The 56,805-nt window shown below is 61.3% G+C and carries 54 protein-coding genes and 1 pseudogene (3 of these 55 running past the window's edge); 22 read left to right on the forward strand and 33 right to left on the reverse strand.

The features are described 5' to 3' along the window. Window position 1 (reverse strand): annotated as a pseudogene (sufC, locus tag O8W32_02685) (Fe-S cluster assembly ATPase SufC) (it extends 701 nt beyond the left edge of the window). After that, window positions 1–330, reverse strand: the 5' portion of a protein-coding gene (locus O8W32_02690) for a metal-sensing transcriptional repressor (GenBank protein WII09748.1). The gene continues 3 nt to the left of window position 1, outside the view; only the first 330 of its 333 coding nucleotides appear in the window; it begins with the start codon at window positions 328–330; its stop codon lies off the left edge, out of view. Before O8W32_02690 ends, sufC begins: the two are co-directional and overlap by 4 nt. Before the next feature lie 260 nt (window positions 331–590). On the opposite strand from O8W32_02690, the gene O8W32_02695 reads away from it, so the two are divergent. Next, the gene (locus tag O8W32_02695; protein ID WII09749.1) at window positions 591–2,402 is read left to right on the forward strand and encodes an ABC-F family ATP-binding cassette domain-containing protein; all 1,812 of its coding nucleotides are present in this window, start codon (window positions 591–593) and stop codon (window positions 2,400–2,402) included. Then, on the forward strand, window positions 2,399–2,953 hold the full coding sequence (locus O8W32_02700) for a chorismate mutase (protein ID WII09750.1): 555 nt from the start codon (window positions 2,399–2,401) through the stop codon (window positions 2,951–2,953). Before O8W32_02695 ends, O8W32_02700 begins: the two co-directional genes overlap by 4 nt. Here the strand turns inward: O8W32_02700 and aroA are convergent. From aroA to O8W32_02725, 5 genes are read right to left on the reverse strand one after another with little or no spacing between them, the layout of a single operon-like run. Then, entirely contained in the window at window positions 2,940–4,259 is a 1,320-nt protein-coding gene (aroA, locus tag O8W32_02705; GenBank protein ID WII09751.1) for a 3-phosphoshikimate 1-carboxyvinyltransferase, read from the reverse strand. The genes O8W32_02700 and aroA overlap by 14 nt on opposite strands. A gap of 1 nt (window position 4,260) precedes the next feature. Next, window positions 4,261–5,070, reverse strand: a complete 810-nt coding sequence (locus O8W32_02710; GenBank protein ID WII09752.1) for a shikimate kinase — start codon at window positions 5,068–5,070, stop codon at window positions 4,261–4,263. After that, on the reverse strand, window positions 5,070–6,365 hold the full coding sequence (locus O8W32_02715) for a type I 3-dehydroquinate dehydratase (protein ID WII09753.1): 1,296 nt from the start codon (window positions 6,363–6,365) through the stop codon (window positions 5,070–5,072). Before O8W32_02715 ends, O8W32_02710 begins: the two co-directional genes overlap by 1 nt. Before the next feature lie 3 nt (window positions 6,366–6,368). Continuing rightward, complete coding sequence (locus O8W32_02720; GenBank protein WII09754.1) at window positions 6,369–7,394, reverse strand: 3-dehydroquinate synthase II; 1,026 nt, start codon at window positions 7,392–7,394, stop codon at window positions 6,369–6,371. Window positions 7,395–7,406: 12 nt separating this feature from the next. Continuing rightward, a complete protein-coding gene (locus tag O8W32_02725) occupies window positions 7,407–8,237 on the reverse strand; it encodes a 2-amino-3,7-dideoxy-D-threo-hept-6-ulosonate synthase (protein WII09755.1) in 831 nt (276 codons plus the stop codon). Between the two features lie 270 nt (window positions 8,238–8,507). Here O8W32_02725 and O8W32_02730 point away from each other — a divergent pair, with 270 nt between their 5' ends. Both O8W32_02730 and O8W32_02735 read left to right on the forward strand, forming a co-directional pair. After that, window positions 8,508–9,098: a TetR/AcrR family transcriptional regulator C-terminal domain-containing protein gene (locus O8W32_02730; GenBank protein WII09756.1), complete on the forward strand. Its 591-nt coding sequence runs from the start codon at window positions 8,508–8,510 to the stop codon at window positions 9,096–9,098. Between the two features lie 143 nt (window positions 9,099–9,241). Further along, a complete protein-coding gene (locus O8W32_02735) occupies window positions 9,242–10,978 on the forward strand; it encodes a cation:proton antiporter (GenBank protein WII09757.1) in 1,737 nt (578 codons plus the stop codon). Window positions 10,979–11,016: 38 nt separating this feature from the next. Here O8W32_02735 and O8W32_02740 read toward each other — a convergent pair whose 3' ends face one another. The 3 genes from O8W32_02740 to O8W32_02750 all read right to left on the reverse strand — a co-directional run bounded on the left by O8W32_02740 (window position 11,017) and on the right by O8W32_02750 (window position 15,797). Continuing rightward, complete coding sequence (locus tag O8W32_02740) at window positions 11,017–14,148, reverse strand: AAA family ATPase (GenBank protein WII09758.1); 3,132 nt, start codon at window positions 14,146–14,148, stop codon at window positions 11,017–11,019. Beyond that, a complete protein-coding gene (locus O8W32_02745; GenBank protein ID WII09759.1) occupies window positions 14,145–15,293 on the reverse strand; it encodes an exonuclease SbcCD subunit D in 1,149 nt (382 codons plus the stop codon). The genes O8W32_02740 and O8W32_02745 overlap by 4 nt, the downstream gene beginning before the upstream one ends. A gap of 135 nt (window positions 15,294–15,428) precedes the next feature. After that, window positions 15,429–15,797, reverse strand: a complete 369-nt coding sequence (locus O8W32_02750; protein ID WII09760.1) for a helix-turn-helix domain-containing protein — start codon at window positions 15,795–15,797, stop codon at window positions 15,429–15,431. 88 nt (window positions 15,798–15,885) lie between these two features. On the opposite strand from O8W32_02750, the gene hcp reads away from it, so the two are divergent. Both hcp and O8W32_02760 read left to right on the forward strand, forming a co-directional pair. Next, the gene (gene hcp / locus O8W32_02755) at window positions 15,886–17,457 is read left to right on the forward strand and encodes a hydroxylamine reductase (GenBank protein WII09761.1); all 1,572 of its coding nucleotides are present in this window, start codon (window positions 15,886–15,888) and stop codon (window positions 17,455–17,457) included. A 134-nt stretch (window positions 17,458–17,591) separates the two neighbouring features. Then, entirely contained in the window at window positions 17,592–18,344 is a 753-nt protein-coding gene (locus O8W32_02760) for a class I SAM-dependent methyltransferase (GenBank protein WII09762.1), read from the forward strand. 139 nt (window positions 18,345–18,483) lie between these two features. Here the strand turns inward: O8W32_02760 and nifV are convergent, their stop codons facing one another. From nifV to O8W32_02775, 3 genes are all read right to left on the reverse strand, one after another. After that, a complete protein-coding gene (gene nifV, locus O8W32_02765; GenBank protein ID WII09763.1) occupies window positions 18,484–19,662 on the reverse strand; it encodes a homocitrate synthase in 1,179 nt (392 codons plus the stop codon). Between the two features lie 200 nt (window positions 19,663–19,862). Then, window positions 19,863–21,818: an APC family permease gene (locus O8W32_02770; GenBank protein ID WII09764.1), complete on the reverse strand. Its 1,956-nt coding sequence runs from the start codon at window positions 21,816–21,818 to the stop codon at window positions 19,863–19,865. Between the two features lie 233 nt (window positions 21,819–22,051). Next, window positions 22,052–23,122, reverse strand: coding sequence for an mRNA surveillance protein pelota (locus O8W32_02775; GenBank protein ID WII09765.1), 1,071 nt, complete (start codon window positions 23,120–23,122; stop codon window positions 22,052–22,054). 154 nt (window positions 23,123–23,276) lie between these two features. Here O8W32_02775 and O8W32_02780 point away from each other — a divergent pair, with 154 nt between their 5' ends. The 4 genes from O8W32_02780 (at window position 23,277) to carB (ending at window position 28,248) form a co-directional block, all read left to right on the forward strand. Then, window positions 23,277–23,441 (forward strand): 4Fe-4S binding protein, encoded by a 165-nt coding sequence (locus tag O8W32_02780; protein ID WII09766.1) that lies wholly within the window; start codon window positions 23,277–23,279, stop codon window positions 23,439–23,441. Window positions 23,442–23,446: 5 nt separating this feature from the next. Beyond that, a complete protein-coding gene (locus O8W32_02785) occupies window positions 23,447–23,614 on the forward strand; it encodes a 4Fe-4S binding protein (GenBank protein ID WII09767.1) in 168 nt (55 codons plus the stop codon). A gap of 342 nt (window positions 23,615–23,956) precedes the next feature. Continuing rightward, complete coding sequence (gene carA / locus O8W32_02790) at window positions 23,957–25,042, forward strand: glutamine-hydrolyzing carbamoyl-phosphate synthase small subunit (protein WII09768.1); 1,086 nt, start codon at window positions 23,957–23,959, stop codon at window positions 25,040–25,042. Beyond that, complete coding sequence (gene carB / locus O8W32_02795; GenBank protein WII09769.1) at window positions 25,039–28,248, forward strand: carbamoyl-phosphate synthase large subunit; 3,210 nt, start codon at window positions 25,039–25,041, stop codon at window positions 28,246–28,248. The genes carA and carB overlap by 4 nt, the downstream gene beginning before the upstream one ends. Window positions 28,249–28,378: 130 nt before the next feature. Here carB and O8W32_02800 read toward each other — a convergent pair whose 3' ends face one another. From O8W32_02800 to hisC, 3 genes are read right to left on the reverse strand one after another with little or no spacing between them, the layout of a single operon-like run. Next, on the reverse strand, window positions 28,379–29,092 hold the full coding sequence (locus O8W32_02800) for a 1-(5-phosphoribosyl)-5-[(5-phosphoribosylamino)methylideneamino] imidazole-4-carboxamide isomerase (protein ID WII09770.1): 714 nt from the start codon (window positions 29,090–29,092) through the stop codon (window positions 28,379–28,381). After that, window positions 29,089–29,688, reverse strand: coding sequence for an imidazole glycerol phosphate synthase subunit HisH (gene hisH, locus O8W32_02805; GenBank protein WII09771.1), 600 nt, complete (start codon window positions 29,686–29,688; stop codon window positions 29,089–29,091). The genes O8W32_02800 and hisH overlap by 4 nt, the downstream gene beginning before the upstream one ends. Next, the gene (hisC, locus tag O8W32_02810; protein WII09772.1) at window positions 29,685–30,749 is read right to left on the reverse strand and encodes a histidinol-phosphate transaminase; all 1,065 of its coding nucleotides are present in this window, start codon (window positions 30,747–30,749) and stop codon (window positions 29,685–29,687) included. Before hisC ends, hisH begins: the two co-directional genes overlap by 4 nt. A 241-nt stretch (window positions 30,750–30,990) precedes the next feature. On the opposite strand from hisC, the gene O8W32_02815 reads away from it, so the two are divergent. Then, complete coding sequence (locus O8W32_02815) at window positions 30,991–31,779, forward strand: hypothetical protein (protein ID WII09773.1); 789 nt, start codon at window positions 30,991–30,993, stop codon at window positions 31,777–31,779. A gap of 48 nt (window positions 31,780–31,827) precedes the next feature. Here the strand turns inward: O8W32_02815 and hisG are convergent, their stop codons facing one another. The 3 genes from hisG to O8W32_02830 all read right to left on the reverse strand — a co-directional run bounded on the left by hisG (window position 31,828) and on the right by O8W32_02830 (window position 34,204). After that, entirely contained in the window at window positions 31,828–32,697 is an 870-nt protein-coding gene (hisG, locus tag O8W32_02820; protein WII09774.1) for an ATP phosphoribosyltransferase, read from the reverse strand. A gap of 126 nt (window positions 32,698–32,823) precedes the next feature. Next, window positions 32,824–33,888 (reverse strand): aspartate-semialdehyde dehydrogenase, encoded by a 1,065-nt coding sequence (gene asd, locus O8W32_02825; protein WII09775.1) that lies wholly within the window; start codon window positions 33,886–33,888, stop codon window positions 32,824–32,826. 28 nt (window positions 33,889–33,916) lie between these two features. Then, on the reverse strand, window positions 33,917–34,204 hold the full coding sequence (locus O8W32_02830; protein WII09776.1) for a chorismate mutase: 288 nt from the start codon (window positions 34,202–34,204) through the stop codon (window positions 33,917–33,919). 208 nt (window positions 34,205–34,412) lie between these two features. Between O8W32_02830 and O8W32_02835 the strand changes: the two genes are divergently transcribed. The 5 genes from O8W32_02835 to O8W32_02855 are packed head-to-tail and all read left to right on the forward strand — an operon-like array spanning window position 34,413 to window position 37,545. Continuing rightward, complete coding sequence (locus tag O8W32_02835) at window positions 34,413–34,910, forward strand: regulator of amino acid metabolism, contains ACT domain protein (protein WII09777.1); 498 nt, start codon at window positions 34,413–34,415, stop codon at window positions 34,908–34,910. Between the two features lie 54 nt (window positions 34,911–34,964). Continuing rightward, on the forward strand, window positions 34,965–35,519 hold the full coding sequence (locus tag O8W32_02840) for an imidazoleglycerol-phosphate dehydratase (GenBank protein WII09778.1): 555 nt from the start codon (window positions 34,965–34,967) through the stop codon (window positions 35,517–35,519). 3 nt (window positions 35,520–35,522) lie between these two features. Next, entirely contained in the window at window positions 35,523–36,284 is a 762-nt protein-coding gene (gene hisF / locus O8W32_02845) for an imidazole glycerol phosphate synthase subunit HisF (GenBank protein ID WII09779.1), read from the forward strand. Then, the gene (hisIE, locus tag O8W32_02850) at window positions 36,281–36,892 is read left to right on the forward strand and encodes a bifunctional phosphoribosyl-AMP cyclohydrolase/phosphoribosyl-ATP diphosphatase HisIE (protein ID WII09780.1); all 612 of its coding nucleotides are present in this window, start codon (window positions 36,281–36,283) and stop codon (window positions 36,890–36,892) included. The genes hisF and hisIE overlap by 4 nt, the downstream gene beginning before the upstream one ends. Continuing rightward, window positions 36,889–37,545: a histidinol phosphate phosphatase domain-containing protein gene (locus tag O8W32_02855; GenBank protein WII09781.1), complete on the forward strand. Its 657-nt coding sequence runs from the start codon at window positions 36,889–36,891 to the stop codon at window positions 37,543–37,545. Before hisIE ends, O8W32_02855 begins: the two co-directional genes overlap by 4 nt. 57 nt (window positions 37,546–37,602) lie before the next feature. Here the strand turns inward: O8W32_02855 and O8W32_02860 are convergent, their stop codons facing one another. Continuing rightward, on the reverse strand, window positions 37,603–38,742 hold the full coding sequence (locus O8W32_02860; protein ID WII09782.1) for an iron-containing alcohol dehydrogenase: 1,140 nt from the start codon (window positions 38,740–38,742) through the stop codon (window positions 37,603–37,605). 57 nt (window positions 38,743–38,799) lie between these two features. Further along, complete coding sequence (locus O8W32_02865) at window positions 38,800–38,979, reverse strand: hypothetical protein (protein ID WII09783.1); 180 nt, start codon at window positions 38,977–38,979, stop codon at window positions 38,800–38,802. Window positions 38,980–39,065: 86 nt separating this feature from the next. On the opposite strand from O8W32_02865, the gene mtnP reads away from it, so the two are divergent. From mtnP to O8W32_02890, 5 genes are all read left to right on the forward strand, one after another. After that, window positions 39,066–39,860 carry an S-methyl-5'-thioadenosine phosphorylase gene (gene mtnP / locus O8W32_02870; GenBank protein ID WII09784.1) on the forward strand — a complete coding sequence of 265 codons (795 nt, stop codon included), beginning with the start codon at window positions 39,066–39,068 and terminating at the stop codon, window positions 39,858–39,860. A gap of 123 nt (window positions 39,861–39,983) precedes the next feature. Continuing rightward, window positions 39,984–41,216 carry an ATP-binding protein gene (locus O8W32_02875; protein ID WII09785.1) on the forward strand — a complete coding sequence of 411 codons (1,233 nt, stop codon included), beginning with the start codon at window positions 39,984–39,986 and terminating at the stop codon, window positions 41,214–41,216. Between the two features lie 42 nt (window positions 41,217–41,258). Beyond that, window positions 41,259–43,451: a carbamoyltransferase HypF gene (gene hypF, locus O8W32_02880; protein ID WII09786.1), complete on the forward strand. Its 2,193-nt coding sequence runs from the start codon at window positions 41,259–41,261 to the stop codon at window positions 43,449–43,451. Window positions 43,452–43,525: 74 nt separating this feature from the next. Continuing rightward, window positions 43,526–44,545: a phosphoglycerate mutase gene (locus O8W32_02885; protein WII09787.1), complete on the forward strand. Its 1,020-nt coding sequence runs from the start codon at window positions 43,526–43,528 to the stop codon at window positions 44,543–44,545. 64 nt (window positions 44,546–44,609) lie between these two features. Beyond that, window positions 44,610–45,662: a TIGR00303 family protein gene (locus tag O8W32_02890; protein WII09788.1), complete on the forward strand. Its 1,053-nt coding sequence runs from the start codon at window positions 44,610–44,612 to the stop codon at window positions 45,660–45,662. Between the two features lie 110 nt (window positions 45,663–45,772). On the opposite strand, the gene O8W32_02895 is transcribed toward O8W32_02890, so the two are convergent. The 12 genes from O8W32_02895 to O8W32_02950 all read right to left on the reverse strand — a co-directional run bounded on the left by O8W32_02895 (window position 45,773) and on the right by O8W32_02950 (window position 56,496). Further along, window positions 45,773–46,021 carry a hypothetical protein gene (locus tag O8W32_02895; protein WII09789.1) on the reverse strand — a complete coding sequence of 83 codons (249 nt, stop codon included), beginning with the start codon at window positions 46,019–46,021 and terminating at the stop codon, window positions 45,773–45,775. A 259-nt stretch (window positions 46,022–46,280) separates the two neighbouring features. Further along, window positions 46,281–47,549: a phosphopyruvate hydratase gene (eno, locus tag O8W32_02900; protein ID WII09790.1), complete on the reverse strand. Its 1,269-nt coding sequence runs from the start codon at window positions 47,547–47,549 to the stop codon at window positions 46,281–46,283. A 3-nt stretch (window positions 47,550–47,552) separates the two neighbouring features. After that, window positions 47,553–48,446, reverse strand: a complete 894-nt coding sequence (locus tag O8W32_02905; protein WII09791.1) for a hypothetical protein — start codon at window positions 48,444–48,446, stop codon at window positions 47,553–47,555. A gap of 185 nt (window positions 48,447–48,631) precedes the next feature. Continuing rightward, complete coding sequence (locus O8W32_02910; GenBank protein ID WII09792.1) at window positions 48,632–48,781, reverse strand: 50S ribosomal protein L40e; 150 nt, start codon at window positions 48,779–48,781, stop codon at window positions 48,632–48,634. A gap of 85 nt (window positions 48,782–48,866) precedes the next feature. Beyond that, window positions 48,867–49,571 (reverse strand): hypothetical protein, encoded by a 705-nt coding sequence (locus tag O8W32_02915; GenBank protein WII09793.1) that lies wholly within the window; start codon window positions 49,569–49,571, stop codon window positions 48,867–48,869. Beyond that, window positions 49,568–50,158, reverse strand: a complete 591-nt coding sequence (locus O8W32_02920) for a hypothetical protein (protein WII09794.1) — start codon at window positions 50,156–50,158, stop codon at window positions 49,568–49,570. Before O8W32_02920 ends, O8W32_02915 begins: the two co-directional genes overlap by 4 nt. 49 nt (window positions 50,159–50,207) lie before the next feature. After that, on the reverse strand, window positions 50,208–51,443 hold the full coding sequence (locus O8W32_02925; GenBank protein ID WII09795.1) for a glycosyltransferase family 87 protein: 1,236 nt from the start codon (window positions 51,441–51,443) through the stop codon (window positions 50,208–50,210). 347 nt (window positions 51,444–51,790) lie between these two features. Continuing rightward, window positions 51,791–52,336 carry a hypothetical protein gene (locus O8W32_02930; protein ID WII09796.1) on the reverse strand — a complete coding sequence of 182 codons (546 nt, stop codon included), beginning with the start codon at window positions 52,334–52,336 and terminating at the stop codon, window positions 51,791–51,793. 117 nt (window positions 52,337–52,453) lie between these two features. After that, entirely contained in the window at window positions 52,454–52,639 is a 186-nt protein-coding gene (locus O8W32_02935; GenBank protein WII09797.1) for a hypothetical protein, read from the reverse strand. 886 nt (window positions 52,640–53,525) lie between these two features. Beyond that, complete coding sequence (locus O8W32_02940; protein ID WII09798.1) at window positions 53,526–54,488, reverse strand: TIM barrel protein; 963 nt, start codon at window positions 54,486–54,488, stop codon at window positions 53,526–53,528. Window positions 54,489–54,493: 5 nt separating this feature from the next. Next, window positions 54,494–55,153 carry a hypothetical protein gene (locus tag O8W32_02945; GenBank protein WII09799.1) on the reverse strand — a complete coding sequence of 220 codons (660 nt, stop codon included), beginning with the start codon at window positions 55,151–55,153 and terminating at the stop codon, window positions 54,494–54,496. 104 nt (window positions 55,154–55,257) lie between these two features. Then, window positions 55,258–56,496, reverse strand: a complete 1,239-nt coding sequence (locus O8W32_02950; protein ID WII10038.1) for a methionine adenosyltransferase — start codon at window positions 56,494–56,496, stop codon at window positions 55,258–55,260. A 122-nt stretch (window positions 56,497–56,618) separates the two neighbouring features. Here O8W32_02950 and O8W32_02955 point away from each other — a divergent pair, with 122 nt between their 5' ends. Further along, window positions 56,619–56,805 carry the start of a CBS domain-containing protein gene (locus O8W32_02955; protein ID WII09800.1) on the forward strand. 344 nt of this gene lie beyond the right edge of the window, so only the first 187 of its 531 coding nucleotides appear in the window; it begins with the start codon at window positions 56,619–56,621; its stop codon lies beyond the right edge, outside the window.

The following is a 56,805-nucleotide window of genomic DNA, read 5'->3' on the forward strand; positions in this document are numbered from 1 at the left end:
TTGCCGATCCCTTCGCTTCATCGTCTTCTGCAGTGCCGTCATCAGCTTCTCGACGGCCTCCTCGTTGCCCCGGAGCATCCCGCAGGTGACGCAGGTGCGGATGTAGCCCGCCAGCAGCTCCCTGTTGAATGAGTTCAGGGCGGCGTTGACCGCCGAGGTCTGGACGATTATGTCCGGGCAGGAGGCACTCTTCTCCAGCATCCCGCGTATGCCGCGGATCTGTCCTTCTATACGATTCAAACGGTGAATCAATTTGTCGTATTCTTCTTTAGAATGCTCCATGGGCTTCATGCAGCCGCCGCATTCCAACGACTTAACAATTGTTTCCACGGGTGCCCCACATAATGATGTCCGATTTATACCCTTCGGGGGTATATCCGCGAACATTTTTCGGGCCGTTCGTTAACGTTTATGGAGAATATGTGTTAATATTTGATTTAACGTTCGTTAACAAATCTCGAATGCCCGTTGATAACTTAACATACATTCATCGGCATTTGTAAAATATATCTGTTAACTTTTCAGCCGTATAGACCTCTCCGCCCTTTCCCTCACTTTTTAATCCCGTGCGTGCATTGAGCCGGCCGATCATGCTGTTCAGAGCCGAATCGGTCACCAAGTCTTTCGGGCCCAACAAGGTGCTCACCGACGCCAATATCCAGATAAACGAGCACGATGCGATAGGGCTCATCGGCATCAACGGCGCGGGGAAGTCCACCTTCATCAAGATCCTCCTCGGCATAGAGCAGCCGGACACGGGCGAGGTCATCCGCAGGACCCACCGCATCGGATACCTGGAACAGTTCGCAGAGTCGTCGCACGTCACCGTCCGCGAGGTCCTCGGCAGGCCCTACGGTCACATCGAGAACATCAAGAGCAGGATGGGCGAGATCGACCGGAAGATGGCCGAGGGAGGGGACATCGACTGGAATGCCCTCGCCACCGAGTACGCGGACCTGGAGCAGAAGCTGGCGAGCTGCGACGTGGCCGACGAGCACAAGCTCGAGGAGGCGCTCTCTAAGGTGGGCCTCGACCCCGGTGAGATGATGGGCCGCTACATGGACACGCTGTCCGGGGGAGAGCGCACCAAGGTCATGCTCGCCAGGATCGTGGTCCAGGCATCGGACTGCGACATCCTGGTCATGGACGAGCCCACCTCCCACCTGGACATCGACACCATCGAGTGGCTGGAGGACTACATGATCGCCAGCCAGCTGGCGTTCCTGGTGGTCTCCCACGACCGTTACTTCCTGGACAAGATGACCTCCCGCATGGTGGAGATCGAGAACGGCAAGACCCGGGAGTACAAGGGGAACTACTCCGACTTCATCATGAAGAAGATGATCGACATCAACCGCCAGGAGAAGGAGTACCTCCGCTATACCCAGAACAAGAAGCAGCAGGAGAAGATCGCCGCCCAGATGCACCACGACATGTGGTACTCCGCGACCTACAAGACCCGCGAGAAGATGATCGACAAGATGGAGGTCAAGGAGAAGCCTGTGGAATCCCGGGAGATCACCGTCAGGATCGAGGCCGCCCACAAGTCCGGGAAGAACGTCTTCACCATGAAGGACTGCTCCATAAGCTACGGCGGGAAGGACGTTCTCAAGCATGTGAACCTGGAGGTCCACAAAGGGGACAGGATCGGAGTTTTCGGGGCCAACGGCCAGGGCAAATCGACGCTGGTTAAGGCGATGATCGGCGAGATCCCCTGCGAAGGAGACCTCTGGATCGCCCCAGGCGCCAAGATCGGGTACTATTCCCAGCACCATGATGACCTCGACCTCCGGCTGACCGCCGAGGAGCAGGTGCTGCAGATCATCGGGAAGGACCGCAGGGCGGACGCCCGCAACCTGCTGGCACGTTTCTTCCTGTACGGCGAGGAGGTCAGCCGCCCCATGTCCACCCTCTCCGGCGGGCAGAGGTGCAGGGTGGCGCTGACCATCCTGCTGCTCAAGGAGACCAACGTCCTGGTCCTCGACGAGCCCACTAACTACCTGGACATCCCGGCCAGGCACGCCATAGAGGAGGCCCTGAAGGAGTACGGCGGCACCATCATCGCAGTCACCCATGACCGTTACTTCCTGGACTCGGTGTGCACCAAGGTCATAGAGGTCAAGGACGGGCACGCGGAGATGCACACCGGCACCTACTCGCAGCTCAAGGGCAGGCCGAACATCACCGAGATCGTCATGGACGCCGACGAGTACAGGGTGCTGGCACCTTTCACCAACTGGTCCACCGGCATGAAGTACAAGAAAGGGGACAGGGTACTGGTGGCCCCCAACGAGATCGACAACTACCAGTGGGCGATCGACCAGGGCAAGATCAAAAAGACCGGCGGGCGCCAGAGGAAGAAGGTCGCCGTCAAGACCGACGCCGGGGATGGGAAGAAATGACCCGCATAGGCTACATGGGCATCCCGTTCTCGTTCACCGAGGGGATGACCCAGAGCATGGCGGCGGAACTGGGCATCGATGCCGAGAAGGTTCCGCTGGAGACCGCCCGCGGGGTCGTCGGGGCCCTGCGCGAAGGAAGCATCGACCTGGGGGTCCTGGCCGTCCGCAACTCCACGTTCGGGCCGGTCATCGAGACGGAGAAGGCCCTGGAGGGCTTCCCGCACAAAGTGCTCATGAGGAGGACCATGCCCGTCCGCCAATGCATCTTCGTCAGAAGCCCCGGTGCCAAGGTGAGCATAGTCGCGTCCCACGTGCAGGCGCTGGGTCAATGCAGGGGGACATTGGACAGGCTCTACCCCGGGGCCGCCCGGAAGGAGATCTCCGATACTGCAGTGGCTGCCGAGATGGTATCGGACGGAAGGCTCCCGGCCGACTGCGCCGTGGTCTGCCGCAAGGAGGCCGGCCTCCATTACGGCCTGCACCTAGTCATGGAGAACGCCGAGGACCGGGAGGACAACGCCACCGAGTTCATCCTCATCAGCGCTGAGTGAAAGCACCGTCCCGGAAAGAGGAATACCGGGATCGGCGGCGTTCGACCTTCATCCCTATCGACTGCATCATCTCCGGGAACCCAGGGTATGAGACGTTCCAGCAGGCATCGTCGTCCATGGAGACGGGCCCGTCGGCGACCAAGGACGCCACCGCGGCGGCCATGAGCATGCGGTGATCGCCGCAGTGCTCGATCCTCGCGCCGTGCAGCCTCTCCACTCCGTTGATGACGCATCCGTCTGATGTCCCGGTGATGTCGGCGCCCAGGGACCTCAGCATCTTCTCTGTGAGGGCGATCCTGTCGCTCTCCTTGAACCTCAGCTGGGGAGCGCCGTATAGCCTGCTCCTGCCTTTGGCGGTGCTCAGCAGCACCGCGACCACCGGGAAGAGGTCGGGCATGTCGCCCATGTCGATCTCCGCTCCTTCGAGATTCCCGGTGCTGGCACATGTTATGGAATCTCCCGATTCCTCCACCCTGCACCCGGCCTCCTTCAGCACGTCGACTATCCTCTTGTCCCCCTGGGGGTCCTTCGGGTCCATCCCGCGGACGGTGACCTTCCCGGCAAGCCCTCCTGCGACGAGCGGGAAGGCCGCCGAGGAGAAGTCGGCCGGCACGCGGTAATCCGCCGGCCTGTAATGCTGCGGCTCGGCATGGTAGACGCGGCACCCTTCCTCCGCAGACTCGCCGACCTCCACGCCGAACCTGCGCATCATCTCCGTCGTGATATCGATGTACGGCCTCGAGACGAGGTGCCCGGTGATGCGGACGTCGGTCGGGCGCCCCGTCAGGGGCGCTGACATGATCAGCGAGGTGACGAACTGGGAGGAGACCCCGCCGTCGATGGTCAATACGGGCGATGCGATCGGCCCCCTTACCCTGACGGGAGGCTTCCCGCCCTCCGAGGAGCATGACACCCCTGCGGCGGATAGGCAGTCCAGGAGGGGCCCCATCGGCCTCTTCCTGATGGAACTGTCGCCGTCCAGCACCGTCTCGGACCCGAAGACGGATGCGATCCCGGTCATGATCCTGAGGGTCGTACCGGAGTTCCCGACGTCGATGGGCCCGTCCGGCGCATGCAGCTCCTCGGTGAAGATGTCCAGGTATCCGTCCTCCTCCAGGACCTCGGCGCCCATGCGCCTGACCGCCCCGATGGTGGAGCGGGTGTCGAACGACAGGAGCGGGGAGGATACTCTGCACCTTCCCTCCGACAGCGCGGACATGATTATCGCTCTGTGGGTATGGCTCTTCGACGGCGGAGGCGATACTTCTCCCTCCGCGCGCCCTCCCGAGAACACTATGTCTCCCATGTTACCTCGTCTCCGCGAGCAGGGTACGGTAGGGGAGACGGGCGGAGATCTCCTTCCCCTCCCCTTTCCTGCACAATGCGGCCACGGCCGGCCCGGTCCCGGATATCCCAGCCGCCAAGGCCCCGGCCTCCAGAAGATCATCGATTATTTCCTGGCTCTCGCCGGTTATCTCGGCAATCAGCCTCCCGTTCATGGTCATGGCCGCCAGGGGATCGCGCAGGCAGACCTCCTTGATCATCTCCATGTCGGCCGCCCTCGCCTCGTACGATTCGCGGGGCACGCGGACCTTGACCCGCTCCGGGACGAACACGATTGCGTCCATGGGGTCGACCGGCTCCTTCCTGAGGATGGTATCAGTGCGGTTGTCGGTCACGATGAAGCCTCCGAGCTCACAGCCGACGGCGTCATCGAAGGAGCCGGTGACGGTCACGCGGGCCTCTTTGGCGCATTGGACTCCCAGTTCGATGATGTCCATTACGTCGGCTTCGGCCCCGTGGGCACTGTACACCGCCTTGATGACGGCATTGCAGACGGAACTGGAGCTCTTCAGACCGCGGGACGGCGGGATGTCCGATGATATCGACAGATGATAGCCAACGGAAGGGTCCGCCCCTATGGACTCGAGGGCCCTGCGGACGCATATCCGCGCAAGGCCGGTGTCGGTCTGCTCTCCGACGACCTCGACTTCCTGGGCCGTGCCCTCTTCGCGATAGACGGCATGCGTCGCCAGGTCGATGCCGATGACCGCTCCCGTCCCGCTGACGATCCCGTTCATCACCGAGATGCACCCGTACGAAGTGCCTTCTCCCATCATTGCGCAGCACGCTCCATCGCCCGGATGTCAGCGTCCTTCCCGAACCATCTGCGGAAGGATGCCGCTCCCTGCCCGACCAGCATGTCCGTGCCGGAGACGACGGTGCATCCCTTCTTCTCGGCGGCGGACACCAGGGCGGTCTTCCGGTTGTAGACCATGTCCATGACGGCCGTGCCGGGCCTGATGTCCGACAGGCCGAACATGTAGTCCCCGTCCTCCTTCATCCCTATCGGGGTGCATTGGATGAGGGCGTCGCAGCCCTTTACCGCGCCGGCAGTGGCGGGCTCCGCGCCCAGGTCCCGGCATATCGCCGAGACGTGCTCCGGGTTCCTCCCGAGAACGCTCACCGAGCATCCCTGGGACATGGCCGCGTATATCCCTGCCCGGGCGGCCCCGCCGGTCCCGAAGACCAGCACCTTGGAGCACGACCCCAGCTCCCTGCCGGCCTTCCGGAAGGCATGCACCACGCCTTCCCAGTCGGTGTTGGCCCCCAGGATCCTGCCGTCCATGTTGGCAAGGGTGTTCACCGCCCCGATCTCCCGGGCGGGACCCTCCAGGGAATCCGCCTGGGACATGGCCGCCACCTTGTGCGGGACGGTGACGTTCATCCCCCGGATGCGGTACTCGCGCATGACGTCCGCCAGGTGCTCCGTGTCCGGGGAGTCGAACCTCAGGTAGATCCCGCTGATGCCGGCGGACCGCATGGCCGCCTCCTGCATCGCCGGCGAACGCGAATGACCCAGAGGATGCCCGGCGATGCCGAGGACCTCGCATCCGTCGCCGAGCTCTCTCATCCTCTCCGCGGACAGCTGGCCCGGAGCGGTGGGGTTCCCGACGTAGCCGAAGGTGAAGAGGTTCCCGAGGACCGAGCTCCTGATGCGGGTCACCGTGCCGGTCTCGCCCATGCCCAGCAGGACGTGCGGGCGGGAGACCTTCTCGGATGCCAGGTAGATCGTGTGCAGGTCGGTGAAGGAATGCACGGCGCAGGCGTACTTCGAGACCTCCTGGGTCCCTTTGTTCAGCGAGCTCACCAGGGTCTCCTCGGACGGGGTCCCGCTGAAATCGTGGACCGAGCGGATCCTCCTGAAGGGGATCCCGGCATCGGAGTCCCCGGCGTCCACCAGCCCGCGGAATCCCTCCGGCACCTCGGAGACGCTGTGCCCCGCCAGGGTGATGATGCAGTCGTCACCCAGCCACGGAGGCATCCCGCGGAAGATGTCGAGGCGGACCTCGTGCAGGTCGGCCTCCGCCTTCCTGTCCGGAACGGAGCCGTAGGCCGCGCAGACGCGCATCGCTCACTTCTCCGTGATGGTCTCTTCGACCTTCATCCCGAAATGGCGGCCTCCCGTCTCGACGTGCGCGAGCACCCTGTCGCCCTTCTTGAGCTCGGTGACCGGCACCGCCCCCCCGGGAGTGACCAGCTTGATGGTCTCTGCGTTCTGGAGTATGACGTTGAACGTCCTGCTGCCGTCCGTGGCGCTGACTATGAGCAGGGGCCTGACCTCCACCTTGCAGCGCCCGACCGAGCCGACCCTGGCGTTCCCGCCACGGCCGACGATGAGAACCGGGTCCCCGGCGGAGATCTCCGACAGGTACCTCGTCCCCCCTCCGGGGACCATGCAGTACTCGTGCACCGCCCCGGCGTTCACGCGGAACGGGCGGGTAGCAACGTACCCGTTGTCCTCGCTCTCGCTCTGCACCAGGAAGAGGCAGTTGGAGTATGACCCGATGAGCATCCCCTCCCCGGGGTGCATGAGGCTGCAGGTGTCGACGCATACCCTGTCGCCCATCTCGATGGGCTTCACGTCCTCGACGGTGACCTCGCTGAGCTCCACGGGGGCGGGAGTCCCGACCAGGTCCCTGAACCTGCCGATCTCCGCCGGATCGGAGGTGTCGATGACAATGCCGTCCGTCCCGTTCTCCATGGTCTTGAGGTAGAGCTCGGCATCCTCCTTGGTCTTCGCGACGGCATAGATCTTCGTCCCGGAGCCGCGGAACCTGGCGATCATGTTCTCCAGGGGGATGACCGACCAATCGCCGGTCTCCACGATGACCCCTTTCTTCGACCCTGCGAGGGCGAGCACCTTCTCCTGGTCCTCGGGGGAATCGATGCGCGCGATCTCCCAGGCCGGGTCGACGGACCTGCCGTCCTCGGTCATGACGGCGTCCTCCATCTTCCCGAGCTTCCGGAACTCCGGGTCCTCGTCCCGGAGGATGTATGAGACGATCCCGGCCTCGAGGCCGTTCGTCACGAGAGCCTTCCTGTCGTCCTTCACGGCCGGGAGGTCGGCCCTGACGAAGATCTTCTTGGCCTCTTCCATGCCCCGGCCCCCTCAGGCCTTCCCGGCGCGGCGCTTTTCCTCAGAGCAGTCGTCGGTGAGGAACCTGGCCGCTTCCTCGGCGCTGTAGTTCTCCAGCACGATCTTCGAGATGGCGCGGGTGATGCCCTCGACGTTCTTGTTCTGGAAGACGTTCCTTCCCATGGACACGCCGCGGCCGCCGGCCTCGATGGAGTCCGCGACCATGTTGAGGACGTCCATGTCGGTGCTCATCTTGGGCCCGCCGGCGATGAGGACGGGCGCGAGGGCGCCGCGGACGACCTCATGGAAGGAATCGATGTCTCCGGTGTAGTTGACCTTGACGAGATCGGCGCCGAGCTCGGTGGAGGCGCGGGCTACATGGGCGATCTGGTGGGGGTCGAAGGAGTTGACGTCGTGGCCTCTGGCGTAGGACATGATCACGAGCGGCATGCCCCACTCGGTGCACTTCCTTGAGATCTCGCCGGCCTCGCGGACCATCTCGGACTCGTACTCGTCTCCGTAGTTGATCTGTATGGATACCGCGTCCGCCCCGTACTTTATGGCCTCCTCCACAGTGGTGACGGTCACCTTGTGGTTGGCCTGCGCTGGGTTGACATCGGTGGACGCCGAGAGGTGGATGATGAACCCGACATCCTTCCCCGATCCCCTGTAGGAGTAGCGGATGAGCCCCTTGTGCATGATGACGGCGGTCGCGCCGCCGTTGGTGACAGCATCGACCGTGGCCTTCATGTCGTAGAGGCCCTCCATAGGGCCGTTCGATATCCCGTGGTCCATCGGGATTATGACGGCGCGGCCGGTCTTCCTGTCCATGATCCTCTCCATGCGGATTCCTTTTCCATCCATGTCTGGTTCCTCCTTTCTTTATCGAGGGCGGCCCCGGCCCTCCGCCGGGAACTGCCGTGCTACTTAATGGCACGGCTGAATCCTATCATGAATTTAAAAGTTCTCCATTGGCGGATGAGATATGCACATTTAAGTACATCTTGCTGTAGCGGATTGTTAAGTATCTTATTATAACTTAAACACCGAACATGACAACCTGCTAGCCATACAATTAATAGATATGTTATTGCCGTTATTTTTTATATTAGAATGTATAATGGGCGGAAACATATGTCGGACAATACCAAAGAGAGGATAGTCCAGGCGTTCAAGGAACTTCTCGAGGAGAAGGAGTACAGCAAGATCACCATCTCTGATATCACCGAGAAGTGCAACATATCGCGTCAGACGTTCTACTACCACTTCAAGAACGTCTTCGATATGATCATCTGGATCTTCGAGCAGGACACGAAGAGCGACCCCCACAACACCGGCAGCTATGTGCCCTGGAGGTTCCTCGTGAGGGAATCCTTCGACTACTGCAGACGCAACAAGGATGTAATAACCCAGGTCCTCGAGTCTTCCGAGAAGGAGAAGCTCGAGAACTACTTCATCGACTTCAGCATCAGGAAGATCACCGAGGCCATCATGATCAAGACGGACGGCCGCATGGAATCCAAGGATGCCGTGTTCCTCGCCAGGGTGTACTCCTACGCCTACACCGGGATCATCATCCAGTGGATCAAGGACGGCATGCCCGATGACGGCTACGAGCTCGCCGAGAAGATCGATGCCATCGTCACCGCTTCCATGAACCCCTCCATCGATGTGCTCATGGAGAGGTCCTCGGCCGCTGCCAAGCAGACAGAGAAGAGCCAGTGATGTGCCAGATGTCACCGGGGCACGCCCGCGGCATCCTTCCGGGGATGCAGGCGCGGGCCCCGGCGGCCTCACGGCCATCAGCCTTCTTTAGAACAGTTTTATAATTTTAAATCCGATGGGGCACGCAGGGAAGGGGTGCCTGATTGGAAGAAGTCGTTCTGCTCGAGAACATGACCATCCTCCTGCTGCTGGGAGGGATCTGCTCTGTCATCTTCAAGAAACTGAAGATGCCGGCGATCATCGGTTACCTCGTGACAGGCATCATCCTCGCCAATTATTGGTCGGGGCGCTCCCAGGACACGGACGACATCGTAGGGTTCCTCTCCGATCTCGGACTCGTCTTCATGATGTTCGGCATAGGGATGGAGCTGAACCTCCAGAAGCTGAAGAAGACAGGTTCGTTCGCCATCATGGTGGTGATGATCCAGGTGCCGCTGATGCTTATGGGCGGCTATCTGGGAGGCTCCCTGCTGGGTCTCGATTCACTCCAGTCCATCGTGTTCGGAGCGATTATATCCGGATCGTCCACCGCGGTCGTCACCGTGGTCCTGAAGGACCAGATAAGGCTCACTAAAGAGGAAGTGGAGACGGTGGTCCTCGTCACCGTCGTGGAGGATGTGGCCCAGGTCATCATCCTCTCGGCCATCACCCCCATGATGAGCGGCAGCGATATGGAGATCAGCGCCATCATCTGGATGTTCCTGAAGATCATAGCCTTCATGGTAGCGGCCGTGTCCATAGGGCTGCTGGTGGTTCCCAAGTTCATCGACTGGGTCGATGCCAAGACCAGCGACAGGAACTCCTCCGAGGTCGTCCTCATCGTATCTCTGGGTCTCTGCTTCGCCATGGCATGGATGGCCACTCAGGTAGGGCTTTCCATGGCCATCGGGGCCTTCCTCATGGGAGTCATAGTGTCCCAGTCGAAGCCGGTCACGAAGGTCTCCACGATGGTGGAGCCGATGAAGGAGGTCTTCATGATGATGTTCTTCATCTCGATTGGGCTGGAGATCAAGCCCTCCTACCTGGTGGACAACATCGGCCTCATCCTCGCCATCTACCTCATCTACTTCTGCCTGAAGACGGCCTCCGTCCTGATAGCTTACTACCTGGGCAACAGGCCGATGAGGAAATCCTTCTACGCCTCGATCTCGCTGGTCGCCATGGGCGAGTTCGCCTTCATCATCGGCAAGGAGGCCCTGGACGCAGGCATCCTCTCGAGCGACTTCTACGCATCAGTCATCGGAGCGGCGCTGCTGTCCATGATCCTGCTGCCGCCCATCAACAGCAAGGCGGACGAGATCTACGATGCTGTCTCCAACCACACTCCCGCGCGCATCAAGATGGGCATGCAGGAGGTCGACAAGCTGAGGAACTCCTTCTTCAACAAGATCGAGAACGCCTCGAAGAACACCCAGAAGAACTTCCGCGTCAGGCTGACCTACGCTTACGTGGACATCGTCGTGATCATCCTGATCGAGATAATCTTCTTCCTGGCGACGCCTGCGCTGTCCGAGTTCATCGCGGACAACACCATGATGGAGATGTACAGCGCGACGGAAGCGGTCATGGTGATCAACTTCCTGATGCTCATCCCGTTCCTTTACAAGATGATCTTCAACTTCAAGTTCATCGAGCGTGTGCTGCTGGACGCCGAGAGGAGGGCGTCCGCCGGCAACCTGGCCAAGCGCCGCTCCCTGAACTACCGCCTCACCAAGTTCGTCGTCGAGCTGAACGGATGGATCACCGTCATCATGCTGGACTTCGTGATCATCCTGATCGTCCCGAACAGCGTCAGCTTCTTCGGCCACCTTGTGGTGGCGGCGATCTCTTCCCTGATCCTAGTCCTGGTGTACCTTTACTCGTACTTCAAGAGGAACTGAAAAAAAAAGATCGGGCCTGCAGGAGGCCCACCGCCGGGTCAGTCCCGGCGGATATCTATGCGGCTGCCGCGGCTCTTGTCGTAGCTCACGCGCACCTGCATCGGGATGCTGTCGCTGAGCTCTTCGACGTGGGAGATGACCCCCACCGATTTCCCGCCGTCCGAGGCGATCCCCTCGAGGACCTTGATGACCTGCCTCAGCGCGTCACCGTCGAGCGACCCGAAGCCCTCATCGATGAACAGGGTGCTTATCTCGGTCCCGCCGGACCTCTCGGCCACGGAATCGGAAAGACCCAGCGCGAGGGACAGGGCGGCCATGAAGGATTCCCCGCCCGACAGGGTGCTGACCGGGCGGACCGCGTTCGCATCGCTGTCGTAGACATAGATGTCGAGAGCATGGGATGACCTGTTATCCTCTCCGCCTTCGCTCCTGCGGAGCAGGTAGCGGCCGCCCGTCATGACCGCCAGCCTGCGGGACGCTTCCTCGAGGATGCCGTCCATGTAGACCTGCTGGGCGTAAATCTCGAATGATATCCTCTGAGTCCCTTTCATCCTCCCGTCCGCGACGTCGGCAAGCTCCTTTATCTCATCCTGCCGGCGCCCTTCCCTCTCGTACTCGCCGAACGCATCGGAGGCCTCCTTCAGGAGCTTGCTGTTCGATTCCATGCGGTTCCTGACGGACGCCTCTTTCTTCACCGCCTCATCATGGATCTCTTTTGCCCTGTCTGCAGCTTCGGTAAGCTGTGGGATGTTCTCCGGGCGGACCCTGCCGGCGATCGCCCCGTTATCGGATTCGATGGCGCCCCTGACGGTATCGAGTTCGGAGCGGTATGCCTCGATATCCTCCCTCAGGCTGTTCAGGACGGTATCGTCGAGCAGCGCCGAGTACTCCTCGATGCTGCTAAACCCTGCATGTGCCAGCGCATCCGCGAAATCCTTCTCCGCTTTATCAGCGGCCTTCTCGAGGTCCTCTACGCGCGTTTTCCTGTCATCTCTGATGCGTATATCCTCGGACAGATTGGACCTGGCCGTGTTCAGAGCGTCTGTCGCGTCAGCCAGCGCCTTCTTCAGGCCGTCGGCGCGGGCCCTCATCTCCTCGGCGCCCTTCTTAGCCGCCGCACCGGTGGCGAAGTCTTTGTCCAGTTTCGTTCCGTTGACGATCTCGCGGTTCCGGCTGAGCTCGGAACGTATGTCTCCGATCCTCTGGTCCGATGCCCTCTGGCTGGCATTGAGATCGGTCAGGCTCTCGCGGCAGGCGGCGATGTCCTTCTGGGCCTTCTCCACTGCCTCGGCCTTCTCATGGGCCGCATTGAAGTCCTCGGCGACGGCATCGCGCTCGGATTCCATGGAAGCGATCTGCTTCTCGACGGCCCCCGTCCCTTCGGCGGCATCGAGCCCGCAGTCCGCCTTCAGCTCGGTGGACTGCGCGCGGATGCGTACCTTGATATCATCGCATCTTTCGGCGAATCTATGGCGTTCGGCGGCGGCCTTCTCGAAGTCCGCATCGGCATTGGCCTTGCTCTCCCTGAGCCTGTCGACCTCCTCCTTGTCCGGCACACCCTCGGGAACAGGAGCAGGGGACGGATGGACGGCCGAGCCGCATACGGGGCAGGGGCATCCGGGCCTCAGCCTGCCGGCCAGGATCCCTGCCTGTCCCATGTAGAACAGGTCTTCCTTCTCCTTGCATTCGTCAGATATCCTGGCACGGGAGACGGCCTTCCTCTTCAGCGCTTCTTCGGCCTCGGAGAGCTTCCCCTCCATTTTCTCCAGTTCCGCGCTGTCGGCCCTGATGTTCCTCAGGATCTTCAGCGCGTCATCCATGCTCCTGAGGGCGTCCATCAGCTCCGCGGCCTTGGCCGCAGAACCCTCTCCGCTGTCGATTATGGCCTTGCATTCCTTCTCGGTCTCGGACGCTTCCTCGATCTTCGCAGAGATCTGCCCGGCGAACTTCTCCTCATCCTCCTGCTTCTTACCAAGTTCCTCCAGGCGGCGGCTGGCCGCATCCACCCTGTCATAGTCGCCTGCCATGGAGTCGAGCCTGCCTGCTCTGATCCTGAGGGCCTCCTCGCCTTCTGCCGCCGACTCGGCCTCCTTCAGGACCTTCTCCGCCCTCTGGACGGCGGCCTCCTTCCCGACGATCCCGTCGGATATCCTCTGGAGCCTGTCCTTCTCCTCGTACACAGCGGTCCTCGCATTGGATGCGGCCTGTTCCTCTGGGCGCAGGGATATGGCCTTCTCCCTCCTGCCGGCGGCGGCCGACTTGGCCTCGATCTCCGGGGCCCTCTCTTCCAGGGACCTCAGTCTGGCACTGTCGTTCTCCAGGCGGACGAACGCCTCTTCCAGGGACTTGGCGGCGTTCAGCTCCGCATCGGCCGCCTTCGACGATTCCATCGTGCGCTCAGAATCTGACACAGCGGTCTCCAAGATGCGGGCGTCCGCGCGGGCGAGGTCGGCGGCGCGGTCTTTCCACCCCTTGGGATCGAGGATCCGCCCCTCGGCGATCGAGGACTCGAGAGCGGGCGCCCCTGACTGGTCCATGATGCCCGAGAGCTTGGCCCTGACCTTCTCCAGGAGGCCCCCGGCGTTCCCGCTGTTCTCGTCGGCGATGCTCTTCAGGGCCTCGGTCAGCCTGAGGTACTTCTCGGTGCCGAAGACGCTCGAGAGGATCGAGCTGCGTTCCTCGGTCTTCGCCGTCAGCATGAGCATGAACTTCCCCTGTGCCAGCATCACGGTCTGCCTCCATTGGTCGGCATCCAGCCCGATAATGTTCTTTATCTCGGCGTTCACGTCGGCGACTTTGGAGATCTCCTTCTTCCCCGGAAGGCAGAGGGCCGCGGTGGGGCTTTCCAGGATGATCCCTTCGCCTCTTTTCTTGGGACGCTCGTAGTAAGGCGTCCTCCGCACCTTGTATTCCTGCCCCTGGTGCTCGAAGACCAGTTCCACGAACGGCACGGCGTCCTCCGGCGCGAAGGTGCTCTTGAGCCTCCTGTCATTGCGGTCGGAACCGCTGGTCTGACCGTAGAGGGCGTAGGTGACGGCATCGAAAATGGCGGTCTTCCCGGCGCCGGTGTTGCCTTCGATCAGGTACAGCCCCTCCAGGGACGAGAAGTCGATCCTGGTCCTGGAGGCGTACGACTCGAAGGCGCCCATCTCCAGAGATATCAGCCTCATTCCCCGGCCTCCGCGCGCTCGGCGGCCGCCAGCAGCACTTTGCGCTGCTCCGGCGTGAGCTTTCTGCCGGTGACCTTCTCGAAGAACTCCGCGAACAGGTCCGCAGGGGGCTTGGACTCCATCTCGCGTGCTTTCATAGCGTTCTCCGCGGAGACGGCCGCTCTCGGGGAATCGTAATGAACATGCATGAGCAGGGGGATCGCCGCTCTCAGCCTCTCCTGGATGTTGCCGATGCTGGAGCTCATCACCACATTGGCGTAGACGAAGCAGCCGGCGACCTCGTCCCTATGTGCCAGTATCTCATCCACGGTGCCAGATACGCATTTCACGTCGTGCAGGGGCCTCAGCGGGATGTGTCTTACTGAGACCTCGCCCTTGGCCCCGATCTCCACAGAGTCGACGCCTTTGACATCGTCCGCCTCCGATTCCGAGTATTTGAGCGGGGATCCGCAGTAGCGGACGGTGTCCCTGCCCATGCGCTGGGGACGGTGTATGTGCCCGGCGGCGACGTAATCGAAAGGATCCAGAACCCTGTACGGGACGCATTCCGCACCGCCGAGGGTGTCGAGCCTCACCTCCTCGGAATCCGAAGTCTGCAGGGGCGTGTCCCCGCCGACGATGAACTGGTGGCACACGAGCACATTCCTGGCGGCCGGGTCGACGCCGGACTCGCTGAAAACCCTGCGGAACGCCTTCTCGGAGGTGTCGATGGACGGGTCGCCGTAGTACAGCCTGACCGTGGAGGTGCGGATGTACGGCAGGAGCCAGATGTTCACTTCGCCCAGACTGTCGGTGAAGACGCACCTCTCGGCCTTCCCGGTCGAATGGAACGGCCCGCATATGTGTATCCCCTTCCGCATCAGGGAACGGTAGATGCCCAGCCTCTCGGACGAGTCGTGATTCCCCGGTATGATGAACATCTCGAAGCCCTCGGAGGCCTCGTTCATGAAATCGTTGAAGATACTGACCGCATCCTCCGGGGGCCGGGAGGTATCGAACACATCCCCCGCTATGACGATGGCATCCGCCTTCTCGCTGCGGGCGGCCTCCACGATCTGATGCAGGATGTAACGCTGGTCCTCCGCCAGGGAGATGCCGTAAAGCTGCTTGCCTATGTGGAGGTCCGATGCGTGGATCAGTTTCATTGTCTCAGCTACCCCATGGCATGCCGAGTATTTAATTAATACTTTCTAAACGTAATAAAAATAATAGGTCGGACGGCCGCAGGCCGGGACCCCTGGTGCGGACGTACACGGGTACTGAGATGCAGCATCCCCTGCTCAGAGGATGCAGACCATGCAGTTCTGCCGCTTGCAGGCCTCGTTGCAGATCTTCCATTTGAGGGCCCACATCTTGATCTCGTGCACGGCGTCCATCAGCTCCCTGCCGGCCTCGGTCATCCGGTACTCGCTCTTGACCGGGAACGAGGAGGCGTCCACCCTGTTCTCCACCAGCCCCTCCTCCGTGAGCTCCTTGAGGCGCTCCGAGAGGACCTTGGGGGTGACACTCTTCATCGATCTCATCAGGTCCGAGAACCTCTTCCATTCCGTGCCCCCGCCGCTGCGCTTGTACAATTCGAGCAGAATAAGCACGGTCCACTTCTTGGAAAGGTACTCCATGGTCTTGTACACGGTGCACGACTGGTCCATGGTATACTCTCAGAAACCCTTGGGAATATATACGTTGCTATCATTTGGATAATTGCTACACTAAAGATAGCATACGGAGAGAATCGCTATGAAATGCAGGCAGTGCGAAGAGACTATCGCGGGAACAGGTTGCACGAGGAACGGGGTCTGCGGGAAGACCGCAGCAGTGGCGGAGGCGCAGGACCGCCTCATCCAGTCGCTCATCGTTCTCTCCAAGGGGACCGTCGACGGCAAGGTCGGCCCCGAGGCCATCGAGGACATCGATTCCAGGGCTGTCGACGGCCTGTTCATGACCCTCAGCAACACCAACTTCGACCTGGAGGCCATCGAGAATGCATTCAAAGCGAACAAGAAGCTCATCGGCGACCTGGGCCTCGAGTGCGGGCTCTGCGCGGCCTCCCCCGAGGAGATCGGGATCGACTCCTACGACAAGAACGCGGACCTCAGGTCCCTGAAAGAGCTCCTGCTCGCCGGGATCAAGGGAATGGCCGCATACTACCACCATGCGAAGGTGCTCGGCTACACCGACCCTGAGGTCCCCGCTTTCATCCGCAAAGCGCTCGCCTCGCTCAGGGCGGACCTTACCGCCGATGCGCTCGTCGCCCTCAACATGGAGTGCGGAAGCGTCGGCGTCAAGTGCCTGGCACTCCTCGACAAGGCGAACACCGAGACCTACGGGACCCCGTCCCCCTGCACCGTGAACACCGGCGTCGGCAAGAACCCCGGCATCCTGATCACCGGGCACGACCTCAAGGACCTGAAGATGCTCCTCGAGCAGACCCAGGGCACCGGCGTCGATGTCTACACCCACGGCGAGATGCTCCCCGCCAACGCCTACCCCGAGCTGAGGAAGTACCCCAATCTCCGCGGCAACTACGGAGGCGCGTGGTACAAGCAGAAGACCGAGTTCGCGAGCTTCAACGGTCCCATACTCGCCACCACCAACTGCGTCCTCATACCCCCTGAGGAATACAAGGGCAGGCTGTTCACCACCGGCGTCGCCGGAGTACCCGGGGTCAGGCACATCGATGCCGACGCGGACGGGAACAAGGACTTCTCCGAGCTCATCGAGATGGCTAAGAAGTGCAGCCCGCCCCAGGAGATCGACAACGTGAACCTGACCGTCGGCTTCGGCCACGCGGCCGTGCTGGGTCTCGCCGACAAGATCATCGATGCCGTCAAGGCCGGAGCGATCAAGCGCTTCGTGGTCATGGCGGGATGCGACGGCAGGGAGAAGCCCAGGTCCTACTACACCGACTTCGCCCAGAGCCTCCCGAAGGACACCGTCATACTCACCGCAGGATGCGCCAAGTACCGCTACAACAAACTGGACCTCGGCGACATCGGCGGCATACCCCGTGTCATCGACGCCGGTCAGTGCAACGACTGCTACTCGCTCGTGGTCATCGCCCAGGCGCTCGCGAAGGCCTTCGGCACCGATGTCAACGGGCTCCCGCTCTCGTTCAACATCTCCTGGTACGAGCAGAAGGCCTGCCTCGTCCTCCTCTCCCTGCTCTCGCTGGGCGTCAAGGACATCATGCTCGGCCCCAGGCTGCCCGTGTTCCTCACCCCGGGAGTGACCAAGGTCCTCGTCGACACCTTCGGCATCAAGGCCAACGGCGAGGTCGCCGGCGACATGCAGATCCTCCACATCCAGTGAGCGGCCTGCAGGGCCTCCCCTCCCCTTGCCGGGGAGGTCCCCAACTTCCTTTTTTATATCATCATTCAGGAAGCGTATGCTTCTGATAACAATCATTCGAAACTTTTTATTACTGCATCTCTGATTACTGCACGATGGAGAGCAGGTCCGAGATCGTCGACAGGATCAGAGCCGGTTATGACGTCGCAGCCCCGAAGATATCCGATTTCGCCGAGGAGCACCGCGCGAGGGAAGAGTCCTCGCTGTACTACTGCAGGCTGAAGGAGCTCTGCAGGGGTAAGCACCTCAGGGCCCTGGAGATCGGCGTCGGCGGAGGGTTCCTCTCCATATTCCTGGCCCGGCTGGGCTGCGAGATGACCGCAGTGGACAACTCCGACGGCATCCTGGCACAGGCCCGCCGCAACTTCGCCGAGGCCGGCGTGGACGTCGACCTCAGAAAAATAAAGGACGCCCAGGACCTGGACTTCCCGGAGGGGACGTTCGACCTCATCGTGTCCCGCAAGGTCACCTGGCACTTCACGGAGCCCAGGAAAGCGTATGCCAGCTGGATGAAAGCGCTCCGCCCCGGAGGGACCATGATGGTCTTCGACGGGAACTATTATCTCAAGTTCAACGACCCGGACTACATGCTCGCGGAGCAGCAGAACGCGGATTACCTCTACAGGTGCAACGGGAACACCGTCAACACCGATGAGGAGGGCTTCCGCCGGAAACTGTACATGAGCAGCCAGAGGAGGCCCGCCTGGGATATCTCGGTGCTGCTGGGGCTCGGGGCGCCCGAGGTCTCCGCCGACGTCTGGGAGAGCATCAAGCTCACCAGGGAGGACGGCACCGTCGAATGGCTGCCGTACACCTACTTCATCACCGCCCGCAAAGGATCCAAATGAACCGCCGGACGGCTGCGGGATCCGTTTACAGGTCCGTTTTATAAAATAATGCAGAAAAAGAGCCCGGAGCCGATGCTCCGGGAACGGCCGGGCGTCAAGGGCGGCGGGGATGATCCCCCGCCCGCCCGGCCTGAAGGTTTCAGAGGGTCTCGAACGGGTCCTGCCCGTTCTTAAGGTCCTTGTAGAGGTCGTAGAGCTCGTCAGAGGTGAGGCTGCGGTGCAGGCCGACAGCTGCCTTCCTGACCATCTCCAGGAGTTTGACGGCATCTTCCTTGGAGATGTCGACGCCCCTCTTGGAGAGGTCGTTGATGAGCGTGTGGGTGCCGGAGTGCTTCCCGATGACGATCTTCCTCTCGAGGCCCATGATGGCCGGGTCGTAGGGCTCGTAGTTGTGGGCATCCTTGATGATGCCGTCGGCGTGGATGCCGGCCTCGTGCGCGAAGCAGTTGCTGCCGAGGAACGGCTTCCCAGGGGTTATCTCCCTGCCGGAGGCGCGGGAGACGAACTCGGCCAGCGGCTTCAGCTTGATGGGGACAATGCCGGTCTTCTTGCCGAGCAGGAGCTGGCAGGACATGACAGCCTCCTCGAGCGGGGCGTTGCCGCTGCGCTCGCCGATGCCCATCGAGGTCACGCTGAGGAACCTGGCCCCGGCCTGGACGCCGGCGACGGCGTTGGCGGTGGCCATGCCGAAGTCGTTGTGGGTGTGCATCTCGACCTCCATGCCGGTGGCCTCGCGTATCTTCCTGATCCTCTCGTAGCAGTTGCTGGGTATCTCCCTTCCGATGGTGTCGCAGTAGCGGAACCTGTCCGCACCGGCATCCTTGGCGGTCTTGACGAACTGGATGAGGAAGTCCATGTCGGCGCGGGAGGCGTCCTCGCCGTTGCAGGAGACGTAGAGGCCGTGCTCCTTGGCGAACTCGACGGACTCGGTGATCTTGTCCAGGACCCACTGCCTGTCCTTCTTCAGCTTGTGCTGGATGTGGATATCGGAAGCGGACATGGAGATGGCGACGGAATCGACGTCGCAGTCGATGCTGGTCTCGATGTCGTGAATGTCGGCCCTGTTCCATCCGAGGATGGAAGCATTGAGCCCCATGTGGGCGATGTGCCTGACCGCGACCTTCTCGTCCGCTCCCATGGTCGGGATGCCGGACTCGATCTGCTGTACACCGGCGTCATCGAGAAGCTGGGCGATCCTGTACTTCTCCAGGTTGGAGAAGACGATGCCTGCGGTCTGCTCTCCGTCCCTGAGGGTGGTGTCGCAGACGACGACATCATCTTTGGAGAGGAGCCTCTTGACCTCGTTGTATGATTTCATAGCATCAACCCTTGTATTGATGTTACCTCGACAGGTACCCCATCCGCCTGCTGTATAACACCCATGCCTATCTTCGCTTCGTTCTTAAATATATTGCAGAGGCCAGCGGACTATGTGTAAAAACAGACACAGATGAGAAACACGGCACACAACATGTCGTAAAACGTTTCAGGGAAGGAGGGGGAGGTCCCCCTCCCTCCTCATGCAGATCCAGGCTCCGCGCTGCCGCTCCTGCCGATGCGCAGGCGCCCGAAGGCGCCGGCGATCTGCAGGGCAGCGAAGACGGCGGCAATGAGGGATCCGGCGGCGGCGAAGTACGCCCCGTCGGCCGCAGATGCCCCGTCGGGGTTCCAGAAGAGGAACGCGACGGAGAGGACGAACGCCAGCGCCGACGTTGCAAAGGCAGCGGAGACCGCTGCCTTGGAGGAACGTCCGGAGATGGTGAAGTTCCAGATCTCGGCCGCGAGGGCGATGATGCCCAGAACGAGGACGGCGGCAGGGAAGAAGGCCTGTGCTCCGTCCGGCCCGTCGGCGGTGAGCAGCATCGTCCCGCTGTACAGGTGGTGCGCGTACCCGTGGAGGAGCATGTCGGACCCGCTGAAGGTGATCCACGACGCCAGGAAGGAGCAGATCGCTATGGCGATCCCTGCGATCGCGAACGGCGTCAGCAGCTTCGGGTAGGGGTTGCCCTCCTTCTCGAACCTGACCCCGGGCCTCATGGAGGGATGGGCCTGGGTGTTCCACCACTGGATGAAGATCCAGCAGGGCACGTAGAGGAAGGTGACGGCGATGCCGACGATGTCGTATCCGAAGCCCATGCCCTTGTACACATAGTACAGGAGCCCCGGGATCATGAAGAAGATCTCGAAGAGGCACATGAACCAAGCACCGGCCAGGGCCCACTTCGGAGCGCGGTAGATCCTCTTGACGTCCTTGAACCTGGGGTCGCGCCTGGATTTGATGAACGCCATCATGCACATGGCGAGGGCGATGGCGAATCCGAGCGCGGAGACGGCAAGGATCTGCGAGGAAGTGATCTGTGCCAGTATGACCACGAAGCCGATGAACGCCTCGAAGTACATGGCGTACATCGGGACGCCGTAGATGTTGGTGCGCGAGAAGATGTGCGGGAAGTTCCCCTCGCGGGCCATGATCTGAATGGTCCTGGCAGTCCCCAGGAACGCGGTCTGGATGATCATGACCATGCCTGCGATGAGCAAGACGACAGCGACGGCGCCGCCGGTGTCGCCGAAGCCGTACTTGGCCACAGGGATGAGAGTGGAGGCCCCGTTCTCATGGATCTCGGAGTATCCGAGGGCCCCGTACATGCAGAACGAGATGATGAAGTACATCGCGAGGCACATGAGGCCGCAGGAGAAGAGCGCCTTCGGCACGTCCCTGCTGGGCTCCTTGTACTCCGCCCCGTAGGTGGCGGCAGACTCCCATCCGACGGCGGACCACTGGGCGACGGTGAAGCATCCCAGGATCATCAGCATGTCGTTGCCGTCCCATTTCCATCCGTCAGGCACCATCTCGTCGGTGATGGTCCCGAGATGGAAGTCGCCCGTGAAGATAGGGGCGATGCAGATGACCAGGATGGGCACGATGGTGATGGCCGCGAGGATGAGCTGGGTCTTCGCTCCTCCCTCGAGCCCTTTCCTTCCGGAGATGATGATGAAACCGTAGATCAGGACGCCGAGGAGAAGGTAGAACAGCGTGCTCGAGACGCCTTCGAATCCCAGGTCGAAATAATCGTTGATGTAGACTCCGGTCATTATGGTGAAGATGGGGATGACAGGCACCCAGGTGTCGAAATACGCCCATGCGCCCAATGAACCGACCAGGCGGCCCCAGTTGATCTTGCTGCTCTTGTACTTCTCATCATCCTCGAACACATACTGGATCGATCCGCCGATCCCCGCCACGCCGAACGTGGCGCAGAGCTCCCCGAGCGGGATGTTCAGCAGGAACCCGGAAAGGACCGAGAGGACCCAGAGGATGATGCTCATGGCCCAGAGAGTCTCCGACAGGTCCGCGAGCGACGGCACGATGAGGATCGGGATGCCCATGGCTATGATGAGCCCCTGTTTCCAGTCGATGCTGCGCACGAGCGTATCGCCGGAAGATGCACCGGACGCAGCCTGATTTTCAGTCATATTTTACCCCCGTAGGCGGTACGGCGCCAGACGGTGCGTACACGCCATTGGGCGCGAAGACCGATGAATGCGTTATATAAATCTCACTTATCGTTTGTAGAAAAATTTATAAATGATAGCGCAGAAATGAAAATGTTATAGAAATAGTTTAAATATGATGTTCACGAAACATCCAATGCCATCCAACAGAAATCGATGAACGGAAACGTTCTCCGGAGGCCGCAGAATGGACTTTATTGAGGCTGCAGGTCGTAGCGCAGGAGCGCCCCGATGCCGCCGAGGGCCGCAAGCTGCCGGCCGCCCTCATGCTCCTCCGAGACGACGATGACCTTTCCCTTCTGGGACTCCACATCGCGCACGACTCCGTCAAGGTCCTTCTCGCGCAGGACGGAATCCAGGACCAGCAGGGTCTCGACAGCCCCCGCCGATGCGGCCGCTGCGACCTCCGAAGGCCCGTACGCGGCGAGCTTCCCCTTCGATATCCCTGCCATTAATTGCTCCACGGCCTCCATCTCGACTCCCACGCTCGAATCGCGCAGGATCTGGGCGCCCATCCCTCCGCGGATGAGCTCGTTGACCCCGACCATCCCGCTCTGCCCCGTATGCTGCACGTACAGCTGACCGAAGGTCCCCTTGGGGAGCTTCTTGATATCGTCGGCGAGGAGTTCCTTCTCGAAGCCGGGGCCCAGGAGGACCAGCGGCATGTCGGGCGTCGCCACGGCGCTCAGCTTGGAGATGATCTCTCCGTGGTAGTCGAAGGGCTTCCCTTTCTCATCGTACTGCTTGCCGGAGCGCATGGAGCGTACGGTCACGATCTCCTTCAGGCCGGACTGCCTGAGGACGGCGACCGTGGCCTCGTCCTGATCAAGGGAGACGAAAACAATCCTTGGCTTGACGGTGTCCTTGGCGGCCTTCTCCAGCCTCTCCATGTCGGTGGTCTTCCAATGTGCCTTCCTGATACGGAGCGGCTCGCCGGGCTCGATCATCAGAGTGTGATGCTGCCCTATGTCCTGAGGGCCCTCCTCGATGACCCCGAGAAGGCGCATCCTGAGCCCGTCCCCGTCATACTCGATCTTCTCGACGCGCACGCCCAGGGTCATCCTCTTCTTCTCCGCCCTCTCCGCACGGAGCTTGTCGTCCGATTTCTCGTCCCTGCGGACGGTGGACGCGGTCACGAGGTCCCCGGTCCTGATGATGTTATAGAGATGCCAGATATCGTCATCGGTCTCGGGAAGGACCTTCACTTCCCCCTGTCCCGCGTCCTTTCCGAGTATGCGCATGGGCTCCCCTATCGCAGGGTACATGATTAACCTTGGCAGGTCCGAGCGGCGGCGTTTTCGGTCTGGTTAAAACAGACCCATCGTACCGAATCGGTTAAATAGTGTTTAAATGAGCCTAAATTAGGGCCCATTCAACACCCATCATGCCTTTATACCATGTCCTGGGATTTCATTAAACATGCCTACAATCGTAGCTGACAACTGTGTTGCGTGCGGTGCCTGCGCCGACGCTTGCCCCAACGAAGCCATCACCGTCGGAGACATCGCCCAGATCGATGCCGACAAGTGCGTTGACTGCGGAGCCTGCATCGATGCATGCCCCTCTGAGGCCATCACGGAGTGAATGAGATGGCTGCAAAAGTCAACGCTGACAGCTGTGTCGCGTGCGGCGCCTGCGCCGACGCTTGCCCGAACGGGGCCATCACCATCGAGGATGTTGCTGTCGTCGACGCCGACAAGTGCGTCGACTGCGGCGCCTGCGTCGATGCCTGCCCCTCTGAGGCCATCACCGACTGATCGGTGAGAAAACCATCCTGGGGCCTCCGGGCCCCGCTTTTCCATTTTTCGCATTTTTCCGATCCGCTCTTCATCCTGCATCCTGCGATGATGCCGCCGGGCCTACAATCCCCGCCTTCCTGCCCTTTATAGGGATTATAGAAAATTATGAAACATACGTGCGTTAAGCGCATGCCCCGGCCCTGCTTTTACTCCTGTGTCCGAAATGGGATAACGGCTGATTCGGATTTACATAGGAGTTCTAACCATTCAATTTTGTCCATTATCAGACAACGCCTTCGAAGGCTTGTCAGACGCCGCCCCCTTGGATTAAATAGGTTTTCCGACTGTGATTTATTCTCGATGGCAAAGAATTATCTGGTCCTCGAGGACGGAGCAGTGTACGAAGGCGAGGCCTTCGGATACCCCTCCGACGCTTTCGGCGAGGTCGTTTTCGCAACAGGAATGAACGGTTATCAGGAAAGCCTCACCGACCCCTCCTACCAGGGTCAGATTCTCGTGCTCACGTTCCCTCTGATCGGGAACTACGGCATCAACGACGCCTTCAACGAGTCGGACAGGGTCCACGTCAGGGCCCTGGCGGTCAGCGAGTACTGCCGCGAGCCTTCGGACATGTACGGGGGGAAGACCCTCGACGAGTTCCTCAGGGACAACAAGGTCCCCGGGATCTCCGGCATCGACACCCGTGACCTCGTCATCAGGATCAGGCAGCACGGGACCCTCAAAGGCAAGATCACTTCGGATCCGGACGAGGTCCCCGGCCTCGCGGAGAAGCTCAGGCAGGCCCCTATGCCATCCGAGGCCAACCTGGTCGCCGAGGTCGGCTGCAGGGAGATAGAGCGCTTCGACGGCGGAAAGGACCTCACCGTCGGCATGATCGACCTGGGCGAGAAGGGGAGCATCCTCAAGAACCTCCGCGCCCGCTTCAATGTCATAATGTTCCCGTACGACACGCCGGCCGACGTGATAACGGAGAGCGGGGTGAAGGGCGTCCTCATATCCAACGGTCCGGGCGACCCCTCGCAGCCGATGATCCTCAAGCACACTGCGAGGACGGTCAGCGACCTGTCCACTCAGCTCCCGCTGTTCGGGATCTGCTTCGGGAACCAGATAACCGCCCTGGCGCTCGGCGCGAAGACGTACAAGCTCAAGTTCGGCCACCACGGATGCAACCAGCCCGTCATGTACGACGGAAGGGTGTACATCACCAGCCAGAACCACAACTTCGCGGTCGACGAGGCCTCCCTGGCGGGGACCGGCCTGATCGCGGACCAGTTCAATGTCAACGACCGCACGGTGGAGGGGATGAGGCACAAGGACCTCCCCATATTCACGTGCCAGTACCACCCCGAGGCCTCTCCGGGCCCCTGGGACACGACCTTCCTCTTCGATCGCTTCGCCTCCGTGGTCAGGGAGGGACGCCTGTGAGGAAGGATTACAAGAAGCTCCTGGTGATCGGCTCCGGTCCGATCGTCATCGGGCAGGCCGCCGAGTTCGATTTCTCCGGATCCCAGGCGTGCCGCTCGCTCAGGGAGGAAGGCTACAAGACCGTCCTCGTCAACTCGAACCCCGCCACCATACAGACGGACCCCGAGACCGCCGACCGCGTGTACATCGAGCCCCTGCAGGCGGACATCGTCGCGAAGATCATCGAGAAGGAGGGCGTGGACGGCGTCGTCTCGGGCATGGGAGGGCAGACCGCTCTCAACATCAGCTCCGAGCTCGCCGAGAAAGGATACCTCAAGAAGTTCGGCGCCGAGCTGGTCGGCACCCAGCCCGATGCGATCGAGAGATCCGAGGACAGGGAGCTGTTCAAGGAGACCATGGAGAAGATCGGCGAGCCCGTGCCGAAATCGAGGCCCGCCAACTCCCTCGAGGAGGCCCTCGAGGCGGTCAGGGTCATAGGCCAGTATCCGGTCCTCATCAGGCCCGCGTTCACCCTCGGAGGCACCGGGGGCGGCATAGCCTACAACGAGGCGGAACTGAAGGAGATCTGCGCCCGCGGGCTCGCCTACTCCAGGATCCACCAGGTCCTCATCGAGGAGAGCATCCTCGGATGGAAGGAGCTCGAGTACGAGGTCATGAGGGACTCCAAGGACAACTGCGTGATCATCTGCAACATGGAGAACATCGATGCGATGGGCATACACACCGGGGAGTCCATCGTCTGCGCCCCCTGCCTCACACTTTCGGACAGGGACCACCAGAGGTTCAGGACCGCCTCGCTGAAGATCATCCGCGCCCTCGGCATCGAGGGCGGGTGCAACGTCCAGTTCGCCCTGAACCCCAGGACCCACGAGTACCGCGTCATCGAGGTCAACCCCCGTGTCTCGAGGTCCTCCGCCCTGGCCTCCAAGGCCACCGGGTACCCGATCGCCAGGGTCTCCACCAAGATCGCCGTCGGCTACACCCTCGACGAGATCCCCAACCACATCACCGGCAAGACTTTCGCGGCCTTCGAGCCGACCATCGACTACGTCGTGGTCAAGATACCCAGATGGCCTTTCGACAAGTTCCGCACCGTCGACAGGCACCTCGGGACCCAGATGAAGTCCACAGGGGAGACCATGTCCATAGGCAGGACCTTCGAGGAGGCTCTGCTGAAAGGGCTCAGGTCCCTCGAAATCGGCGTCGACGGCCTGGACCCCATCGACATGACCGACAGCGAGATCCACGACGAGTTCAGGCATGCCACCGACAGGCGCATCTTCGCGGTCGGGGAGGCCCTCCGCCGCGGGTGGTCCCCCGCTGACATCGCCAAGGAGACCGACTGGGACGAGTTCTTCGTGAGGAAGGTCGCCAACATAGTTGCCATGGAGAAGCGCCTGCAGTCCGAGCCCCTCACCGACGACCTGCTCAGAGCGGCCAAGAGGATGGGCTTCGCGGACAAGACCATCGCCCGCCTGGTAAAGAAGGAGCATTGGGACATCATGTCCCAGAGGGTCAAGGCCGGCATAATCCCGGTCTACAAGATGGTCGACACCTGCGCCGCCGAGTTCGCGGCCGAGACCCCCTACTTCTACAGCACCTACAACGGAAGGTCCTCCGAGACCAGCTCCGACGGGAAGAAGCGCGTCGTCATCATCGGCGGCGGGCCCATAAGGATCGGCCAGGGGATCGAGTTCGATTACTGCTGCGTGCATGCGGTCAAGGCGCTGCAGGAAGAGGGTATCGAGGCCATCATGATAAACAACAACCCCGAGACCGTCTCCACCGACTACGACATCAGCGACAGGCTGTACTTCGAGCCCCTGGAGCTGGAGGACGTCCTCGAGGTCATCAAGGCCGAGGACGCCGACGGCGTGATATGCCAGTACGGAGGGCAGACCTCGGTCAACCTGGCCATCGACGTCGAGAAGGGCCTCAAGGGGACCCGCACCAAGATCCTCGGCACGACGCCGGATCAGATGGACGTCGCCGAGGACAGGAAGAGGTTCACCGACCTCATGCGCAAGCTCGGCATCAAGCAGCCCAAGTCCGGCACCGCGTTCTCCTACGAAGAAGCGGAGAAGATCGCCGAGGATATCGGCTACCCTGTGCTGGTCAGGCCGTCCTACGTCCTGGGAGGGCGCGGGATGGAGATCGTCTACTCCGCCGACGAGCTCAAGACCTACATGGAGACCGCGGTCAAGGTCTCCAGGCACCACCCGGTCCTCATCGACAAGTACCTCACCGAGGCGATCGAGATCGATGTCGACTCGGTCTGCGACGGCGAGACCGTCTACATCGGCGGGATCATGGAGCACATCGAGTACGCCGGCTGCCACTCCGGAGACGCCACCATGGTGCTGCCGCCGTTCACCCTGCCCCAGAAGACCATCGAGGAGATCGTCAGGATCGACACCGAGGTCGCCCTGGCGCTGAAGATCGTCGGCCTGATGAACCTCCAGCTCGCCTACAAGGACGGCGAGATCTGGATGATCGAGGCCAACCCCAGGGCGTCCAGGACCGTACCGTTCATCTCCAAGGCCACGGGCGTCCCCCTGGCCAAGATCGGCGTCAAATGCATGCTGGGCCATAAGCTGAAGGACATGGGCCTACAGGGATACAGGCCGATCGACCACTATGCCATCAAGGCGTCCGTGTTCCCGTTCCTGAAGCTCCCGGGCGTGGACTCCATCCTCACCCCTGAGATGAAATCCACCGGAGAGGTCATGGGCATCGATGCCGACTTCGACACCGCCGCCTACAAGGCGCTGGTGGCCGCCGGCAACAAGCTCCCGACCGAGGGTGGGGCGTACTTCACCGTCAACGACCAGGACAAGCCCCAGGCCCTGGAGGTCGCGAGGGCCCTGAAGGACATGGGATTCAGGATCTACGCCACCAAGGGAACCTCCACCTACTTCCGCGAGCACGGAGTGGAGAACACGGCCGTGTTCAAGAACAACGAGAACCTGAAGCCCAACGCCATCAGCCTGATGCGCGACGGCGACATCAACATGGTCATCAACACCCCGACCCAGCATTCGGGAGCTGTCAGGGACGGTCACAGGATGAGGCGCCTCGCCGTGGAGCTGGAGATCCCCTTCATGACCACCATCAACGGCGCCAAGGTCGCCGTCGGGGCCATCAGGGTCGCCCGCGAGGACCACATCGGCGTCAAGTGCATGCAGGAGTTCCACGGGCTCAGGTGAAGCCCCGGATCTCCGAGGAGCCTGCGGGGGGCTTTCCCCCGCAGGTCTGCCGCGGGAACTGCCGGTTCCCGAAAAAAACCAGAAAAAGGCGCGATCCGCCTTGATTTTCAATCCGGCAGTCGGGAAGGTATCACGCCTTCCAGGGCGTCTCCCATTCCCAAGGCTTCATCGTGCCCTTGTAGACGGCCATCCCGATGACGGCCGCCTCGGCGCCTGCGGCCGCTCCGGCCTTGATGTCCTCATAGGAGGCGAACCCTCCGGAGAGGATGACCGGGCAGGGGCATTTGCGGACGAACTCGGCGTTGGCCGCGGCGTTCACGCCCTTCCCTTGGCCCTCGACATCGATGTTGGTGTTCAGGACGCCCCTGACAGGCAGCTGCCTGAGGTCCTCGAAGACCTTGTCGATGGACAGGTCGACCTCTTCCTGCCACCCCTTGATCGAGATCTTCCCGCCCTTGGTGTCCATGCCGAGGATGAGCTTCCCGGGGAACTTCCGGGCCATCTCGGCGAACCACTCAGGCTCCTTGATGGCCTTGGTCCCCACGATGACACGGTCTGCCCCGGCGTCGAGGTATTTCGCTATCTGGGACTCCGACCTGATGCCTCCTCCGACCTCGCAGGGGACGCCTGCAGAGGCGATGACTTCGCAGAACGCATCCGAATTGTCGGGCTTCCCGAAGGCCGCATCGAGGTCCACGAGATGGAGGCAGGGCGCCCCCATGGAGACCCAGTGATCCGCCGTCTTGGCGATGTCCGGCAGGATCACCTGCTGGCTTCCTGGCACGCCTCCGACCAGCTGGACCACCTTATGGTCCAGGACATCGACGGCCGGGATGGCGATCATGCCATGTCCTCCGCGAAAGCCTCGAAGTTCTTCAGGAACGCGGCCCCCGCGTCCGAGCTCTTCTCGGGATGGAACTGGGTGGCGACGGTGTTGGCCGTGCGCATGACGGTCGGGAACTCGAACCCCTCATACTCGGTGATGCCTTTGATGACGGACCTGTCCTCCGGATCGCAGTAATAGGAGTGGGCGAAATAGAAGTGGAGGTCCTCCAGGCCCTCGAAGAGGTCGTCCTGGGTCTTCACCAGGTTCCACCCCATGTGGGGGACCGTCTTGGACTTCAGCGCCCTCACGCGGCCGGGGAAGAGCCCGATGCCGGGGCCCTGCCCCTCGTCGCTCCCCGGGAAGAGGATCTGGGCCCCGATGCAGATGCCCAGTGCAGGGACCCCTGCCTCCATCCTCTCCCTTATCGCGTCCCTGTAGGGCAGAAGGCGCTCCATGGTAGCATCGAACGCCCCCACGCCCGGGAGCATGATCGCCGGGGCGTCCAGGAGCTTCGACATATCGGTGACGGGCTCGACCTCGAACCCGGCGATCTCCAGCGCTTTGCGGATGGAATGGATGTTGCCGACCCCGTAGTCGGCGAGAGCGATCCTCATCTGCTCTCCTCTGCGATGATATCCTCCATCGCGTCGGTCATGAGCTTATTCAGCTCCTCGGTGCCGACGGTCGGGCGGACGCAGTTCTCGGTCCTCCTCTTGGTCCCGAAGTCGCGGATGAGGATGCCCCTTTTCTTCATGCCCTCGACCAGCTTGGCGTGGTCTATGGGGGCCCTGGCGAGGATGAAGTTGGCGTCGGACGGGTAGCACTCGAACCCGAGGGACTCCATCTTCTTGGCCAGCTTCGGGCGCTGCTCCTCGACCATGCTGACGCTGCGCTCGACGAACGACCTGTCCTTCAGGGCGGCGATGGCCGCCCCCTCGGAGATGCCGTTGAGCGAGTAAGGCACCTTGACGGAATTGAGCATGTCGGCCACCTTCAGGTTGGAGGCCATGTAGCCCACGCGGAACGCGGCCATAGCGTATGCCTTGGAGAACGTCTTGCAAACGATGAGGTTGTCGAACTCGTCGACCTTGTCGATCATGGTCTTCCTGGCATACTCGCTGTACGCCTCGTCGAGGATTACTATGCCCTCGTGCTTCGAGAGGATCTCCTCGATGTCCTTGGTCCGGAAGCAGTTCCCGGTGGGGTTGTTGGGCGACGGCATGATGAGGACGCCCTTCCTGTCCTCGCCTTTGCCGATCATGGCATCCGGGTCCAGCTGGAAATCCTCGTCCAGCTCGGCCTCCTTCATGATGCCCGACGACAGCTGGGTGAAGTAGCTGTAGAGCGAGTACGAGGGGTACGGCTGGATGACGGAGGTCACGCCGGGCTCCACGAAGGTCGTGAAAGCAGTGTTGATCATCTCGTCGCTGCCGTTCCCGACCACGAAGTTGTCCCTCTTCAGGCCGTAGAGGTCCGCCAGGGCGTCCCTCAGTCCATCGGAATAGGTGTTCGGATAGGTGTTCGTGTTGATCCTGAGGCCCTCGATGTACGCCTCCGCCGCTGGGTTGGAGCCCAGGACGTTGACATTGGTGTCCATCCTGATGGCATTCCCCACGTCGGGGTTATAATAGGTAGTGAGCCCGCGGACGCTCTTCCTCATCATGCTGCGGTCCATGGTAACCACTCGGCCGCATGTCAGCGGCCCTTCGGGACTCTGGATACTCCATTCCGTAATAATGGTTGCGTGCGCGCGCGTCCGTGCGTATATGATAAGAAGAGCAGGCATGAAGAACGCGGCATGGCGGCGCATCCCGATAGGTTACCTGCAGGTTACTGTGTAACATCATAGTTTCTAATTGATACTTATACTTCGCAGGCATACTAGGAATTAGACTGAAACAAGTCGGTGAGAAAAAATGAAGACCCAGAGCATTGAGATGCAGCACGGAGCCATGATCGTGATCGACTGCGGGGACGTCAAGGTCCACGCCTACCAGACCAAGGACCTCATAGATGACGAGGTCATCATCCTCGAGAAGGCCGGGAAGGGAATCGTCGTCGAGATCCCTCCCTTCAAGGAGAACATCGCGGAGCTGGAGCAGTACATCCGCGAGAAGAACATCGACATTCAGGCGAAGCTGGTCTCCTACCACGCGGCGGGATCCTCCTTCCTCCCGGAAGTCCCCTCCTACGCCACCGAGTCCGCCAACTCCTACAACACCAACGGAGGAGGCGCCGCCCTGATCGGAAACTTCACCAAGGCCTTCGGGGATGCGTTCGACAGCGGGATAGTCCTGGGGAAGAACATCCTGAAGGCAGGCAAGACCCAGATCGCCGGGATCGACATGATCGTCAGGCCGAACGACGAAGCTTTCGAGATCGAGCTCCCCGAGATCAAGACGGTCTACATGCACATGCTCGGCCATGACTGCCACTCCATCGTCCCGGGCGCAGCGGCCGCAGAGGCGATGGCAGCGAACCTGCAGGACTACCTGGACCGCGGGTTCGAGACCTTCCTCTCGGCCCACTACGTACCTGAGACCAGGAAGGATGCCGAGACGAAGATCTCCTACCTGAAGGAGACCGAGAAGCTGGCATCGGAATCGAAGGACGCGGCCGAGTTCACGGCGAAGATGAAGGCGGAATTCCCCGGATACTCCGGCGAGAACTACCTGGGAATGACCGCCGGCGCGTTCTTCAGCTGAAACCTTCTGAAAGGAAGGCAGGGGGGCCGTTCGGCCCCCTGGCTCATCTCAGTCCACGAGCCGCTCTATGGGCATGGTGAGAATGCCGCGGGCGCCGATCTTCTTGAGGTCGGCGACGACGCGGTAGCAGCTCTCGTTGCCGACGACGGCCTGGACGGCCACCCAGCCTTCCTTGCCGGCGATGTCCACCACGGTGGGCCCTCCGATGCCGGGGATGATCTTCTCGGCGTCGGGCAGCCTGTCCCTGGGAACATCGGCCATGACGTACTTCTTGCCCTCGGCGCTGATGACGGAGCGGAGAGCGTCCACGATCTCCCCGATCCTGTCGCTCTTGGCAGGATCTGCCATGGCCTTCTCGGAGGCGATGACGCACGCCTGGGACTCCATGATGACCTGCACCTCCTTGAGGCGGTTCATCCTGAGGGTGCTGCCGGTAGCCACAAGATCGGAGATGCAGTCGGAGACTCCCAGCATGGGCATGATCTCCGCCGCCCCCTGCACGAAGACTATGTCGGCCTTGATCCCCTTGGACCTGAAGAACTTCTTGGTGAGCTCCGGGAAGGAGGTGGCCACGCGGATGCCGTCCTTCATGACGCCGCTCTTCGCGATCTCGGAGTCTTCGGGAGCGGCGATGGAGAGCCGGCATCTCCCGTATCCGAGATCGAGTATCTCCTTCACCCTGACGCCGGCCTCGGCGGTGACATCCTGGCCGGTTATGCCGAAATCGACGGCCCCGGAATCCACGAAGATGGGGATGTCCTGCGCACGGATGAGGAAAACCTCCAGCCCGAGGCCCGGGACATTGATGTTGAGCCTGCGCCCCCAGTCGTCCCCCAGGCTGATGCCTGCTTTGGTTATGAGCTCCACGGCCTTCTCGTTGAGCCTCCCCTTGTTCGGAATGGCCATCTTCAGCGTCATTGTATATCGCTTCGCCCATCCCTTCCTTTATTAATTAACTCATCGCAGACGCGATGATCTGGAGTAACCTGCCGGAACGGCCGGAGCGGGGAAGGAAGACCCGCTCCGCCGCGGCCCCGGACAGGATCAGAGAAGGTTCTTCTTATAGGCGTACTCGGCGTTGAGGATGGAACCGCCGGCCCCGCCGCGGAGGGTGTTGTGCGAAACGACCCAGAGCTTGTAGTAGCCGTTGGACTTCCTTATCCTGCCGACGGTGGAGGCCATCCCGCGGGCCCTCTCCGGGGAACCCGCGAAGACATCGTAGATGGGCTGGGGCCTGTTCTCCTCGGTCCTCACGATGACAGGCTGCACCGGGGCCGAGGGGAGCTTCAGCTTCTGGGGCTCGCCGCGGAAGCCCGAGAGGGCCGAGGCGACCTCCTCCAGGGAGGGCTCGTCCCTGAGCTTCAGGGAGAGGGACTCGGTGTGGCCGTCGACGACAGGGACCCTGGCGCAGTTGGCGATGACATCGAAGTCGGCGTACCTGAACTTCCCGTCCCCGTACGTCCCGAGCATCTTCCCGAGCTCGGACTCCATCTTCTCCTCCTCATGGTTGATGAAGGGTATGACGTTGCCCACGATGTCCAGGGACGGCACTCCGGGATAGCCGGCGCCGGAGATGGCCTGGTAAGTGGAGACGAAGACCTGCTCGAGGCCGAAGGCGTCCCTCAGGGCCTTCAGGGGCACGACGATGCCGGTCGAGGAGCAGTTGGCGTTCGTGACGATGTACCCGCCGTCCTTGTAGGTAGGCTGGTCCTTCACGGCGGCGAACTGGTCGGTGTTGACCTCCGGGACGATGATGGGCACGTGCTCGTCCATCCTGTGGGCCCCGGCGTTGGTGTAGACCGCCACTCCGTTCTGCGCGAGCTGGGTCTCGGTCTCGCCCGCGAGCTCGCTGGGTATGCCGGAGAACGCAATCCTGCACGAATCGGCGATGTGCCTGATGTCCATCTTGGAGATCTTCATGTCGAGGGTCTCCTGGCTGTACTCGTGGTCGCGGACCTTCAGGGTGTCCCCGAACCTCTTGCCCTCGGACCTCTCGGAGGCGTAGAGCCCCTCGATCTCGAAATAGGGGTGGCCCTCCAGCATCTGGACGAACCTCTGCCCGATCATGCCCGTGGCGCCTAGAACCGCCACCTTCACTTTTCCGCTCATTTCCTCCCTTCCTTCCGGATGCGCCGGCTCAGTCGCCGTCGTAGATCTTCTTCTGGCGCTCCTTGGAGATGCTCAGGATGACATGCGCGATCTGCTCGGCTTCATCCTCGTTGAGGCTGACCTCCTTGCAGAGGTCCAGGTACCTGGCGACTATCTCCTTCTCCCTCTCATCGTCCCAGTAGCTCTGGCCGCTGCGCTTCTTGGCCTTCGCCAGCTCGTCGGTGATGTCTATGCGGGTGGCTATGAGGTCGATGATCTTGCCGTCGATCTCGGACACCTCGTCCCTGAGTTCCTTCGTAGATGCGGGCGCTTCCATGGAAACCCTCTTACTGATGAACGCGCGCATGAGTCTTTACTTATAAAACCCTCGCTGTGCTCAATCTATACGGTTACTGTTTTCGTATTGCCGATTGAAAGAATCGAATATAAACGAAGAAAATTTACGGATTTCGTATTAATGAACTTATTAGTTCATTAATGCACTGAAAAGATGGTTTAAATCCTATGGGCGCATCTACGGCTTCATGGACCGTATTCAGAAGTATTTCGGACGCCATCCCTCCCAGATGGCAGTCGCAAGGCTGCTGCTGAGCCAGGGGCTCAGCGTTCACGACGGCTACATCTGGTGCGGGGATATCAGGCAGGCGGACACATCCGTCGCCGAGGCCGCCAAGGTAGACCGCAGGGTGGTCCGCTCGGCCGTGGAGAGGATAATGGGCGAACCCGAGCTGCTGGCACTGTACTCCAAGCTCAGATGCATGGTGCTCCTCTCGGACGTCGCGAAGGAGCTGGGATGCTCGGTCATCGAGGTCATCCCCACCGACGAGAAGGTCCCGGGGATAATGTCAGGCATCATGGACATCATCTTCAAGGCCGGGATCAACGTCAAGCAGGCGGTCGTCAGCGAGCCCGCCGACGACGGCCAATCGCATCTGATCCTCATCACCGAGGGCGAGATGCCGGGGACCGTCATATCGGCCGTCCGCGAGAGCTTCGGCGTCGCGAGCGTCATCATCAGATGACGGACGCCCGCGCGCTGTTTTAATAAACAGCACGCGCATCATGCGGTCGATATCATGACGGCTACGTCAAGGAGAGCGGACCTGGAGCGCAGCACCCGCGAGACCGATGTGAAGGTCGGGCTGTGCATCGACGGCACAGGGGAATTCGACGTCAAATGCGACATCCAGTTCCTGAAGCACATGTGCGAGACCCTCGCCAGGTACGCCGACTTCAACCTCACCCTCGAGGCAGGCGGGGACAACGACCACCACGTGATTGAGGACACCGCCATCGCCCTGGGGGAGGCGTTCAAGCGCGCCCTGGGCGACGGGCCCGTCGAGAGGACGGCATCCTGCGTCCTCCCCATGGACGACGCCCTCGTCCTCGTGTCCATTGACCTCGTCGACAGGCCGTACTGCGACGCCGACCTGCCCGATCCCCTCTACATCCACTTCATGAGGAGCTTCGCGATGTCCGCCGGGATCACCCTGCACACCGTGAAGTTCAGGGGGTTCGACGACCACCACGTGATCGAGGCGACGTTCAAGGCTCTCGGCAAATGCCTCAAGAACGCGGTCAGGCCCCGCGACAGGCTCCTGAGCACCAAGAACGCGGTCAAGACGGTGTGAAGCATGCTCGCCAAGAGGGTCATCCCGTGCCTCGATGTGAAGGACGGCAAGGTCGTCAAAGGAACGGAGTTCGTCAACCTGAAGGAGGTCGGGCGCCCGCCCGAGCTCGCCGAGCGGTACTCCAGGCAGGGCGCCGACGAGATCACCTTCCTGGACATCGCCGCCTCCAAGGAATCCCGCGGGACCACGCTCGGCCTCGTGAAGGAGACCGCGGAGCGCGTCTTCGTCCCCCTCACGGTCGGCGGGGGCATCCGCACGGCCGACGATGTGCACAACGCCCTCCTGGCCGGAGCGGACAAGGTCTCCATGAACTCCGCCGCCGTGGCGCACCCGGAGGTCATCTCCGAATCCGCCGAGAGGTTCGGGAGGCAGTGCGTCGTCGTCGCCATCGACGCCAAGCGCACCGGGAGCACCTCTTCCGGGTTCGAGGTGTTCGTCAAAGGCGGCACGGAGCCCACCGGCATCGACGCCCTCGCCTGGGCGGCCGAGGCCGAGGACCGCGGCGCCGGCGAGATACTGCTCACCTCGATCGATGCGGACGGGACCCGCAACGGCTACGACATCCCGCTGACGAAGGCCGTGGTCGAGGAGACGAGCGTCCCCGTGGTCGCTTCCGGAGGATGCGGCGGCATAGACGACATCTACCGGGTGTTCGCCGAGACCGACTGCTCCGCGGCGCTCGCCGCGAGCATATTCCACTACGGGGAATGCACCGTGGACGACGTGCACGAATACCTCCGCGAGAGGGGGATAGAGGTCAGATGACGGAGATTCCGAAGCTGAATTACGATGACAAGGGGCTGGTCCCCGTCATCGTGCAGGACTACAGGACCAACGAGGTCCTCATGCTGGCATATTCGAACGAGGAGGCCGTGAGGCTGATGTACGAGACAGGCTACACCCACTTCTGGAGCCGCAGCAGGCAGAAGATGTGGAAGAAGGGAGAGGAGTCCGGCCACGTGCAGAGGATAAAATCGATCGAGGCCGACTGCGACGCCGACACCCTGCTGGTCAGGGTCGACCAGACCGGCCCCGCCTGCCACACCGGCCACCCCTCCTGCTTCTTCACCACCGTCGAGGGCAGCACGGACGACACCGCCGCCATCATGCCCGAGCTCATCCGCACCATAAAGGACAGGAAGGAGAACCCCTCGGAGGAGAGCTACACCTGCAAGCTCTTCTCCAACGAGAACAAGATGTGCAAGAAGATCGTCGAAGAGGCCGCCGAGGTCATCCTCGCGGTCAGGGACCACGACAAGGAGGAGATCGCGTCGGAGACGGCCGACCTCATCTACCACACCCTGGTGGCCCTGGTGAAGGAAGACGTGGACCTGGGCCTTGTCTATAAAGAGCTCACGGAGAGGCATTCATGAAGCCCAGGGCGGACCTGCATACGCACACCGTCTTCAGCGACGGGGAGCTCATCCCGGCGGAGCTCGTGCGGAGGGCATCAGTGCTAGGACATGACCTCCTGGCCATCACCGACCACGTCGACATGACCAATGTCGAATGGGTGGTGACCAACCTCGTCAAGGCCACGCAGCTGAACAGGGACTACAACATCCGCGTCCTCCCGGGCGTGGAGATCACCCATGTGCCTCCGGCGCTCATCGCCCAGGTCGCGCACGACGCCCGCCGCTTCGGCGCGAAGATTGTCGTGGTGCACGGCGAGACCATCGTCGAACCGGTCGCCCCCGGCACCGACAGGGCGGCCGCGGAGAACCCCGACATCGATGTGCTGGCACATCCCGGGTTCATCACCGCGGAGGAGGCCGACATCGCAAGGGAGAACGGCGTGGCCCTGGAGATCTCCGGGCGCAGCGGCCACAGCTTCACCAACGGGCACGTGTGCAGTATCGCGAGGGCGTCCAAGTGCATGATGGTGGTCGACTCCGACACCCACCAGCCCGAGAACCTCATGGACGACGAAGCGGCGACCAAGATCGCACTCGGAGCCGGCCTCACAGCCGAAGAGGCCGATAAGGCCCTCCACAAAACGCCTTACAAGATCGCCGAAGGCCTCTGAAAAGGGCCCGGCAGGCGCCCCTCCACGGGGCGCCCGGCGCTTCTGTCTTTCTTAATTTTACATCGATTCGCGGTAGATCAGCGAGACCTCTTCCTCTGTCGTGATGGGCTTGGGGTTCCCCAGAAGCCTGGCCTTCGAGACCCTGAAGGCATTGGAGGCCAGCCAGGGGATGTCCTCCTCCGTGAAGCCCTCGTCTGACAGGTAGACGCTCAGCCCGATGCGGTCCAGGAGCATCTCGACCTGCGCGGCGCAGTCCTCGGAGCCTTTCCCGCCCAGGAAGCGGGAGATGACGGCGTACTTCTCGGGCGCGCCTTCGACCGAATGCCTGATGACCGTCGGCGTGAGGGCCGCGAGCCCCCTGCCGTGGACGATGTTCCTCAGACCGCTCAGCGGGTGCTCCAGGCCGTGCGGGGCGGCCAGGCTCGAGACGTAGAACGCCATGCCGACCGCCGAGGCTGCGGCGGTCACGGCGTCCAGGGCCTCCGTGTCATGGATGTCGTCGTTCGCGGCGACGATATTGTCCGTCAGCAGGCGGAGGCATTCCAGCGAGATGGCCTCGGTGACCGGGGAGGCGCCGGGGCTGACATATGATTCCATGCTGTGGCAGAGGGCATCGAAGGTCACCGGAGCGAGGACCGAACGGGGCATCGTCTCCATCAGCGAAGGGTCCACGATCGCGCATCTGGGTATGAGGCAGTCGTCCCTGATCCCGCGCTTGTCCTTCGTTGCAGGGTCTGTCAGAATGGCCGTTCCGTTGCTCTCGCTCCCGGTCCCGCAGGTGGTCGGCACCGCGATTATGGGGAGTGCTGAGTACTCCTGCTCGGAGAACCCTTTCTCCAGGAAATCCTCCACGCGGCCGGGGCTGCAGGCCATGAGGGCGATCCCTTTGGCGCAGTCGATGGGACTCCCGCCGCCGAGGGCGACGACCGTACCGCACCCCTCGGAGCGGGCAAGGGCGGCCCCGTCGGCAACTGCAGTGGTCAGTGGATTGGCCGAGACGCTGTCGAACACGCAGTAGCCGATATGCTCATCATCGAGCTGCCCGAGGACGCGGTCCAGGAGGCCGGTCTTCGCACTGCTCCGGCCGGTCACCACCAGAGCCTTGGCGCCGATCTTGGAGACCTCGCTGCCGACAGTATCTGCCTTCCCCCTACCGAAGACGATGTTGGCAGGAACAGACCAGTGGAAATCCTTCATGAACAGGAATGGGCAGGCGCGTATATCGTTCTGCCCGTCATAAACTCCCAGAAATCGTCAGTCCTTCCCGTCGGTCCCTAGTTCCCGGCGGATCTTCCTGATGAGGTCGTCCATGTAATCCTCGCGCCCCTCATCGCGGAAATCCTCGTCGACGACCATGAGCGCGGCATAGAGCTCCCTCTCGGTGAGCGCCTCCTCCCCGGACTCGGGCTTCTTCTTCCTTTCCGGCTCCGCCATGGTATCATGCACTCGACGCACGGTAAAGGATTAATCACTTTCCCCGACCCAACGGTTATTAGCCATCCGTGCGTTCGCAGGGGCATATGCCAAAGATCGCAATCATCGGCGGTTCCGGGATCTACAACCCGGACAGCTTCGAGCTCATACGGGAAGAGTTCCCGGACACCCCTTACGGGAAGCCCTCAGACCCCATCATGATCGGGAAGATCAACGGCGTGGAGGTCGCGTTCCTCTACCGCCACGGCAAGCAGCACCAGCATCCGCCTTCCTCCGTCCCCTACAGGGCCAACATGTACGCTCTCTGGAAGCTCGGCGTGGAGTATGTGATCTCTGCGTGCGCCGTCGGCTCCCTCAAAGAGGAGTTCCGCCCCGGAGACCTCGTCATCTGCGACCAGGTCATCGACTTCACCCGCGGCAGGAAGCTGACCTACTTCTACGACCAGACGGTGCACATCTCGATGCCGGACCCCTGCTGCCCCTACCTGAACAAGATCTTCGCGGGCGCAGCGGAGGAGATGGGGATCAGGTACCATCTCGGAGGCACCTATGTGTGCATCGAGGGCCCCAGGTTCTCCAGCAGGGCCGAGAGCAGGATGTTCAGGAGCTTCGGCGACCTGGTCGGCATGACAATGATCCCAGAGGTCACCCTCTGCCGCGAGCTTGGCATGTGCTACTGCAGCCTGGCGACCATAACCGACTACGATGCCTGGAAGGACGAGGCCGTCACCATCGACATGGTGAACAAGACCATGGCCGAATGCCTCGACAAGGTCCTCAGGCTCCTCGAGCTCGGCCTCCCCAGGATCGGGAAGTCGGACTGCTGCTGCGCCGAGGCCGCCGAAGGCTGCGGATCGCTCAAGGCCATAGAGAAACAGTGAACAGGGGGCGGCCGGAATGCCGCCTCCGATCGAACATTTCTGATCTGGCACATCCGATTTCGTAAAATTTGGAGTTCAACTCCAAATTTTTCAAACTAAGAAGACCCAGTTTGTAAAAAAAACATGATTCAGAGAACCGTTCGGAAGGCCATCGAAGAAAGCATCCTCCGCAAGCCTGTCACCCTTGTCACAGGCCCGAGGCAGGTAGGCAAGACAACGCTCTGCAAGGCCATAGGGGACGAGCACGGATTCGGATACGTCTCCCTCGCAGATATGGGCAACCGTGAACAGGCGCTCAGCGACCCTGTGATGTTCCTGAAGTCCCACCCAGCGCCGCTGGTGATTGATGAAGTTCAGTATGCGCCCGGGCTCTTTGATGCCTTGGAGGCCGAAGCAGACGGAAGAAAGGCAGAGACTGGTTCCAATGCCGGAATGTATCTGATCATAGGGAGCCAGGTTTACGGCCTTATGAAGGGCGTGACACAATCCATGGCCGGGAGAGTGTCGGTGATCCAGATGTCGCCTCTGAGCCTGAGCGAGACGCTCGGCAGGGAGGAAGTGCCATTCAGGGTGGACTTCGAGAGCGATCTCCGGAGAGCGTCCGAATCGAAACTGTCTGTCGGGGATATCTATGAACGGATCTTCCGCGGCTCGTATCCGGAGCTATGGAACGATAGGACAGAAGATCCCAGGGATTTCTATTCCGACTATGTTTCCGCATATATCGAAAGCGACGCAAGCCAGATAATCAGCGTGAAGGACAAGATCAAATTCCATCAGTTCCTCGAACTGATGGCATCGCTCAGCGGCCAGGAACTGGTCTACAACAGAATATCCAATTCCCTCGGGATCAGCGTCAAGACCGCAGAATCATGGGTAGGAGTGCTCGCTACCGGAGGGATCATAACCCTGCTTGAACCGTACTGTGATAGGTCCAAACTGAAACGCATCGTCCGCCGCCCCAAGATGTATTTCTGCGATACAGGCCTGGCATGCTTCCTGGCAAGGGTTTGCGATCCGGAATCCCTGAGGGCCGGATACCTCAGCGGGCATTTTGTTGAGACCTACATCGTCAATGAAATAATGAAAAGCTGCAAGAATAACCGCGACTTTCCGGGTCTGTACTACTATCGCGACTCGGAGATGAACGAGATAGACCTCATGATCCTCCGCAACGGAACATTCTCCCTCGTTGAATGCAAGGCCGGCATCTCATACGGCGCCGAGGACGTGAAGGCATTCCGGAAGATGAAGAAGTCCGGTTTCAAGATAGGCCATTCATGCATCATCTGCATGACGGACACCGGCTATCCTGTGGCCGAGAATGTTTACGCTCTACCGATAGCATCCATCTGACAGCGGCGGCAACCTAAATACGCGCACCCCAATCACACCGCGATGAGGATCGTCTTCAGAGGCACCGTCCAGGGAGTGGGCTTCCGCCCGGCCGTTTACAGGACGGCGGTCTCCCTCGGCCTGCACGGAAGCGTCCGCAACGACGGCTCCCGCGTGACTGTAGATATAGACCGGGACGATCTTACGGAGAAATTCATCTCCGAGCTGAAGGCCTCCCTCCCCCCGCTCGCCAGGATCGATTCTGTGGAGACCGAGAGGTTCGCCGTGGAAGCCGGTTCGTTCTCGATCGCCGCCTCGGGGGAGGACGGCAGGGACGGCGCTTCCATCCCCACGGACACCGCAATCTGCCCCAAATGCCTGGAGGATATGAGGTCCGGCAGGAGGAAAGGCTACGCCTTCACGTTCTGCACCGACTGCGGGCCCAGGTTCACGACTCTGACCGCGATGCCTTACGACCGCGCCCACACGTCGATGTCCGCATTCCCCATGTGCCCGGAATGCGCCAAAGAGTACTCCGATCCTTCCGACCGCCGCTTCCACCACCAGACGATATGCTGCCCCCGCTGCGGCCCGCAATACAGGCTCGCAGGCGCGGACGGCTCGGAGATCGCCTCGGACGATCCGATAAGGGACTTCGCCGCACGCCTCGACGGCGGAGCGATAGGTGTCGCCGAGAGCTGGGGCGGGATGCACATCTGCTGCACGCTGGCACAGTTGGAGAAGCTCCGCTCGTGGTACCGCCGCCCCCAGAAGCCGTTCGCGATCATGGTGCGCGACATAGAGACTGCGGAGAGGTATTGCAGCCCGACCGACGCGGAAAGGGAGCAGCTCCTGTCCCCGCACCGCCCGATCGTGCTCGTGAAGAAGAAAGAGACCGAGTTCTCCGGACTCATCTCGCCCGGCATCGATACCACCGGGGTGTTCCTGCCCTATACCGGCATGCAGCACCTCCTCTTCGATTCCCTCGGGGCCGACGCCCTGGTCATGACCTCCGCCAACCCGCCGGGGGAGCCTATGGCCACCGATCCGGAAGACGCTTTCCGCCTGGGAGCGGACTGCTACCTCCTGCATAACCAGGCCATCGTCAACCGCGCCGACGATACCGTCCTCCGCATGTGCGGGGACAGCGTGTTCTACATCCGGAAGTCCAGGGGAGCGATACCGTCCTTCTACGAGATCCCCCTGGAAGGCGGTGCGGCCGCCGTGGGGGCGCAGGAGAACCTCGCTGGTGCGGTCGCCTGGAAAGGGCGCATCTATCCGACCCAGTACATCGGGAACGGCGAGAAGTTCGGGGTGGAGGACTATCTCGAGGAGGCCGTCCGCCGGCAGCTGGAGTTCACCGGCTGCGAACCGTCCGTCATCGCGGAAGACATGCACCCGGCATATGCCAACCGCGCTTTCGCGGCCCGCCTGGCCGAGGAATGGGGCGCAGAGGTCACCGATGTGCAGCATCACCATGCGCATGCGGTGTCCCTGATGGCCGATTCCGGGATCTGGGACCATCTCACCGTCCTCGCGCTCGACGGCACCGGGCACGGCGACGACGGGGCGGCCTGGGGAGGCGAGGTCATGTCGTGCACCCTGGGCTCCTACGAACGCCTGGCACATCTGCAGTACCTCCCCCTGATCGGAGGGCAGAAGGCGGTAGAGGACATCCGCAGGCTCAGGCTCGCCGCCGACCTCGCCAACGGCGCTGAGACCGATACGGGATTCTCGGATGCCGAGCTGTCAGTCCTCTCTAAGTTGGCCGGGAGGAGCGTGAGGAGCTCGTCCTTCGGGAGGTTCCTGGACGCTCTGGCATATTCGCTCGAAGTGTGCAGGGCCCGTACCTACGACGGGGAGCCGGCCATGAAGCTGGAACATCTTCTGGCCCGCGGGCATCTGATCGACGGGTTCGGGACGGAGACCGTGAGGGGAGAGATCCAGACAGCGCCGCTGTTCCTCAGGCTCGGAAAGGCGGACCCGGCCGACGAGGCCTATTCCGCCGTGCACGGAGTGCTGGCAGAGATGGTCTCCGCCGCTTCCATGAACGCAGAGGCCGAGGGGGAGGACCGCATAGGCATCACCGGGGGGGTGTCCTACGATGTCCCGATCGTGAAGATGGCGGAAGAGCTCGCGGAGGAGCGCGGCATGAGGCTGATCGTCCATTCCCGCGTCCCGAACGGCGACGGAGGGATCTCGACGGGCCAGGCGGTCTGCGCGCTGGCACGCGCCGGGGAGAGAAGACTGGATTAATTATCCATGCATAACATGGTTTATCTATCTGTGGATTATTGTTCCATCCATACCGCGCCGAGCGCGCGCTACTGGTGATTTCGACGGACAATACGCTCTTCGTTCTTCTCGACGGCATGGAGGATGACCCGTGCCCGGAGCTCGGGGGGAAGAAACCCTACGAGGCCGCGGAAATGCCCTTCATTAGGAAGGCCGCCCCGAACCTGGCATGGACTACCGGCAGGGGATATACCCAGCTGTTCCTGAACGAGTTCTGGACCGGGCACGCCCCTGATCCCTCGACCTCCCGCGCGGCGATCGAGGCCTGCGGGCTCGGGCTGGACATGGGCCACGGAAGGACCGCCTTCCGCATGAGCCCCGCGTTCATCGGGGACGGGACCGTGAAATGGGCCTACGGAGTGGACGACCGCGCCGACGACCTCATGCAGAGCGTGAAGGACAACATGTACCTCCTGGACGACTGCGCCCCGGAGATGAAGTTCTTCGTGCACGGCCGCGCCGTCATCACCCTGGACTACGGGGACTATGTTCCCGAGCCCGGGCCCCAGGCCCCCGTGGACGGCCCCTTCGTGCCGATAGCCGGCCCTATGGGCGAGCTGGTCATGCAGGTGGCCTCGGAGAACGAGGGCCTCACGCTCTATCCCTGGGGCATCGGGAAGGTCGGGCACATCTACCCCGCCTTCCCCTGCGTCAGGAAGATGACCGCTATCTCGGACAGCCCGACCGCCTTGGGAATCGCCGCCATGATCGGGCACAAGACCCAGCTGATCGAGGACATCGACGACAGGTTCCCGGCTGCCCTGAAAGCGCTCAGGGAGGGGAACGTCTTCCTCCACATGGACGAGGTCGATGAGTACAGCCACGAGAAGGACCCCATGAAGAAGAAGCGCATCCTGGAGCACATCGACTCGATGATGTCCGAATACTTCTCGGACTGCAGCAGGATGGTGTTCTTCGTCGACCACGGCACGTCCTGCGTCACCGGCAAGCACATCCTGATGGACGTCCCCTTCAGGACCAGCTTCGAATGCTTCGGGCAGGGCGAGCACGTAGAGCTCCCCGCCCTGGTCCCCAAGCTGATGGGAGGGATGTGAAACGGATTTCGAACTGCCGCCGTCGCTGACTGCCCGCGGGAACGTTGGCAATGCCAAGAAGATAATGAAGAGGATCTGGGGGAAGAGGGGGATATTCACCTGCACCATCGCCTCCACCCTGACCTCCACCATCCCGGGGATCTCCGAGGCAGGGGACACCCCCGAGCTCACCCTGTTCACCGGCCCGGCCGATGCCGAGCTCCTCATGGCGGGGAAGGTCCTCTGCATGAAGGACATCCCGATGAACCCCGGGAACATCCCCACTCCCGCCACGCTCACCAAAGCCGCCCTGGAGCTCTCCGGGATGCCGTTCGCGATCATCAACGGCGGTTCGAAGGTAACCCCCAGGATCCCCTGCATAGAGGTCGGGGGAGTCACCGGGGAGAAGATCACCGGCGGGCATGCCATGGAGCATGACAACGTCATGAGGGCGTTCGAGTACGGGAAGATCCTCGGGAAGCACCTCGCGGACACATACGATTACGTCGTGGTGAGCGAGAGCTGCGCCGGCGGCACCACCACCGCTCTCGCCGTCCTCCTCGCCATGGGCGTCATCAGGGAGAACCTTGTGAGCAGCAGCTCCCCGAAGAACCCCAAGAAGTTCAAGTGGGACACCGTGATGGAAGGGTTCAAAGCAGCCGGGATCTCCATCGGGGACCTGAAGGATAACCCCCTGAAGGCGATCGAGCTATTCGGGGACCCTATGATGCCGGTGAACCTCGGCATCGCGCTGGGAGCGGCCCCCAGCGTGCCCGTGATGTTCGGCGGGGGGACGCAGATGGCCCCGGTGATGGCCGCCGCCCTGAAGCTCGACCCGTCCATCATCGGCAACATCGTCCAGGGGACCACCAGGTGGCTCCTCGCCGACCCCAATTCCAGCATGGAGAGGATCGCCGAGGCCGTCTCCCCGGAACTGCCGATCGTCTGCATCAACATGGATTATTCAGAGTCCCCGTACGAGGGGCTGCAGGCCTACGAGTGGGGGTACATCAAGGAAGGCGTCGGATGCGGCGGGTCCTGCGTGGCAGCCGTCGCCTCGAGCTCCGGGGCCATAGGATGCAGGGAGATACTGGCCCGCGTGGAGAAGATCTACTCCGGGCTTGTCAGGCCTGAATGAGGGGCGGGCGCTGCCCGTCCCGATGGGCCGCCCGAACAGTATTACTTTTAACAAAAAACGTAGCAAAAAATTATTCTGCCGTCAGTTCCGGGGAATTCATTTCCGAATACTCAGAAGGCAGGCTCCTCCTCGATGATCGAGAAGTGCTCGTCGAGCATGTCGAGCTCGGTCGAGATCCTCTGGTTCCGGCAGAAGGAGCATTCGATCGGCTTGCGGAGGCGGACCTTGGTCTCGTACTCGTTCTCGTCGAAATCCACGATGCGTCCGCATTTGCAGTAGATCTTATGGAAACAGCCAGGGCCAGCATCGCAGATCAGACTGTTCCTGACGGAATCTAGCGGCACGAACGGATCAGGCATCGGGCATTCAGGCAGACGCAGTTCCTCCTAAACTCGAATCCCACGGAGTATCCAAGTCCCATCCCGATGCTCCGAGTGTACTTCCGACCTATTCGGTACTAACCATATAAGCATTCGTATCGACAGTTTTTTAGGCAACACATAGTCGTAGAAACCCTTCAAATACGCCTTGTGAATGGATAGAAAAATATAAATAATAAAAATAAGGGCCCTTCCGGCCCCGGAGGGCCGGCGGGAACCCGCGTCCGCCGGCGGCGGTTCAGAGCCGGAGGGCCTTCCTGCCGGCGAAGACCGCTTTGTCGCCGAGCCTGTCCTCGATCCTGAGGAGGCGGTTGTACTTGGCGGTCCTCTCGCCGCGGCAGGGCGCGCCCGTCTTGATCTGGCCGGTGCCCCATCCGACGCAGAGGTCGGCGATGGTGGTGTCCTCGGACTCTCCCGACCTGTGGGAGACGATGACGTTGTACCCGTGGTCGGCGGACATCTCGCGGGCGTTCTGCGCCTCGGTGACGGTGCCGATCTGGTTGACCTTGAGCAGGAGCGCGTTCGCGGCCCCCTCGGAGATCCCCCTGCTGAGCCTGCGGGTGTTGGTGACGAACAGGTCGTCCCCGACGATCTGCACCCTGTTCCCGACGGCCTTGGTGAGCTCCGCCGTGGTCGCGAAATCGTTCTCCTCGAACGGGTCCTCGATGCTGATCAGCGGGTATTCCGAGATGATCTCCCGGTAGTGGTCGGCAAGCTCCCTGGCGGTGAGGCTGAGGCCGTCGACGCTGTACTTCCCGCTGTCGTAGAACTCGGACGAGGCGGCGTCGATCCCGAGGTAGATGTCCTTCCCGGGAACGTACCCGGCATCGGATATGGCGTCGACGATGGTCCCGAGGGCCTCGGAAACGGTGTTGACCGGGGGCGCGAATCCTCCCTCGTCGCCGACGTTGATGGCCCCGGCGCCGTACCTCTTCTTCAGGATGCTCTTCAGGGACGCGTAGGTCTCGGCGGCCATCCTGAGGCACTCGGAGAAGCTCTCCGCACCGGCCGGGATGATCATGCATTCCTGGATCTTCAGGTCCCCTCCGGCATGCTTCCCGCCGTTGATGATGTTGAACATGGGCACCGGCAGGGTCCTGTGGTCCTTCCCGATGTGCTCGTAGAGCTCCTCTCCGGCGGCGAAGGCGCCCGCCCTCGCGACGGCGAAGGACACTGCAGTGGTCGCGTTCCCGCCGAACCTGCTCTTGTTGTCGGTCCCGTCGGCGGCGATGATCGCCGCATCGATCCCCTTCTGGTCCTCCGGGTCCATGCCGACGATGGCCTCGGCGATGGGGCCGCGGACGTTCTCGACCGCTTTCAGGACTCCTTTGCCCTTGTACCTGTTCCCGCCGTCGCGGAGCTCGAGGGCCTCGTACATCCCGGTGGACGCGCCGGACGGCGCGATGGCGGAGATCTCATGGCCTCCGACGGTGACCACAGCTTCTACAGTGGGGTTGCCCCTGGAATCGAGGACCTCTCTTGCCCATACCTTCTCGATCTTTGTCATTGCTCAATCCTCCTTGTACGGCGCCATCATGGAAGTCAGGAGCGCCCTCTCGTTGGGGGAGAGCAGGTCCGAGTCCGCGGACGCCAGCAGCGTGTATTTCTTGATCTTCCTCAGGTCTATGAGCTCCTTCACGGCCACCATGGTCGAGTCGATCCCGCATCTCTCGATGATGCCGTCGAGATCGTCGATGGCGATCACCGGCATGTAGCCGGTCTTGAGGAACTCCCGGGCCGAGGCGATGAGCGTGCCCAGCGGGTAGCGCTCCCCGCGCAGGGTGAAGACCGGCGAGGCGCTGTCCAGCCCGAACGAGTCGCGGACGGCCTTCGCGCGGCCTGCGGTGATGATGAACATGTCATACCCGGCGGCGGAGAAGGTCCTCATGACATCGTAGACGACCGACGGCTGCTTCTCGAAGACGACGTATGCCTCCCCGGGGACGATGCCCCTGCGGGTCAGGTCCGAGACCGGGTCCTGCATGCGTTCCTTCTTCGACGCGGAGACGTTGGACGACCCGCCGAACTCCGCCTCCTCCAGCGCCTTGGCGAAGTCCTCGGAGCCGAAGGGCTTGTCCAGGACCTTCTTCACGTAATTGCTGCCGGGGACGGATTCGCCGGGGAGCCTGAGGAAGATGACGACAGGGCCCTGGGACGACCTCATCCTGCGGTCCTTGCGCCCGGGATAGGTGCCGTAGATCGTCTCCAATCCGTTGATGAACTCGGTGCCCCCTCCGGACACCCCGTTATCGAGGACAACCAGCATGCGCTCCCTCTCGGCGCGCACTGCGGCGAGGGCCTCCTGGACGGAGGCGACGACGGTGTACTGCCTCCCGAGGCTGTCGAGCTCCCCCGTGAGGGCGGCGGTCATGAAATCCCTGTCCTCGACAATGAGCGTCTTCATGAGAATCCCCAGGCTTCAGTATCAAGCGCGGTTATATAATTCCGTCCGAGAAGCCCGGCGGATTCCTTGGGGACCGCCGAAGCGGGCCGGGACGGACGATGCCTTTGGATTAACCAACCTCTCGGTGGTGAAACGATTTTCAGGAAGAGATGCGGCGGGGAATCCCGCCGCAGTGAAAGACCTGCTTACTGCTTCCTGCTTTCCCTGGCCTTGGGCCTAAGGTTGCTGTATCCGCATTTGCGGCACTTGGACGCCTTGAGGGGGTTCGTCGCATAGCAGTTCATGCAGACGGACTTGTCAAGGAGCCTGCGCTCCGCCTCTTTGAAACGGGCCATTTATATTCCTCTGGCAGTCCAATAAGCAGGCAATATAAAATCATTCGCCACAGGTTATGAAGGCCTGCGCGGCCCCCGGGGACGGTCAGTCCCTGCCGCTCTTCTTCTTGGACGGCCTGTGGAAGACGGTGCTGTCGGCGATGTCGATGGGGGTGCGCTTCCTCAGCATGAGGCCGGCTATGACCACCATGATGACGCTGCCCACCAGGTCGGCGCGGAGGTCGTCCAGGGTGTCGAAGACGCCGTAGGTCATGTAGTTGGTCCCGGTGACCATGTCGATGTAGCCCTCCATGATCTCCCAGATGCCTCCCCAGGCCAGCGAGATCATCAGGGTGTAGCAGTGGATGGCCGCATCAGACCCCAGGGTGAGCCGTTTGGGCTGGTACTTCTGGATTATGCACAGTGCCAGGAACACGATGCCTCCTACGCTCATCGAGGACAGCACATGGCCGAAGAAGCCCCACCAGGGGACTCCCGGGTCCTTGTAGAGCCCGTAGCAGAGGGACTCGATGTAGATCATGACGTCGATGATCAGCAGGAAGCTGAACCACCAGGGCATCTTGGCTATGCCGGTCAGCCTGAGGACCGGGATGACCGAGATCACCAGGAAGCAGGCGATGCACGACGCCTCTAGGTACTCAGGGGGATGGGGATCGTCGCCGATGCTGAGGCCGCGGGCGGTGCCGTCCACGACCTTCCAGAAGGTGAAGGCGATGATAACGAAGACTATGAGCCAGACAGCGTAGGTCAGCTCCCGGTCCTTCTTCTCGGGAAGATGGTCGAGGCTCATTCCCGCACCTCGAAGCGCTCCCTGCACAGGAGGTAGTCCCTGCCTTTCTGGTACCTGATGAAGACAAAGGCAGCGACAATGGACAGGGCCAGGCTCACCATCAGGTACGCCATCTCATCGACGAAGAAGAAGTTCTCGTCCAGGTCGTTCTTGTTGAAGATGGACACCGACACCAGGGAGACCGAGACCATGGCGACGCAGTTGAACACCATGAACCCGCCGACCTCGTAGCGGTTCAGCACCGATCCGAAGAGCACCGCGATACAGACCGCGGCCTCGTAGGCCAGGGGATAGGCGATGACCCAGACCACGATCCCTTCCATGTGGGCGTATACCCTGTCGTCCATGTCGCCCTCGAGCACATACGCCATCAGGAAGGAACCGACGACCATGCAGACGGTCGCGATGAGGGGCACCTCCGGGTCAACAGGAGAGTTCCTCCCGGACTCGTACCACAGAAGCACGGCGAAGATCGCCGATATGAGCGTCAGCGTCGCTGTGAACTCATCATCCTGCAGACAGCACAGGACGGTCATCACCAGCCCCGCCGCAGCCATCAAGAGGTATGCCCTCGCATCGGCTTTCATCTCGGGAGCCATCGCGAACGAGTAATTAAACGATGGTATCGCAGAGCGGTCACAGACGCTCGGGGAACCTGTCCCTCTTCACCAACTCCCAGGTCAGTGCCAGATAGATCCCGACGGCCGCCACGTTCCTTACCAGGAGCACTATGGTCCCGATATTGCTCAGGTCCTCTCCCTCCCCTCTCATTCCGAAGTTCACCAGGAAGTTCAGCTGGGTGAGGACCTCCACCGCGATGAACCACGTGATGATGTTGATGCTGCGCCCGTCGCGGTCGTCCTCGGCGTGCGCCTGCATCGTGTAAAGGATCATCAGGGGTATGAGCCAGATGACGTACTGCCCCGAGAACACGGTGGAGACGAGCACGAAGGTCATGAGCGCCAGGAGGGCCACCAGGGCGCTGTCCATCGGCACCTTCGCCGGGACCTTCCTCCTGCCCATCGCCGACCAGTAGAAATAGTGGGCGTAGAGCATCAGCAGGACCACGGCCATGAGCGGCAGCATGATGTCCCCGAGGAGATCGGCCATGTCCCCGTAGAGGTTGTCGGACCCGTACTCGAACCCTACCCAAGCGTCGGTGAGGCCCAGCATGTCCAGGAACTCGGGGAGGGAGGCTATCGGGGCCTCGATCTCCAGCGGGCGGTCGGTGTGGTAGGTCATGAAGGAGAGCGGGTCCGAGCCCATGGCGAAGAACGCTCCCAGGCACAGGAGGCCGGCCCCGCAGTAGATGACGGCGCCGCGCAGGGCCTCCCTGCGGTCGCCTTTCGACAGCAGGTAGATGAGGAGCACCGGGAACAGAACGGCAGGATACAGCTTCACCAGGGTGGCGACGGCGAGGACCAGGAAGGCGGCGCCGTTCTTCTTCTCCAGGACGAAGACGACGGCGAGCATGGTGAGGACGGCCGGGATGATGTCGAAACGGTCGGCGAGGAACTCGAACATCAGGAGCATCAGGACGGAATAGAACATCATCGTCCCGAACCTGGAGACCTTGTAATGGACCGCCATGCGCTCGCTGCACCAGAGACCCAGCAGGAAGAATCCGAAGGTCTCGGCCAGGAAGGCGGCCTGATAGGAGGAGACAGACCAGCTGAACAGGCGCGGGATCAGGATGAAAAGGTACGCCAGCGGGGGATACTCCCATGTGCTCCATTTGTCGTACGCCCACACGTCCTCGGTGTACGGGAACACATGCCCGCTCACCATGGCATCGGCATACGGCCAGTACCCGTCGCGTACGCTCGACGGGATGTCGGAGAACTCAACAATCAAAAAGAGAACTACTGCCAAAACGGCATATATGCCTCCGAAAAGCAGATAATCGCGGCGCCTCTCTGTAATCTCCACGTCCGCATATTATGAAGCATTCATTTAACGGTTCCACTCTCGCGGCATCATCAACGCCCCTGCTTCAGCCTGTCCGCACGGCCCGCGTTCGGGCCCTGCCGTATCGGATATGGAAGACATCGCCTCGGGAGAGCGTCCGGCATCCGAAACCTGCTGACGGCGCCGCATCATCTCAGCCAGACGTTCAGTAACGGCAGTATGCTGCCGAACCTGTCTCCGTCCGGCAGTCTGTCCGAGAATGCCAGCCTGTACCTCACTACTTCGCCGAGGCCGTCGATCTCATCGAGGTTCTATACGCACCACGTCTGGTTGTTTTCCGACGGCGGGATGCTCTCTATCAGCACCAGATCGTGCACCGGCCCGATCCTCTTTATGAGGCCCTTCACATCGGTCTTCTCCCTCGGGAACATCCAGACATGCCCTTCGATGTACTCGGGGCGGTCGCTGCGCAGCTCGTCGAACAGATGCGCCATCGGTTCGTAGGTGCCTCCCTGGGAGCGGAACATGAAGATGCCGTCCATGTCCAGGGACCAGTACGAGATCTCCTTCGTCCCGGCGGGGGAGACGGCAGTCCTGATGACCGGATGGAAATGGGGATGCCAGCCCGTCTCGTATTGATGGACGGCGATGAAGCTTCCGTGACGGAGGTACCAGCAGACGAACGGGACCAGGAAAGGGCTGTCGTACATGCATACAAAGAAATAATCGCAGGGTTTGCCTTTTATAGTGGTCACGATGCCGCACTGGTAAAAGCTGAGCCCCTCAGGGTCCGCGCCGAAATCGACCCTGTCGTAGGATCTTGACAACAGGTCTTCTTTGGTGAAGGAACGATGCATGAACACAAGCGGCCCGATGCGGTAAAACTCCTTGAAAGGCTTATGCTCCATCCTGCATGACTACTCGCAGATGTCCTCGATCTTCAGATCGGTGATGATGTAGGTCGGCATGGTATCTCAGATGTACGCATACTCGTCGCAGTCTTCGAACAGCAGGTCCAATCCCAGCTCCGAGGAGAGGATGGTCTTCCCGAACACGAAGAACGTGTCCCCGTCGGAACGCTCCGCGGAATCGAATGCGAAATCCGCGGAGCCAAGGGTCTGTTCAGGCGCTCCGGCGTCGTTCCTCCTGTCGTCCAGCATGAACAATACGGAGGAAGATACCAACAGAATGATCGCAATGACTGCTAATATGGCGTTTTTGTGCGTCATATTATCTTAAAAATAAAGACAATTTGTACATTATATTAAACTAACGCACGAGAAAACAATTTTTACTTTAATTTTAGTCTTGATAACACTTAATTCGGATAAGTTGGAACCGCTATTCCGGAAGCGGATTCACAATATGTCTCAGCAGGAGAGATTCACATGCTGATTCGGAAAGCGAAGGCATATAGAATCAAAAATATCGATTCTCGCGACAGATACTGATAATTAAACCCAAATGCGCCGCTTGCGAAGTAGGGCAATTCAATTAACTTCGTTTTTTTTGAAATCGACAGACTGTCGGCGCAATCCTTCCCAATAAGCCGCATGAACGGGAGCATGCAGCATCCAACCGGATATTTCCCAATTCGGGATCTCTTCCTTCCATTCCTTTGCCCTTTCAGATTCCCCGCATCTAATAGGCCGGCCGCCTCTTCCGGGATCGCCCTCAATGGGTACGGCTCCTCGTTCCTGTCGAAGTATTATCTCATCCTCCCCCCCCCATCATAGCAGAGGAAGCATCCTCCCTGGTAGAATTCCCCGTCCCTGCCCCATCTGTCGATGTACCGGTTCCCAATCGACCTTCTCCCGTTGAAGATCAGACCGTCCTCCGTCATGTCCCGGTCAAAGAAAACCTCGGAATCGTATTCCGAATCTGCTATGCACCCTGGAGTCCCGTCTTCGAACAGAATGGATCCGCTCGGCGAATGCTCCTCTCTGAACGCACGGTCTGCTGGATCCCCCGGTCCTCCGTCATTTCGATACGGAGCCTGTAAAGGGCCCGTCTCGTTTCATTCTTGCTGGATGCCTGACGAAGCACTCACGGAAACAGGGAGCGCTGTCTGCTGAGATCCCCCCAGCGGTCGCCCGAACCGCTGCCGTACAGCTCGTGCGTCAGATACCTTGGGCGCACGGAATCGATGATCTCGCGGACCCTCGGGCTGGTGAACGGCCTGTGCTGGTCGATTTCGGACGCACGCTTGTAAGCGCGGGCGGTGAACTCCTTCCAGGATTCGCCGTCATGCCTGCCGTCGTCCTTTATCGAGCGCCTGAAGTCCCCGGAGAGGCTCAGTTGCAGGTGCACGGTCATGATGCGGTCGTCCATGTCCAATGGGTACCTGTCCGTTATGGCGAGGACGGCGTCGACGGCATCGTCCTCCCTGTCGAGCCCGTCTATCGTGTTCATCAGGTGCCCGGTGTCAAGGGTGAACCCCCAGTTGTCGAACTCCAGCTTCCGCTCGAGGACCTTCCATTCGCCCGGGCCGCGGAGCTTGAGGCCTTCCCACCACAGGTTCTCGAACGCCAGCGTGAACGGGGGCTCCCCCAGGGGGAAGGGGCTTACAACCCGGTTCATCAGCTCGGCGAAATCCTCAATGATGCGCAGGTCGTCGCTCTCGTGCTTCCTCTTCAGGACCTGCCTCATGTCCGTGTTGCCGGCATGCATGACCCCGTACGCTGGCTTGACCGCGGCGGCATAGCGGATGGCCTTCCTGACCGTGGAGACCATCTCATCCCTGTCCCTGCCGAACGAGAAGTAGGTGAGGTCCTCGCCTTCCGTCCCCTCGTAGGAACGGCCTTCCCATGCGCTGTGCCAATCGATCGCATAAGGCAGATGGACGGAGGCTATGCCGGGGACCCCGACGTACTCCCTGCCGACGGGGGAGACCAGCGTGAAGAGCTCCAGCCCCCCGATCCCCATCCCTGCCAGCCGGTCTCCGAGGGGCCCCTCTCCGGGAACATCCGCAAGAGGCTCGAACACCGACCAGCTGTGAAGATGCTTCATTAGGGTCAGATGAGCTCGAAAGCGGCGTTGAGGGCCGCGACGACTGCCTGGATCTTCGTGTCGCCGCTCCCGACGATGATGGCGTCGTCCGGAGTGATGCCCGTGTCCTTGCGGATCTTGTAGGCAAGCTCGGGGGAGTGCTCGTCCAGGTTCCAGTCCGGCGGGATCATGAGCTTGCCGTCGCGGATGACCAGGGTCGTGCATCCGGTGGCGCCGGCCTTGATGCCGGCATCCCTCTGCTCCATGCCGTTGACGATCTTCTTGGCCACCCCGTAGACGATCACGGACTGCTGGACCGGGCCGGTAGTGGAGAGGGACTCGAGCTGCACATCGGACAGGCGCAGCGGAATCTGCTCCAGGAACGCCTTCCCAGAGCTGGTGATGGAGATCCCGGTCTGGCGGATGAGGACGAAACCCCATTCAGTGAACTTCTCGAGGATGCGGCGCATGCTGCCCTCGCCGACGCCTACCTCCTCCGCCAGGCGCTTGCGGCCCATCGTCCTCCCGTCCGAGAGCACGTAGAGGGCGTAGTAGACGTTCGCGTCGGTAAAGCGGAACATCGGGCCGTAGGCCGGAATATCCATGATCTTCATGTAAACATCGGACTCCTCGGGCCTCAGAGGCCCAGATTTAATGCAGGATGCTCCGGTTGGAGCAGTCTTCATTATCGGTTTGTAATCCGACTCGTCAGTATAAATAATTGATTAAGTGCATGTTTGAGACGGGCCTAAATCGCCGTAAAAGGGGCCCTGAGGCCCCTTTCCCAGGCTCAGAAGGTCTGGATCTTGCCGGCGATGATCTTCTCGGAGACCTTGTCGATGTTGTCGAGCCAGTCGGCGGCGATGGCGTAGGCCTCGTCCTTCCACTTGCCGATCTTGGAATCGAGCAGCTGGGCATCGTCCGAGATAATGTTGATGCTGGCGTTCAGCGGGTCGGAGATGGTGTGGCCGATCTGCGAGAGCAGGCGGACGTTGATCTCGGCGTCGCCGCCGACGACCTTGGCGACATCGTTGGCGATGATGTTCGACAGGACGTTGTAGATCTTCCCGACGTGGGTGATGGGGTTCTTGCCGGAGGTGGCCTCCATGGACATGGGCCTGAACGGGGTGATGAGCCCGTTGCACCTGTTGCCGCGTCCGACGGACCCGTCGTCTCCCATCTCCTGGGACAGCCCGGTGACGGTGAGGTAGTAGACGCCGCGCTTGTAGTCGTCCCCGGTGTTCACGTCGACCTTGAGCTTCTCCTTTTTCCCGTACTTGTCGATGATCCCGGCGCCGAAGTCCTCGACGGACTTGGTGAGCTGCTCGATGGCGGACTTGTACGCGGTGGGGTCCTCGATGAACCTGTCGACCATGGCGGCGGCGATGGTCATGGTGATGTCGTTGCCGACCCTGGAGCACATGACCTTGACGTCCTGCCCGACCTCGGGGAGGGTCTTCTTGAGCTTCCCGTTGATGTAGTTCTCGGTCTGCTTGGTGAGCTGGTCGGTGACGGAGAAGGGAGCGTAGCCCACTCCGAACGAGGTGTCGTTGGACAGGAAGTTGGACGCCTTGTAGACGCCGGTGAGGTCGTCGGACCCCATGCCGAGCTTGGTGTCGAGGATGACATCGGAGTCGACGTCGAGGTAGGGATAGGTCTTCTTCAGGTACTTCCTGACGCCCCTGAGGGCGGTGGACTCGACGGGGAGGCCGTACTCCTTGCCGTCCTTCTCGATGTAGGTGGTGGCCCTTCCGTCCATGAGGATGTAGACGGGCTTGACGATCACTCCTCCGCCGAAGGCGGGGCGGGAGATACCGGCGACGACCTCGGTCTGGTCGGTGTTGTGGTGGAGGACGTGCCCGACCTCCTTGATGTACATGGCGCAGAGGGACTCGGACACGGTCTCGGCGACACCGTCGGCGACGGAGTCCGGATGGCCGATACCTTTCCTCTCGACGATCTCGATCTGCCTCTTGGGGACGGGGACCTGCTCGATCCCGTTGACGTAAATATTCTTCTTGGACGCCATATGCTTCACTTTAAAATTCGTACACTTTAATGGTAAATAATATAGATTGATGGTTATATTCAAATAAGCATAAAGTATAACCGCCGCACATGAAATTCCCGCCTGCATCCGATATCAGGAGAATGAGGAAGGCGATGGATGTTACCCAGACGGAGCTCGCAAAACAGTCCGGCGTCTCGCAGAGCACTATCGCCAAGATCGAGAGGGGCCGCATATCGGCCAGCTATGACACCGTGGTCAAGCTCTTCGAGACCCTTGACGACATGGCCAAGGGCGGCAAGCACGACATCACCGCGGCCGACGTGGCCT

Source organism: Methanomassiliicoccales archaeon LGM-DZ1 (genome assembly GCA_030168595.1).
Taxonomy (GTDB): domain Archaea; phylum Thermoplasmatota; class Thermoplasmata; order Methanomassiliicoccales; family Methanomethylophilaceae; genus Methanomethylophilus.

Excerpts from the sequence above, each read along its gene's own strand:
- O8W32_02695 (WII09749.1), top strand. The coding sequence starts at position 591 with ATGCTGTTCAGAGCCGAATCGGTCACCAAGTCTTTCGGGCCCAACAAG.
- O8W32_02700 (WII09750.1), top strand. The coding sequence starts at position 2,399 with ATGACCCGCATAGGCTACATGGGCATCCCGTTCTCGTTCACCGAGGGG.
- aroA (WII09751.1), bottom strand. The coding sequence starts at position 4,259 with ATGGGAGACATAGTGTTCTCGGGAGGGCGCGCGGAGGGAGAAGTATCG.
- O8W32_02710 (WII09752.1), bottom strand. The coding sequence starts at position 5,070 with ATGGGAGAAGGCACTTCGTACGGGTGCATCTCGGTGATGAACGGGATC.
- O8W32_02715 (WII09753.1), bottom strand. The coding sequence starts at position 6,365 with ATGCGCGTCTGCGCGGCCTACGGCTCCGTTCCGGACAGGAAGGCGGAG.
- O8W32_02720 (WII09754.1), bottom strand. The coding sequence starts at position 7,394 with ATGGAAGAGGCCAAGAAGATCTTCGTCAGGGCCGACCTCCCGGCCGTG.
- O8W32_02725 (WII09755.1), bottom strand. The coding sequence starts at position 8,237 with ATGGATGGAAAAGGAATCCGCATGGAGAGGATCATGGACAGGAAGACC.
- O8W32_02730 (WII09756.1), top strand. The coding sequence starts at position 8,508 with ATGTCGGACAATACCAAAGAGAGGATAGTCCAGGCGTTCAAGGAACTT.
- O8W32_02740 (WII09758.1), bottom strand. The coding sequence starts at position 14,148 with ATGAGGCTGATATCTCTGGAGATGGGCGCCTTCGAGTCGTACGCCTCC.
- O8W32_02745 (WII09759.1), bottom strand. The coding sequence starts at position 15,293 with ATGAAACTGATCCACGCATCGGACCTCCACATAGGCAAGCAGCTTTAC.
- O8W32_02750 (WII09760.1), bottom strand. The coding sequence starts at position 15,797 with ATGGACCAGTCGTGCACCGTGTACAAGACCATGGAGTACCTTTCCAAG.
- hcp (WII09761.1), top strand. The coding sequence starts at position 15,886 with ATGAAATGCAGGCAGTGCGAAGAGACTATCGCGGGAACAGGTTGCACG.
- O8W32_02760 (WII09762.1), top strand. The coding sequence starts at position 17,592 with ATGGAGAGCAGGTCCGAGATCGTCGACAGGATCAGAGCCGGTTATGAC.
- nifV (WII09763.1), bottom strand. The coding sequence starts at position 19,662 with ATGAAATCATACAACGAGGTCAAGAGGCTCCTCTCCAAAGATGATGTC.
- O8W32_02770 (WII09764.1), bottom strand. The coding sequence starts at position 21,818 with ATGACTGAAAATCAGGCTGCGTCCGGTGCATCTTCCGGCGATACGCTC.
- O8W32_02775 (WII09765.1), bottom strand. The coding sequence starts at position 23,122 with ATGTACCCTGCGATAGGGGAGCCCATGCGCATACTCGGAAAGGACGCG.
- O8W32_02780 (WII09766.1), top strand. The coding sequence starts at position 23,277 with ATGCCTACAATCGTAGCTGACAACTGTGTTGCGTGCGGTGCCTGCGCC.
- O8W32_02785 (WII09767.1), top strand. The coding sequence starts at position 23,447 with ATGGCTGCAAAAGTCAACGCTGACAGCTGTGTCGCGTGCGGCGCCTGC.
- carA (WII09768.1), top strand. The coding sequence starts at position 23,957 with ATGGCAAAGAATTATCTGGTCCTCGAGGACGGAGCAGTGTACGAAGGC.
- O8W32_02800 (WII09770.1), bottom strand. The coding sequence starts at position 29,092 with ATGATCGCCATCCCGGCCGTCGATGTCCTGGACCATAAGGTGGTCCAG.
- hisH (WII09771.1), bottom strand. The coding sequence starts at position 29,688 with ATGAGGATCGCTCTCGCCGACTACGGGGTCGGCAACATCCATTCCATC.
- hisC (WII09772.1), bottom strand. The coding sequence starts at position 30,749 with ATGGACCGCAGCATGATGAGGAAGAGCGTCCGCGGGCTCACTACCTAT.
- O8W32_02815 (WII09773.1), top strand. The coding sequence starts at position 30,991 with ATGAAGACCCAGAGCATTGAGATGCAGCACGGAGCCATGATCGTGATC.
- hisG (WII09774.1), bottom strand. The coding sequence starts at position 32,697 with ATGACGCTGAAGATGGCCATTCCGAACAAGGGGAGGCTCAACGAGAAG.
- asd (WII09775.1), bottom strand. The coding sequence starts at position 33,888 with ATGAGCGGAAAAGTGAAGGTGGCGGTTCTAGGCGCCACGGGCATGATC.
- O8W32_02830 (WII09776.1), bottom strand. The coding sequence starts at position 34,204 with ATGGAAGCGCCCGCATCTACGAAGGAACTCAGGGACGAGGTGTCCGAG.
- O8W32_02835 (WII09777.1), top strand. The coding sequence starts at position 34,413 with ATGGACCGTATTCAGAAGTATTTCGGACGCCATCCCTCCCAGATGGCA.
- O8W32_02840 (WII09778.1), top strand. The coding sequence starts at position 34,965 with ATGACGGCTACGTCAAGGAGAGCGGACCTGGAGCGCAGCACCCGCGAG.
- hisF (WII09779.1), top strand. The coding sequence starts at position 35,523 with ATGCTCGCCAAGAGGGTCATCCCGTGCCTCGATGTGAAGGACGGCAAG.
- hisIE (WII09780.1), top strand. The coding sequence starts at position 36,281 with ATGACGGAGATTCCGAAGCTGAATTACGATGACAAGGGGCTGGTCCCC.
- O8W32_02855 (WII09781.1), top strand. The coding sequence starts at position 36,889 with ATGAAGCCCAGGGCGGACCTGCATACGCACACCGTCTTCAGCGACGGG.
- O8W32_02860 (WII09782.1), bottom strand. The coding sequence starts at position 38,742 with ATGAAGGATTTCCACTGGTCTGTTCCTGCCAACATCGTCTTCGGTAGG.
- O8W32_02865 (WII09783.1), bottom strand. The coding sequence starts at position 38,979 with ATGGCGGAGCCGGAAAGGAAGAAGAAGCCCGAGTCCGGGGAGGAGGCG.
- mtnP (WII09784.1), top strand. The coding sequence starts at position 39,066 with ATGCCAAAGATCGCAATCATCGGCGGTTCCGGGATCTACAACCCGGAC.
- O8W32_02875 (WII09785.1), top strand. The coding sequence starts at position 39,984 with ATGATTCAGAGAACCGTTCGGAAGGCCATCGAAGAAAGCATCCTCCGC.
- hypF (WII09786.1), top strand. The coding sequence starts at position 41,259 with ATGAGGATCGTCTTCAGAGGCACCGTCCAGGGAGTGGGCTTCCGCCCG.
- O8W32_02890 (WII09788.1), top strand. The coding sequence starts at position 44,610 with ATGAAGAGGATCTGGGGGAAGAGGGGGATATTCACCTGCACCATCGCC.
- O8W32_02895 (WII09789.1), bottom strand. The coding sequence starts at position 46,021 with ATGCCTGATCCGTTCGTGCCGCTAGATTCCGTCAGGAACAGTCTGATC.
- eno (WII09790.1), bottom strand. The coding sequence starts at position 47,549 with ATGACAAAGATCGAGAAGGTATGGGCAAGAGAGGTCCTCGATTCCAGG.
- O8W32_02905 (WII09791.1), bottom strand. The coding sequence starts at position 48,446 with ATGAAGACGCTCATTGTCGAGGACAGGGATTTCATGACCGCCGCCCTC.
- O8W32_02910 (WII09792.1), bottom strand. The coding sequence starts at position 48,781 with ATGGCCCGTTTCAAAGAGGCGGAGCGCAGGCTCCTTGACAAGTCCGTC.
- O8W32_02915 (WII09793.1), bottom strand. The coding sequence starts at position 49,571 with ATGAGCCTCGACCATCTTCCCGAGAAGAAGGACCGGGAGCTGACCTAC.
- O8W32_02920 (WII09794.1), bottom strand. The coding sequence starts at position 50,158 with ATGAAAGCCGATGCGAGGGCATACCTCTTGATGGCTGCGGCGGGGCTG.
- O8W32_02930 (WII09796.1), bottom strand. The coding sequence starts at position 52,336 with ATGCATCGTTCCTTCACCAAAGAAGACCTGTTGTCAAGATCCTACGAC.
- O8W32_02935 (WII09797.1), bottom strand. The coding sequence starts at position 52,639 with ATGCTGGACGACAGGAGGAACGACGCCGGAGCGCCTGAACAGACCCTT.
- O8W32_02940 (WII09798.1), bottom strand. The coding sequence starts at position 54,488 with ATGAAGCATCTTCACAGCTGGTCGGTGTTCGAGCCTCTTGCGGATGTT.
- O8W32_02945 (WII09799.1), bottom strand. The coding sequence starts at position 55,153 with ATGAAGACTGCTCCAACCGGAGCATCCTGCATTAAATCTGGGCCTCTG.
- O8W32_02950 (WII10038.1), bottom strand. The coding sequence starts at position 56,496 with ATGGCGTCCAAGAAGAATATTTACGTCAACGGGATCGAGCAGGTCCCC.